Consider the following 57,671-nt stretch of genomic DNA (forward strand, 5'->3'; position numbering starts at 1 on the left):
TTCGAGAATTTTGGAATCAATAGCGCTTAAGTCCAGGTTATTTGGGATCAAATGTGAAATGATACCATGATTTTCGTTAAGCACTCGTGTGTAAACTGGAAAATCAGTGATGTAATTATGAACAATATTTGCAATTAGGTCAGATGTTGGTGTTGAATAGTTTAAACTATTAAATAATAGCATGTGAAAATGATGTTTAGATTTACCAATTAAACCATAAGGGAATTTAGCAATTTGCAAATTTAAAAAAGGTTTTAATAAACTGAAAACGTGAACGATTGGCATGGTACTACAATTATGATTAATCAGCATAAATTGTTCATCATCTTCAGAAAAATATGGAAATGCAAAGCCACCAATTAATGTTTGAAAATCAATTAGCAAATGCATCAGTAAGATATGTGGCGAAATGGACATATCTTTATAATAATGTTTTAAATTGGAATGTGTGAGATTATTAAAAACCACTTTTTTGGCAATAGTTGGATGTAATTGGTTTAAAAATAACATAATGGTCTGATGGGTATCAAAAGCATTATCAGCGTTGAACCAGTTTCTTGATATAATGTTTTTTAGTAAATACCAATCTGTATCAATGAAATAAAAATCAGCATTTAATGAACTAATATTTTTTTGAAATCTTGAAAAGTTGCCACTGTTTTCCAAGATATGTCCAACATTAACCGCACATTTTATAGTGGGGAACTGTTGTTTAAAGTTATCAATTAATCTTTGATCATTTTTAAATGTTTTATGGTTTGTTTCAATAAGTAAACTAACATTTGAAATATGTTCATTAAGCAGCGTTAATGAAGTCAATAGTTTTATAATTTGGTAATCAATTGATTGTGAAAAGGATGGATTATCAACTTTCAAAGTTATTTCAAAACCTTTGATAAGCAATTGTTTGATTGCTGCAAATACATTGTGATGGTCTAATTTGTTTAAATCATCGAAATTAGTGTGAAGTAAAATTAAATTTGGTTTTGAAATTAGCGATAGCATATTAATTGAAAAAGTAGATTGATTAAATGAGATTAACTTATGTAAATCATTAAACGTGATAAAAGTACGTGTCATATTAAATTTCTGAGTATACTTCAGTTTATTCAAGACGATTTGATTAGACGAAATATGTTGATTATGAGAAAAATTATATAATTTGTTGATAGTCTTGCTTAAGTTGGGAGTGCTTAACGAAACTTGGTATAGTGAATTTAAATCATTTTTTCTGAATTGATGAATATAGAATTTTGGCGGCATCTTTATATAGAATTTGAAATTTTTAGAATATGTACTAACATTAGTGAAACTATATTTTAATGCGACGTCGTAAATGCTTTGTTCTTTCTCTAATAAATCAAATAAAGATAATGCAATTTTAAGAGAACTTGTATATTGTTTGAAGTTCATATTTAATATTTTGGAAAATAAAATAGATATATATGATTGTGATATATAAAAAGCATTAGATACTTGTTTTGTAGTTAAAGGTTCATTGATGTGTTTATGTATGTATTGAGTCAAACGTTGAACCAGAGGGTGTTTAGTATACAAAATAGGTAGATATTGATCGTCTAAATCAACTTTTGCTTCTTTAAGTAAAAACTCAATAATATTAGATATATAAAGATGCATACATTTTCTATTTTGAGTATGATTCTGTAATTTTTGCAAAACTAAATTTCGAAATTGCTCTATATATTTAATTTGTTTGATATCAAACAAAGCATTAGCGATGGATTTATCTTTTTCTATAAATAAAGGTAATGGAATCTTAAGTTCTATTAAATTATCAATATCGATATATTGATAAAGGTCTGCATTATTGATTATACAAGCGTGATCAATAGTTATCATCGATCCATTTAAATTTATTTTACATGATTTATTTATAGGAATTAAAATAATAATTTCATTTATGCATCTTGCCAACTCAGTCATATAATGATTTTTTATTGATAGAGAGCTTATCACAAAGATCACCTTTACTTTATTTTGTTACACTCACAATTAAATGATTAACGTTATTGTACAACCGACACAGACAAAATAGTTAGGTTACAAATAAAGTTTGTTAAAATGATATTAAGAATTAATAATTCGTATTTTGGATATGAGTATAGATAGAAAAATCACTATTTTGGAAAATAAAATGCCTTTTGAAATAATAAAATGATAGGTTTCTATTTAATTTACTTGAAAATGAAAAAATCTCAATATTTATGGTAGCGCTTGCATTTATTGTGGTGAATATATATAATGAATCTAGCTGACATGAATAAGTCGAAGCAAATAACTTAAACGTTTAAGGTGAGTGGCATGGAAAAAAATAAACCTACACTTCATGATGTAGCAAAAGTTGCTGGGGTATCAATTGCGACCGTTTCCAATGTATTGAATAACAAAAGTACTGAATTAGGTAAAAAGACGAGGCAGAAAGTATTAGATGCAATTGATAAATTGCATTATGAACCGAATCAATTTGCAAGAAGTTTAAAAACAGGGCAGTCTAATTTAATTGTTTTTATTGTACCTGATCAAAATCCTTTTTTTACTGAGATACTGACAGAATTAAACAACGAATGTCAAAAACATCAATTGCATGTAGCTGTTGTGTCGTCTGAGGAAAACGAGTTAAGACAACAAGCGTTGATAGAAACATTTATCGCGCAAAATGTAAGCGCTATTATATTAGTTCCAGTGAAGTCTAAATTAAAATTTAAGAAAGAGTGGAGCCAAACACCTATCTTGACTATAGATAGGAAAGTAGATGGTACATATTTACCTTCTATAAGCGTGGATAACAAGAAAGCAGCGTTTGATGCAACTCAGAGAATTATTGATAGTACCTGTAAAAATATAGGGTTACTGTTAGCGAATCCTGATATAAGCACAACGTCAGAACGGAAATCTGGATATGAACAAGCGTTGAAAAAAAATAATATTAAGTTAGATGAGCAACTCATTTATTATAGCAATCAGCAATTGGGTACGGATGCACAAATTGACAGTGGGTATCATGCGACTAAATCATTAATTAACAAACAGGTTCAAGCTGTTGTGGCAACTAATCATTTATTGTTATTAGGTGCTTTACAAGCAATAAAAGAAAGTGGCAAAAAAATTTCTCAAGATATGATTATCATTGGTTTTGATGATAGTTACTGGAATGAAATTTATACTCCAAAATTATCTGTCATTTCACAACCTACAAAAGAGATAGGTCGTGTCGCAGGCGAAATGATCAATCATCTAATTCAAGGGGAAAATGTCTCTTCGATTGAACTAAATACAAAACTAATCATACGTGAATCTTGTTCATTTATAAAAGATAAGTCATTATGATAAAAACTAAAATGTATTCCAAGTCTGATACTTGTTGATTGTTGTTATGATTATATACATTGGAGTAGATATTGTATTATGAATTGTTTAAACAAGACGGGTTTTTGAAATCATTTGATTTTAATCCCGTTAACTTAATCGCTAAAACTTAAACGTTTAAGTTTATTTTAGTTATATTTTTAAATAAGGGGGAAATATTTTGAATAACATTACAATTTCTAAAGATAGTCCAAAAACATGGATGGGAATCCCGAAAATTATTTTTATTGCACTTATAGCTATATTTATTTTTATGACAGGAGATGGGATCGAACAGGCATTTTTATCAAAAAATATTGTTGATATCGGTTTTTCTGGTGGTCAAGCTTCCTTAGTGTTTACAGTCTATGGCGTGATGGTAGTTGTGGGTTCTTGGTTAGCGGCTGTTTTATCTGATGTTTACGGTCCTAGGAAAATAATGGCTTTAGGAACAATAATATGGTTAATTTTCCACGTGCTTTTTTTAGTGTTTGGAATAGGAATGGAAAATTTGCCTATGATGTTAGTGTTATATGGTATTAGAGGATTAGGTTATCCTTTGTTTTTATATGGTTTCTTAGTATGGGTAACCTATATCACTGATAAAGCAAGATTAGCCACAGCAATTGGTTGGTTTTGGGCAATGTTCTCAGTTGGAATGGGGGTAATTGGTACTTATTTACCTAGTTTCACTATTCCATTTATAGGTTTTAATGGAACACTATGGATGTCATTAATATGGATTTTTATAGGAGGTTTAATTGCATTTATCGTTGTAGGAAAACGGGATGTAAAGCCGAATATAACGCTTTCGGTTAAACAAAGATATACTAAAGTATTAAAAGATATCGGCGTAGTTTATAAGAATCCAGAAATTATTAAAGTCTTTATCGTACGCATCATTAATCAATTGTCTTTGTTTGGGCTAGTTATTATCTTTCCAGTATTATTCACGGAAACTATTGGATTTTCAATGCAACAATGGTTATGGACATGGGGAACAATGCATGTGACGTGTATCGTTGGTGATGTAGTTTGGGGTATTATTGCTGATAAAATTGGTTGGAAACGTCAAGTGATGTTATTTGGTTGTATCGGTTGTGGCATCACGACATTATTATTTTATTATTTACCAATACTTAGTGGTGATGTGTTTGCAATTGCAATTTTATGTGCAGTATTATTCGGTATTACACAATCAGCATTTGTACCTATTTTTGCAATTTTTACAGCTTTAGAGCCTGATCATATTGGTGCTACACTTTCTTCACATAATCTTGCTGCTGGATTGAGTAATTTTATTGCACCATTAATTGCCACGCTTATATTACCTTTATTCAACGAAGTTGGCGTCGTATGGGCTTTTGCTATTTGTTATTTCGTAGGTGCAGCAATCACTTATTATATTAAAGTTCATCAACCAGGCATTGGGGACGATAAAGTTGAAGCATTAAATGCACAAATTGAAAATTATTAAGAAAGGAAGATGTAAATTGGAACAGGTTGTACTTGGTATAGACATAGGTACGAGTTCAGTTAAAATTATTGCTGTGAATAAAAGCGGTCATGTTATTGAACAATCAAGTATTCCTTTGAAATTGAGTCAGCCATATATTGGCTACAGTGAACAAGATCCTGAATCATGGGTGGAGGCAGTAAAAGAAGGTATAAAAAAGTTAATAAATACAGAGACAATGACAAATAAACGTATTAGCGCCCTTTCGTTTTCTGGACAAATGCATGGTTTAGTACCACTGGATAAAACATACCAACCTATTAGAAATGCAATACTATGGAATGACACTAGAACTACTAAACAATGCGAGGAATTAGAAAACAAATTTGGGAAGACACTTTTAAATAATCCTATACTTGAAGGTTTTACATTACCTAAACTTTTATGGATGAAACAGAACGAACCAAATTATTGGCAACAATTAGAAGTATTTTTGTTACCTAAAGATTATGTACGCTATCGACTAACAGGTCATATTGCTATGGAATATAGTGATGCAGCAGGTACGCTTCTTTTCAATCCAAAAACAAATGACTGGGAAAAAGAAATTGGGGACAAGTTGGAACTTGGTGATATATACCCACCGTTAGTACAGTCGCATAGTTATGTAGGTAATGTTACAGAAATAGTTAAAAAAGAACTAAACATTAAAGAAGATATTGCTGTTTTTGCTGGTGGTGCAGATAATGCATGTGGCGCTTTAGGTTCAGGTGTTATTAATGAAGGTCAAACGTTATGTAGTATAGGAACTTCAGGTGTGATTTTATCGTGTACTACAAATAATCAAGTAGATTATGGACATAACATTCACTTCTTTAAACATGCCATGCCTAATATGTCGTATGCAATGGGTGTCACATTAAGTGCAGGTCATAGTTTAAATTGGCTCAAAGAAAAGCTTTTTAAAGCATATTCATTTGATGAAATCTTGAATTTTGCTGAGAAATCTACTATTGGAGCAAATGGTTTGTTGTTTTCACCATACATTCAAGGTGAGCGAACACCACATGGTGATGCATATATTAGAGGAAGTTTCATTGGGATAAATAGTAATACAGAAGAAGCGGATTTTGCACGAGCTACAGTGGAAGGCATTACTTATTCACTATATGAATCCATTGTATATATGAGAGAAAACGGTAGGCATATTGATGAAATTATTTCGATTGGTGGTGGCGCTAGAAGTAGTTTTTGGTTACAAATGCAAGCAGATATTTTCAATACTCAAGTCACTGCATTGAAATATGAAGAAGGTCCAGGTGTAGGAGCAGCCATGTTAGCTGCATATGGATTAGGTTGGTTTAATACAATGCAAGCATGTGCTGAAACATTTATAGCGCTAGGAGAGACATATAAACCAAATATAGAAAATCATAAAAAATATAAACAGTATTTTGAAATTTATAAGAATATATACGCTCAGACAAAAACGATAACAGAAAACTTATTAAATATTAATTAACTATTAGGAGGAATTTAAAATGAATAATAATATTCCAGAAACTATGAACATTTCATTATTAAATAAACCATTTGAGATGGAACTTAAAGAAGTAGACATTCCTAAATTAGGACCTACAGATGTTTTAGTAAAAGTGATGGCGGTAGGTGTTTGTGGATCGGATGTTCATTATTATGAACACGGTCGTGTAGGGGAATTTGTTGTTGAAAAACCATTGATTTTAGGACATGAATGTTCAGGGATCGTTGCTGATATCGGCTCAAAAGTAACACATTTTAAACCCGGGGATAGAGTTGCTATTGAACCTGGAGTTCCCTGTGGAGAGTGCGAATACTGTAAAGCTGGTAAATATAACTTATGTCCTGATGTTAAGTTTTTAGCTACGCCTCCTATTGATGGTGCTTTTAGTCAATATATAAGTCATCCTGAAGGATTTTTATTCCATATTCCTGATGCACTATCATATGAAGGAGCAACATTAAATGAACCATTTTCAGTTGGCGTACAAGCATGTAAACGTGCAAACGTTCAACCAGGTTCCACGGTAGTAATAATGGGTATGGGCCCAGTTGGTTTGATGGCTGTTGTAGCAGCAAAAGCTTTTGGTGCTACAAGAATTATAGTGTCAGATCTTGAACAAATAAGATTGGATGAGGCATTAGAACTTGGTGCAACACATGTTATAAATATTAAAGAAGAAGATGTTATTACCCGTATCAATGAAATAACAAATCATAACGGTGTAGATTATGCTTTTGAAACTGCAGGTAATCCAACAGCCTTACAAAATGCACTAGCGGTCTTGAACAATGGCGGAACTTTAGCAATAGTTGGCTTGCCACAACAAGAAAATATTGAGTTAAATATACCTTTTATCGCTAACCATGAAATTAATGTCGTAGGTATCTTTAGATATGCCAATACTTATCCAATGGGCCTTGAGATGTTATCTTCAACTGCAGCTAATTTAAATACAATGTTTACCGATTCATATGATTTGGAAGATGCACAAGAAGCAATGGAAAGAGCAAGAACCAATAAAAGCGGATCATTAAAAGTTATGGTTTATCCTAATGGGAAATTAAAGTAATAGTATTATAAGAAGATCTAAAATCACTGCCTGAAAGTGATTTTAGATCTCTTTTCAAATGAGCAACTTTAGCACATTTGTTGAGAATGCAGTGCGATACCATTAGTGTTAATGGGTGCATAAAGTTTAATTCTGGGAATGGAATATAACTATGATGATAGATGGCAATAAAAGCCTAGAGATATAGCACGAAACATTCTCTTAGAATATTATATATCTTAAAATGTATTGTTACAATATAAAATTCAAAAAAATTAAAATAAATAAATGATATGCGTTATAAATAAAAAATAGGTGCTTATTTGTAGTGATATAAAATTAAGCTTTGAATTAATTGAAGAGCAATGATAATTACTTATTTTTTTGATAAAGTTCAAATGCTTTGTACAGAAATATTAGGGAAGATACAATTAAAAATAAAGTGAATAATCCGTTAAAAATAGGATTGCTGAAAAATTGGAAAATAGTAACTGAACTTAATGATTCTAAAAATACTGAACCGGTTGTTTTTATTTGTAAGAAGTCAAAAGAAAGTAAAATCAAAGTAATCATCAACATGTAACCTACGGCGATAAAAAAGAGGTTTAGTAAATCTAATAGAAACATCCTTCTCATAACAACCAGCCTCCCTTCTTACTGTTCTATAACCGATTTGTAGTGTAATAAAGCTATATTTAAAGAAATTTACAAAAAATTAACAAACGATAGAGTGAATATCTTTACAATTGTCCTTATCAATTTACATAAAAATAAAAATGAGAATAAACTGTTTGACTTTGTTGAAATGTGATAAAGAATAAGTAAATGTGTGTTTTGAATAGGAGGTTTAAAATGTATAAAGCAATTATTTTTGATGTTTATGGAACACTTTTTGACATGTCCTCTTTAAAAAAAGTATGACGCAATTTGATGATGAACAAGCAACATCAATTTCAAAGCTGTGGAGAAAAACGCAATTAAATCACATGTTTTTAAAACAAATTATGCAAAGATATATTTCCTTTGATGAGTTAACGAAAGAAGCTTTACGTTATACAATGGATGAACACAAAATAAAATATGATCGTGAAGATATAAATAGGTTGTTTGATGCTTTTTTAAATTTAGAGTATTTTTACGAAGTACCTAAAATACTTGCGCAACTTAATAATATGAATATCGATGTTGGTATACTATCTAATGGAAATGATAATATGCTTAGACCTTTGATTGATAATTCTGAGTTAGGTGAAAATATTAATACAGTTATGAGCGTTAATGAAATTAAACAATATAAACCCAGCCCTGCAAGTTATGCATTGATTTTGAAATATCATCATCTGAAAAGAGAAGAGATATTATTTGTTTCTTCTAATTCTTGGGATGTAACGGGAGCAACCAATTTCGGTTTTGATACAGCTTGGGTGAATAGACAAAATGGACATTTTGATTATAATGGACAAAATCCTACAATAACAGTTAATAATTTAAATGAATTAATTAATTGGTTAGAGATGAATAAATAAACATTTAAGATTGTCCAGAGAGTATTTACAGTCATTAAAAGTGAAAAATCATCATAGTAATTTGAATGAAAAAAATGGATGTTAGTTTTGAATGTTTATACAATTTACTCTAGTCAAATATATGATGGTAAAATTGAAAATGTTAAATACAAAATGGCTAATCCATACGAAGTGGATTAGCCATTTATAGAGTACGCAGTTTCTGTATTAAGCTTTGTTTAGTGATCGTAAGCGTGTTATATCACGTGCTTAGTGATTTTATTTAGCCGTATTTAAATATTGTGGTAATAACTGGCTATATAAATCTATAAAAGTTAGATAAGCATCTTTATAAACATATTCATCAACTTGATGTGCTTGTCCAGTCTCACCTGGGCCATACATTACAAATGAGAAACTTTCATCTTTATCTTTCATTAAATATGATGCATCTGTAGTTGCAGTAGAAGAAGTCACATCCAGATTTCTATCAAAATAGGAATCACCTAAAGATTTAGCTAATTTTAAGAACGTATTATCCCCCTTAGTATATACGGGATCGCGGTTTACATAAGGGTTAACAGTTATATCGGCGTTACTTTCTTGGTTAACTTGATCTTTTATACTGTTAAATAACGCCTCAAATTTATTATTATCATAATCTGGTATGGTACGCATGTTAAACAGTGACTCAGCATAGGCTGGTATAGAATTGACTTGGTCGCCACCGGATATGATTGTTGAATTCATTGTTGGCGTACCGAGCAACTCACTTTTAATATCAACTTTGTTATACGCTTTATTTAAATAATGAATAAAATCGACCAATGGATTAATCGCATTATAACCTAATTCAGGCATTGAGCTGTGTGAAGATTTACCTTTGGATATCACTTGAATATCCATGGTACCTTTATGTGTATAAACAATGCCATCTTGTGAAGGCTCTGCGATTAATAGGGCTTCGACGTCATCCATATAGCCTTTTTCATGTAATAAAGCAGCGCCGTCACTCGTTACTTCTTCTCCTGCAGTCGCCATAAATCTGATAGTACCTTGATTTAATGTACCTGCTTCTTTAATTTCTATTAAACTAATTGCTAAAGCGGCTAGCCCTGATTTCATATCTGCAGAACCACGTCCGTGTAATCTTCCTTGATTATCTTCTGTAAGCTTAAATGGATCATAATTCCATAAATTTTCATCACCTGTAGTGACAACGTCCATATGCCCTGAAATACCAACCACAGGTTTTCCGTTACCAATTTCTGCAACTAAGTTAGCTCTTGTGTTTTCGCCTTCCAGTTTTTCGATTTTGGTTTGAATTCCGAATTTATTAAATAAATCTTGTAAATAATGTGCGACATCAAGTTCTTTTTCGTTCACAGATTGAATTTCAACAATGTCAGACAATATCTTTACACGCTCATCATTAGAAAATACTGACATACAAACACTTCCTTTATATATATTGAATACTTTAGTATCTACCACATTATTAATTTTTAAAACTATAAAAGGATTAATGCAAAAAAAATATGCTTTGTTAGATAATGAGTTGTGCTATACTTATAATGAATGTTTTGATTTGGACAAAGGAGCATGCGTGACATGAAAAAATGGGGAAGTAGACTTGTAACATTAATTGGTGTGGCACTCATTATAATAGCAATTTATTTATTTATGAAACCAAAGATTGATAATTATTTTACTCAAAAAGACAATGAAAATAAAATAGAACATTATGACCAACAATCTAAAAATTCTGAAAAAAAGAAAGTAGAAATACCTAAAGATAAGACAAAGATGGCAGGTTATTTATCAATTCCTGATGCAGATATTAAAACACCTGTTTATCCCGGTCCGGCCACGCCGAAACAATTAGATAGAGGCGTAAGTTTTGTGGAATCAAACGAATCATTAGAGGATCAAAATATCGCAATTGCAGGTCATACATTAACGGGTCATTCGGATTATCAATTTTCTAGGTTGCCTGAAACGAAAAAGGGAAGCAAAGTTTATTTTAAAGTTGGAGATGATCGAAGAACGTATCAGATTACTAAAATTTATGATGTAAAACCAGATGAAGTTGAAGTGTTGGACGAACAAGCATCGAATAAGAAGCAACTAACATTAATTACATGTGATAATTACAATGAACAAACAGGTGAGTGGGAAGATAGAAAAATATTTATTGCCGAAGCACTATAACATGCACCGCTAAATAAAAGTCATATAAAAAGTCCGTATTCATTAACCAAGTAAAACATGAGTTTGAATACGGGCTTTTTTAAATGTTAATTTTCAATTGCTTGAATAAATCTTTTGGTGATTTCTTTAGGACGTGTAATCGCACCTCCGACGACTGTACAATGAACATTTAAGGCTGTAACTTGTTTAAACATTTCAGGTGTGATGACATTTCCTTCAGCTATAACTTTTGCATGAACATGTGAAATCACATCTTTTAAAAATTTGAAGTTATCTTCATACAATATATGTCCTTTAGTATAAGCAGTATAGCCTCGAAGGGTCGTTCCTATGTAATCAAAACCTAATTTATCAGCATATTGTGCTTCTTCAAGTGTAGAGATATCAGCCATAATTTCTATATTTGGTGCTTGCTGACGTATATAAGAAACAAGTTCTTGTAATGATTCTTCAGGACGTTCCTGCTTTGTAGCATCTAAGGCAATAACTTCACATTTACTTTCTAGTAATTCATCGACTTCTTTACGTGTTGCGGTTATAAAAACATCGGAATTTGCATAGTCTCTTTTGACAATACCGATGATAGGTAAATTCACCTCTTGTTTTATCGCTATAATGTCTTCTTTAGAGTTTGCTCTAATGCCAACAGCACCACCTTCATATGCAGCTAAAGCCATTTTTGACATGATAAAAGATGAATGTAACGGCTCATTTTCCAAGGCTTGACATGAGACAATTAATCCTTGTGGTAACATAATAATACACTCCGTAACTTTAGTAGATTTAATAAAATACTTTATTATCTAATAGATTTATATTTTTAATATAACACCAAGAAAATAATAATCAATATATTTCGTTGTTATGAAAAACATTTTCATTTATACTATAGCTATGATCGGGATGGGAGGATAGATAATATGAAATTTGAAAATCGCGTGCAACGTTACCATCATTTATTTACTAAAACAGATAAACAAATCGTAGCGTATATTCAAAACAATGACTTTGACGACACATTTTCAACAATTAATTCATTAGCATATGCGATTGGTACTTCGCCTGCAACGATTACAAGATTTAGTAATAAATTAGATTATGAGAACTTTCAAGATTTGAAATTTAATTTACAGCAAGAAATGTCGGAAAGAGTAATAGAAAATAGTCCTTTAATTCAACGTATTCATAAATATCATCAAAATATTATTCAGCAAACAGGAGAATTTATTTCTGATGAAAAAATTCAAAGCTTTGTTAACCAAATTATTCGAAGTAGACAAATCATTTATGCAGGTCTTGGTAGTTCTGGATTATCAGCTACAGAATTTTACTATCGTATGATGAGAATGGGTTTGAAAGGGAATGTGTCTACAGATGCTCATCAAATGAAAATATTTGCTTCTTTGTTATCAGCATCAGATACATTTGTAGCGATTTCAAATAGTGGTGAAACTACAGAGCTTATAGCTGCAGCCAAAGTAGCACATGAACGTGGGGCTTATGTCGTAGTTATAACGAATTATGAAGGAAGTCCAATTACTGAGTGTGCAGATTTAGTGCTCATAACAACTGATCAATCTAGAAATAAAGACACACAATTTATTAATACTCAAATCGCAACATTGTTTTTAATAGATATTGTCAGTTACTTATTATTAGATGATACATATATGCATAATGTATATCAACATACGAAAAAAGTAGTGTTAAATGAATAGAGTCATTGTGAACGTAAACACGTAAATAAATGTTACGAGGTTCGTTAGGCATATAAGTATCCTTGATTAAAACAAAAGCGCCAAATTCTATTGAGATTATATAGAATTTGGCGCTTTTGTAGTCCATGGACATTAATATGGTGGATATATTTCAAAGTATGAAGAAACAAGTAAGTGCTGTGCTCGCTTAATTGTGTTTATTTATGACCGCTTTCTTCGTGTGCAACAGTAAATACCTGCATAAACGAAAAATTGGCTTAATATCAATATTTCTTTGATAGTAGGATTTTTGATGATTTTGGTACATAAAGGACGTAATTTTCATGGCTATAACAGCATAACGTCGTCAATAGCTGTTTTAAAATTTAGAGACTGCGCCATAAAGTGCAGCATGATTCTGTGTACGCGTTGTTTGTATATGAGCATGACCGTATTGCTCAGGTAAGTAATGTTCGATTTTAGGTACGATGTATTTTAATAAATTTTGTCCTTGTGAAGAAACACCGCCACCGATCAGAATTAAACCGGGATCATAAATAATCTGTATTTGAGCGATACCTTCTGCGATTGAATCACTCCATTGATTGAGTATAGATAATGCAAGATTATCTTGTTGATCTGCGAGTTCAAATAATTTTGGTACATTGTCTTGATAAATAAATCCTTTTTCTAACATGAGTGTTTTTAAGGCAGTTGTTGAGGCACGTTGTTCAAATGTTTTGTTTGTTTGTCTATCAAAAAGTAAATAACCAATTTCATTAGCACGATTTCGTTCCCCGTTGTATAGTTGGGAATATTTATTATAAAAAGCGCCCCCAATTCCTGTACCCAGTGTTAAGCAAAAAATATTTTGTGCGCTGTAATCATGGAAAACCAATTCCCCTAACAAAGCTGCATTGACATCGTTAAATACGTTCACCTGAGCATTTAATGGTTTAAGCAAACACTTGAAGTCAGTATCTACGTAATTGGGTATGGTTGGACCAGCGTATTCAACTATGCCACGGCGTTCGTCTATAACGCCTGCGCTAGAAATGCCGACATAAAGTGGGGATATTTGATAAGATTTTTGAAACGTCATTACAATGTTATAAATTTTATCCTTAATAAATGTATCTATGTTGTTAGGGGTAGGTGTTTTGATATATTCTATAAAATTTAATGATTGATCAACTACAGCTGCTTTAATTTCTGTCCCTCCAATATCAATAGCAATCTTATATGGATGCATAAACAAATCCTCCTTAATTTTTAAAAGAAAATCGATGTTGAAAAAAGTTTTCACTTATATTGTTTCGAAATGATGTATTTTTTCAAAATTCTATTGCCACACTCTATGATAGCGTTTACAATTTGAACTGTAAATAGAATAAATAAAAGATATTTTTTAAAGCATTATACAGTTATATAAATGATTTTGAATAATAACTTAAATATATAGATGGAGGGTTATACGATGGAAGAGAATTTAAAAGGTTTATATGCAGCATTATTAGTACCATTTGATGAAGATGGTCAGGTTAAAGAGAAAGGATTGGCGCAAATTGCTCAAAATGCCATTGAAACTGAAGGCTTAGATGGACTTTATGTTAACGGCAGTTCAGGTGAAAACTTCTTATTAAATAAAGAACAAAAGAAACAAGTTTTTAAAGTTGCGAAAGAGGCGGTTAATGAAAATGTAAAATTGATTGCTCAAGTTGGGTCGTTAGATTTAAACGAAGCAATAGAGTTAGGTAAATATGCAACTGAATTAGGATATGATGCGATTTCAGCAGTTACACCGTTCTATTATCCATTTTCATTTGAAGAAATCAAAGATTACTATTTTGAATTAATTGAAGCGACACAAAATAATTTAATTATTTATGCAATTCCAGACTTAACTGGCGTTAACATTTCTATAGAACAATTTGGTGAATTATTTAACCATAAAAAAGTGGTTGGCGTAAAATATACAGCTCCTAACTTTTTCCTATTAGAACGTATTCGAAAAGCGTATCCAGATAAATTAATACTTTCAGGTTTTGATGAAATGTTAGTGCAAGCAGCTATTTCTGGTGTGGATGGCGCAATTGGATCTACTTATAACGTGAATGGTAGACGCGCAAGACAAATTTTTGAAAAAGCTAAAAGCGGTCAAATTGATGAAGCATATCAAATTCAGCATGATACTAACGACATAATTGAAAATGTGTTGTCTATGGGCATTTATTCTACATTAAAAGAAATTTTAGCGACACGTGGTATTGACGGAGGTTTACCGAAACGCCCATTTAAACCATTCAATGAAAATAACAGAGCTAAATTAGAAACATTAATTAACAAATACGATTTGTAGGTTACCGTATAAGGGGATGAATTAAATGGAACAAGTTGGTTTTGGTACATGGAACTGGGTAGCAGTAGTTATTTACCTTTTAGTTATGCTTTTAGTCGGAGCATATTTTACCAAACGCGCAAGCCAAAGTACAGATAGTTTCTTTACGGCTAGTGGTCGTTTACCTTCATGGGCAGTAGGTTTCTCTATCTATGCAACGACTTTGAGTGCGATTACTTTTATGTCTACGCCAGAAAAAGCATTTTTAACAGACTGGTCATATATTGCAGGTAATATTGCGATTGTAGCAATTATTCCTTTACTTATTTACTTTTATGTACCATTTTTTAAAAAATTAAAAGTGACGTCTGCGTATGAATATTTAGAGGCACGTTTTGGACCTAGTATTCGTGTTATTGGTTCATTACTATTTGTATTATTCCATATTGGGAGAGTAGCTATTGTCATTTATTTACCTACATTAGCGATTACATCTGTGTCAGATATGAACCCTTATGTTGTGGCAAGTTTGGTTGGTATCTTATGTATTCTTTATACATTTCTTGGAGGTTTCGAAGGTGTAGTATGGAGTGATTTCATTCAAGGTGTCATTCTATTAGGTGGGGCAGCAGCAATTATTATTTTAGGTGTCGTCCACATTCAAGGGGGAATGGGCACCGTTGTCAGTGATGCACTGGAACATAATAAAATCATTAGTGCTGATAACTGGAAATTTAATACTGCCGCGGCAGCAATTCCTATCATCTTTTTAGGAAACATTTTTAATAACTTGCATCAATACACAGCAAGTCAAGATGTGGTACAACGTTATCAAGCGTCAGATTCTATATCAGAAACTAAAAAGTCTTTATGGACGAACGGGTTATTAGCTTTAATATCAGCGCCCTTATTCTATGGTATGGGAACAATGATGTACTCATTTTATAGTCATGAAAGTGCATTGCCTAAAGATTTTAATACTTCATCTGTAGTACCATACTTTATACTTACTGAAATGCCACCATTTGTTGCTGGATTATTGATAGCAGCAATATTTGCAGCGGCACAATCAACCATTTCTTCAAGTTTAAATTCAATTTCAGCTTGTATTTCTGTTGATATTAAGCACAGATTCTTCGGCAAGAAAAATGAAAAAAGCGAAGTAGGATTTGCGAGATGGATGATTATTCTTTCAGGTTTATTTGGATTCGGCATGTCTATTTATCTAATTGCAGCAGATTCTAATGACCTTTGGGATCTATTCTTGTTAATTACTGGATTAGTGGGTGTGCCATTGGCTGGTGTGTTTGCGGTTGGTATATTCACACGTCGTACGAATACATTCGGTGTGCTGATGGGATTAATTTTTGGAATTATTTTTGCTTATATCTTTAATGGTATGGGTGGCGGTAATTCACCATTCTATGTATCAATTATTTCGTTTATAGTAGCCTTTGTTTTCTCTTATATCATAAGTATAATTGTGCCAGGCAAACAAAAAGACATTACTGGTTTAACCATCTATGATATTAAAGAAAAATCTAATTATGTCTCTATTGTCCGTATGAAAGAAGACGATCAAGAAGTCTAAAGTTTTATGTAGTTAGGTATAATAAATGATGCGTTGAATTGTTATAAAACAATTTACTTCTGTTTATCTCAAAATATTTTTGAGAAAATGAATAAGCTATTAAAGGCAGGTAGAATGAAGCATATTGTGTATATGCGTTCTATTCTGCCTTTTTTTTTAATTTTTGAAAATCATGTTATTTACAGCATAAAATATGTGATTCATTTTAATTCCTCGAAAATTATGGATATAATGAATTACAGATATAAGCAGAGTATTCGAGGGGATGATAAGTATGATAAAAGCAATCGCAGTAGATATGGATGGTACATTTTTGGATTCAAAAAAACAATATGATCAAGAAAGGTTTAATCGTATCTTTCAACAATTAAAAAATGAAAATATTAAATTTATAGCAGCAAGTGGTAATCAATACGCAAAATTAAAATCTATTTTTGGAGATAAAGCTATGTTTTTTGTTGCGGAAAACGGTGCGGTTATTTATGAAGACAATACGTTGTATGATTATCAAGCATTTGAAAAAGATGTTTTCCATAATATTGTTAATTACTTAAACATCACGCGTGGTATCAATGAAATAATTGTTTGTGGCGTAAAAAGTGCTTACATATTAAAGAATAATGGACAATCATTTAAAAAAGATGCACATTTTTATTACCGACAATTAAAAGAAATAGCATCCTTGCAAAATTTACCAGAAGATGCATATGTAAAAATAGCCTTAAATATAGATAGAACAACACATCCAACACTTGATGAAGATTTGTCAAATCGCTTTTCACAAGATTTATCACTTGTATCGAGTGGTCGAGATAGTATCGATATCATTCTACCTGGTATGACCAAAGGCAATGCGTTAGCAAGATTATTAAAAAAATGGGGACTAACGGAAGATGAACTCATGGCTTTTGGAGATGCAAATAATGATTTAGATATGCTGCAATTAGCAACACATAGTTATGTAATGGAAAATTGTGAAGATGAAACCTTATTCGAAATTGCAAAGTATGTAGCACCGTCAAATGATAAACAAGGTGTTTTATCAATTATTGAAGATAAAGTACTAAAATGAAAAATTAATATTTAAAATTTTGGCAGTATTACGCTTAAACATATTACTTTCATCCGTCTAACAACCTATCTTATACTAAAAAATATAAGCTACAAATGGAAAGGAAGGCAAACAAGAAATGAATGATATGCAACAGACAATTATAAATGCGTTTAATTTTAGACATGCAACAAAAAGGTTTGATTCAGATAAAAAGATAAGTGAAAGTGAATTTAACACAATCTTAGAAGCGGGTAGATTGTCTCCAAGTTCTCTAGGATTAGAACCGTGGAAATTTATCGTAGTACAAAATTCTGAAATTAGAAATAAGTTAAAAGAAATAAGTTGGGGTGCAAAAGGGCAGTTAGAGACAGCAAGCCACTTTGTAATTTTATTAGCGCGAAAAAACGTAACTTCTAAATCACCATTTGTACAACATATGATTCGAGACATTAAACAATATAGCGAAGACAGTATACCTGCTACAGAAGAAAAATTTGATAATTTCCAAACAAGTTTCCATATTAATGATAGTGCGCAGACATTGTTGGAGTGGGCTAAAAAACAAACATATATTGCACTAGGTAATATGATGACGAGTGCAGCATTATTAAATATTGATTCTTGCCCTATGGAAGGATTTGATTTAGATGCTGTTACGCAATTTTTAAGCGATGAAGGTTTGATGGATGAAACGCATTTTGCACCATCTGTAATGGTTGCATTTGGTTATAGAGAAAACGCAGCAAAAGAAAAAGTACGTCAACCTCAATCACATGTAGTAGAGTGGGTTGAATAATAAGCGTTACGAGGACTCAAATATTTAAAATTCATAAAAAAGAAAGCCAATTCATTCATACAATGTATTGAATTATAAACGTCAATTTCTGTTGTCATTACAGAAATTGACGTTTTCTTTGTTTTATGAACTTTAAAAGTGAGTTGGATTATTATACTGATGGCGTGTGATGTCAATGTTTTTAAGTTTTATCAGCAATTAATGACATATTATTGTGTAATCTAATACTTAAACCATCTATAAAAAAAGTTTCTTCAGTATCGATACTTGGTTTATAAATATCGATATGGGCTAATCCATAGCTTGTATCATTTTCAACTCTAGGTAAGCGTGATTGCCAAGTATTTACTGCAATATGGTGATGATAATATTTAGATGACATAAATAGAGCTTGCGGGAAGTTAGAAATATGCTGGAGACCTAGTTGCTCAATGTAAAAATGTTGAGCGATGGTTAAGTCGGATGTTTTCAAATGCAAATGTCCAATCTTCGCATTATTTGGCATTTCATCCCAGCCCATCTTTGTTCTTTGATTAAGTAAATCATTCGTATCTACTTGTAACGTATCCATTTTCACTTTATCATTTTCCCACAACCATACAGACTTAGGTCTGTCATAATAAACTTCAATGCCATTACCTTCTGGATCATTAAGGTATAAAGCTTCACTTACTAGATGATCTCCACCACCAACCGGAATGTTTGATTGCGAAATATGAAATAAGAAATTAGCTAAGTCTTTGCGGTCGGGCAGTAGAAATGCTACGTGAAATAGTCCTGCTTCACTTAAAGTAGGCTGACGTCCCTCTGGTATTTCACATAACGTAATTGTATGGCCGCTCAAACCTACTTGCAAAACTGCAGAAGTATCATTTGTTGATACCACTTTAAGTCCTAATATATATGAATAAAAATTCAACATCGTTTGTAAATTTTTAATGTTTAAGGTGATATTTGTTACTTGAATTGCTGATTTATCGTGAAAAGTCATCGCCTTGCTCCTTTATATTCGGTTATGAGTTATAGATACAAATTAATATAAAAAGTATACCAAGTCAATTTAATTGTCTCATGACGTAGAATTACATAAAGTTTAATATCACTTCTATATTTACATTTAACAACATATGGTAATATGTGAACATGGGCAATTTGGAGGATGGAGTGGGGTGAGCGTATGCAAGTTTTTTGGAAATTGGGATGGTTTTTCAAACAACATAAAGGCAGTTATCTTATTGGATTGAGTACATTATTTTTAATTGCTTTAATTGAAATTTTACCTCCACAGATTATAGGTAAGACTATTGACGATATGGTGGGAAAAAAATTAACGCCTAAACTATTAATGATTTATCTTTTGGTATTAGTATTGGTAGCAATTTTAACTTATGTATTAAGGTATATATGGAGATTATCAATATTTGGAACTAGTCAAAAGTTGGGGCAAATATTAAGAACATATTTATATAAAAAGTATACAGTTATGAGTGCTGTCTTTTATCAAAATCGAAGAACTGGTGATTTAATGGCACATGCAACTAATGATATAAGAGCAGTGCAAAATGCCGCGGGTGCTGGAATATTGATGATTGCAGATTCTTTGATAACTGGTGGAACAGTGGTGATTACAATGGCTGTAACAGTAAGCTGGAAATTAACATTGATTGCAATGATACCACTACCTTTTATGGTATTGTTAACAAGTTTTTATGGATCGTTACTTAGTAAAGGATTTAAAAAAGCACAAGCAGCGTTTAGTAGATTGAACGATAAGACTCAAGAAAGTGTTGCTGGTATCAAAGTAACTAAGACATTCGGTTATGAAGCGAGTGACCAACAAGATTTTAAAGATTTAAGTGATGATGTAGTTGATAAAAATTTAAAAGTTTCGAAAATTGATGCATTATTTGATCCAACAATCACATTAGTGATAGGAATGAGTTACTTTTTATCAATCGTATTTGGTGCAAAATTGGTTTTTAATAATACAATCACACTTGGTCAACTGATTACGTTCACGACATATTTAGGGATGCTCGTTTGGCCGTTACTAGCACTAGGACTATTTTTTAATATCGTTCAAAGGGCAAAGGCATCATATGAACGAATTGAAGAAATAGAAAATACCCCTAATGATATAGATACAGATTATAAACTTAACACTAGACCCGTTGGAAATATTGAGTTTAATATTAAGGAATTTAATTTCCCGGGTGATTCGAAAGAAGGTATCTATAATGTACATTTTGAAGTTAGGGAGGGTACTACTGTGGGCATCGTTGGAAGAACTGGTTCAGGGAAAAGTACGCTGATTAGATTGCTACTTAGAGAGTATGATACAAAAGAAATGCATGAAATCACATATGGTGAGCATCCTATTCGAGATTATAATGTACAGCTTTTGAGAAATCAGTTTGGATATGTACCACAGGAACACTTTTTATTTTCAACTTCAATTCGTAATAATATTGCATTTAGTAATGAAAAAATAGGTGATAACCAAATATTTGCAGCAAGTCAAGCAAGTGATATTCATGAAGATATATTATCTTTTCCTGATCAATATCAAACAGTGGTAGGTGAAAGAGGCGTATCATTGTCAGGAGGACAAAAACAAAGAATATCCATTGCGAGAGCGCTATTAATAGACCCAGAGGTATTAATACTTGATGATTCCCTTTCTGCAGTAGATGCCAAAACCGAAGAAGTGATACTAAGCAATTTAAAAAAACTAAGAAAAGGAAAAACTAATATTATTACTGCGCATCGGATGAGTGCTGTGAAACAAGCGGATGAAATTATTGTTATGGATAAAGGAACGATTGTGGAAAAGGGCACACATTCTACTTTGATGAATCAAAAAGGATGGTATTACGAAACATATCGAGCTCAAGCTTTACAACAAAAGCTCACGCGTAATTTAGATGACTTAACGAAAGGGGACGATACCAATGGCTGAGAAAGTTAATTTAACTGCAAAAGATCAAGCTCAGGCTTTGATTAGGTTATTTAAGTATACGACCCCTTATAAAGGAACTATTGCTTTAGCATTTTTAACGTTAACAATATCAACGATTGCAAGTATGTTGATGCCTTACTTAGTGAAAGTATTTATTGATGATTATCTTACGCCACGCGTTTTTCCCCAACAAGCAATGATATGGCTGATGATTATCTTTATTAGTATTCAAATAATAGGTGCAGTAACAATGTATTTAAGCCAATATCTTTTTCAATATCTTGCTTTTAAAGTGATCCAACAATTAAGAATTGACGCTTTTAATAAATTAGGTAAATTGGGAATGAAATATTTTGATAAGGTATCAGGTGGTAGTATAGTCTCTAGGTTAACGAATGACACTGAGACAATTGTTGATATGATTATAGGCGTATTTTCAACATTTCTTATAGCCTTTTTTATGATGATTTCTAGTTATATAATGATGTTTATTTTAGAGATGAGATTGGCTTTAATATCTTTAATATTTTTACCAGTTATTATATTTATTCTTGCGAGTTATCGTAAATACTCAGCTGTTTTATTTGCAAAATCTAGACAAAAATTGTCCGATTTAAATACAAAATTAGCAGAGTCTATAGAAGGCATGAAGATAATACAGGCGTTTAACCAAGAAAAAAGATTAAACAGTGAATTCAATCGTATTAATGATGAACATTATCAATATATGTTAAAAACTGTGAAACTTGATAGTTTATTATTGAGACCTGCAATAAGTTCTCTAGCTATTTTTGCGGTAGTTATGATTTTGGGATATTTTGGTATCATTAGCTTTACGACAGGTATTACGGCTGGCGTTGTATTTGCATTTGTTCAATATATGGAACGGTTTTTTGAACCAATTAATCAAGTGAGTCAAAATTTAAATATTTTGCAACAAGCTTTAGTTTCAGCGAGTAGGGTATTTACTTTAATTGATGATGACACATACGAACCTGAACAACAACCTGTACCATCGTACACAATTGAAGAAGGAAAGATTGAATTTAGAGAAGTCAGTTTTAGCTATGACGGAAAGACAGATGTATTAAAAAATATTAATTTTACCGTTAATCCTGGTGAAATGGTAGCTCTTGTTGGTCATACGGGTTCTGGGAAGAGTTCAATTATAAATTTGTTTATGCGTTTTTATGAATTTGAACGAGGGAGCATTAATGTGGATGGACATTCAATAAAAACAATCCCTAAACAAGAATTAAAACAGAAAATAGGGCTAGTGCTTCAAGACGCATTTATATTTTATGGTACGGTTGCATCAAATATTAAACTGTATCATCCAACGATGACATTTGAACAAGTAAAAGCTGCAGCAGAATTTGTACATGCGCATCATTTTATTGAAAAATTGTCAGGTCAGTATCAACATAGAGTGATTGAAAAAGGAAGCTCATTTTCAAGTGGCGAACGACAATTGATAGCATTTGCAAGAACAATTGCTACAAATCCTAAAATACTTATTTTAGATGAAGCGACAGCAAACATTGATTCTGAAACAGAGGAACAAATACAACAATCTTTGAATACAATGAGAAAGGGAAGAACCACTTTAGCCATTGCGCACAGACTTTCTACGATTCAGGATGCAGATAAAATACTTGTATTAAATCACGGAGAAATTGTAGAGCAAGGTACACATGAAACGCTGATTAAAAAAAATGGTATTTATTATAATATGTATGCATTACAAAATGGTTAAATTACCCATTTTTAAACAAAATCAATGAAGTATGGAAATTAACGTTATTACAAAATTTAAATGAAACTAAACAATCAAAAGCCAAAATAAAAGGGGTGCAGTCAAAGAACTATTGAGGTAGCTCTATATTTTATAATTATGGAAGTGCGTTCGTTATGTATTAGAATCGAATGTAGGTTTAAAGAATAAACAAAGCAAATGAGCCTGGGGACTACTGATTCATCTCAGGCTCATTCAAAATGATGATTTAGTTTAAGATGTTTTATATCCAAATTTATTTTGGACTTTGAAAAGGTTGTAGACACCTAATTAATCTGCATATACATCTTGAAATTCTGGTTTTTTCTCAATAACTGACTTAGCAAAAGGGCATGTCGCGGAGACTTTTAAATTGTTATCACGTGCATAGTCAACTACTGATTTTACAAGTTGTGAACCTAAACCTTGACCACCAAGTTCATCTGGTACACCTGTATGGTCAATGATTATATGGTTGTCACCTTGAGATTGAAATGTAATCTCCGCTTGTGGATTATCTTCGTTATCGCCTACATAAAATTTATTTGTACCTTGTTTGATTTCCGCCATTCTAACACCTCCATGTTATTAACATCATATATATTTAATATCACATTTTGCCTTAAGTTAAACAAATTTTAAAATTAAGCATATATTTCAAACATAAATGATGTTAGTAAAAATTGAAGAATAATAAAAAACCATTGAAAAAATGTGAAAATAAGTTTATAGTTTTAACGGAATAATTTCGATTTGGAGGGGCGTTTTTTGAAAAAAATTATGTTACTTATTCTGACCTGTATATTCATCGTATTGTTAAGTGCATGCGGAAATATAAATTCTGAGAAAAAAGACGTCAGTTCGAACAATAGATTAAAAATATATACGACAGCCTTTGCATTCCAAAGTTTCACTAATCAGATTGGAGGCAAATATGTAGAAGTTGATTCGATTTATCCACCTGGTGCAGATATGCACTCATTTGAACCAACACAAAAAGAAATGATTAATATCGCTAAAAGTGACTTGTTTATCTATTCGAATGAAGAAATGGATCCCGTTGCCAAGAAAATTGCAAGTTCAATTAAAAATAATAATTTGAAGTTACCTGTTGCTGCACACCTTGATCACCATGATTTAATTTCAAATCATGAAGCACATGACGATCATGACGAACATGAACATCATGAAACACATGAAAGTCATAATCATGGGGGGGAAGATCCACATGTATGGCTAGATCCGGTGTTAAATAAAAAATTTGCTAAGGTGATTAAAAATGATTTGATCGAGAAGGATCCTAAGCACAAAACGTATTACACGCGTAATTATAATCATTTGATAAAGGATATGAATAAAATTGATCATGAGATGAAGCGAATCACACAACATCCTAAACGTGATACAGCCATAATTTCTCATGACTCTATAGGTTATCTTGCAAATCGCTATCATTTTAAACAGCAAGGTGTTAGTGGCATGAATAATGAAGAACCTAGTCAACGTGAACTCATGAATATCGTTCAAAATATAAATAAAACTAAACAACCTTATGTATTATATGAACAAAATATAACATCTAAAGTTACAAATGTTATTCAAAAAGAATCTAATACAACCCCGCTAAAATTTCATAATATGGCAACCTTATCAAAAGAAGATATAGAGGATAAGCAAATATCTTATCAATCTTTAATGAAAGAAAATATGAAGTCATTAAATAAAGCACTTAATGAGTAATTTTAATATAAAGATAAGAGGTTGAGACAAAAAATTTGTCCCAACCTCTTTTGATTTTGTGATAGAAAGTACCATCATCGTTTTTTAATATACATTTAGTCATTTCAACATGTTTTGTATTTTTCAACAATTAACATTTTTAATCATATCTGATGTAAGATACTGTTGTATTATAATATTCTTCAAGCCCGCGAATACCATCAGCGCCTCCAATACCTGACTCTCTCCAACCAGCATGATATCCATTCACAACTTCTTCTGCTTCACAATTTGCATAAACCTCACCAAATTTAAGACGTTCAGTTGCTGTCATTACTTCTTTTAAATCTTCTGAAAATATATAAGATGATAAACCGGCATTTGTGTGATTGGCGTGTTCAATAGCTGCTGCAAAATCAGAATACTTAATTATAGGTAGTACAGGGCCGAAAATTTCTTCTTTAAAAGCTTCGTCGTCTGGATTAACTTGGTCTAAAATCGTTGGTTCATAAAAATAACCAGAACGATTTATGATGCTGCCACCTGTAATTAATTGAGCCCCATTTTGAATTGCCTTTTGAACTTTTTCATCTATGCTTGCTAATTGTTTTTGATTGATAATTGCACCGAAATCAGTTTGATCATCGAATGGATCGCCTACATTTAAAGTCTCCATTTTATCTTTTAGTTTGTTAATGAAAGTTTCGTGAATATCATGATGAACAAAGATGCGTTCAGGACAAGTACATACTTGTCCTGCGTTATTAATTCTAGCAGCCACAATGTAATCAACTGCCTTATTTAAATTGGCATTTGGTGTCACTATTACAGGCGCATTACCGCCAAGTTCAAGATTAACTTTTTTAACCGTTTGGGCACTTTTGGCATAAACGGACTTACCCGCGCGCATACTACCTGTGATTGATATTAATTGTATATCTGGATGTTCTGCTAATTGCGTACCTACAGTTTCTCCTTTACCAGGAACAATTTGAATAAGACCCGCAGGAATCGTTGATTGTCGGAACAATTCTGCAATTTTTAAAGTTACTAATGATGTTTCTTCACTAGGTTTTATTATTACAGAACAACCTGAGATTATAGCAGGAATGACCTTTCTCATTAATACCATGATGGGTGCATTCCATGGTACGATACCTGCTGTCACACCAATAGGTTTTTTAGTTAATTGTATCGTCTCATTTTCACGACTATTTTGAATCACTTCACCTTTGCTATTCATACTTTGACTTGTCATATAATCTATAAAGTGTATTGCCTTGTTTATTTCACCGATTGCTGAATTGAGTGTTTTACCTTGTTCTTGAACATATAATTTTGCAATTTTTTCTTTATGTTCTTCTAATAACGGAATTAGCATTTTTACATGGTCAGCACGTGTTGGTTGAGGGACCTTTTCCCATTCTAATTGTGCATGTTTAGATTTTTCCACAGCTGAATTTACTTCGTCTTTAGTCGCAAATGTAATTGTGTCTATGATTTCTTCTGTCGCAGGATTAATGACATTCATTGTGTCATTAGACTCACTTTCTACAAATTGGTTGTTTATAAATAATTTATTCATTACGACACCTCCACACTATGATATATACCACTTATTTGAGCAGAAGAAACGGTTTGAGAAATAATCATAAAAATTTGGTTTTGTTAAGTAATCGGATGTTAGTATATTTTTTATACTTAATGTGTTGACTTATGTTCAAAAGGGTATTATAATTTATCTCGAAATCGAAATAAATTGAAAGTTGGTGATGCAATGAATCGTACTAAAGAGTCATTGAATACCTTTATTGGTTTAAATCGAACCGTAGATCATTTAGAACAAATCGTTAGAAATGATATTCAACGTTATGGTTTGAATATAACGGAGTTTTCAGTTTTAGAGTTATTATATAATAAAGGTGATCAGCCGATACAACGTATTGGTGACAGAGTTTTAATTGCGAGTAGCAGTATCACATATGTCGTTGATAAGTTAGAAGCAAAAGGATATGTAGTAAGAATTCGAAATATACAGGATAAGCGCGTAACGAATGCTTCAATTACAGAAGAAGGACATGCACTAATGAATGATATATTTCCAGAACATGCAGCTACGTTAGAATCAACTTTCTCAGTATTGTCAAACGAAGAATTAGCAACATTGCAACAAGCTTTAAAAAAATTAAGTGCTCAACCTATCAATAAGTCGTAGCACTTAAAAATTTTATTCAATATTACTTCGAAATCGAGATAAATATAATGGAAAAAGGAGTTTTATTATGACAAACACTCAATTATTAGGAATACACCATGTAACAGCAATCACAGATGATGCTGAACGAAACTATAAATTTTTTACTGAAGTATTAGGAATGAGACTTGTGAAAAAGACTGTAAACCAAGATGATATATATACTTATCATACATTCTTTGCAGATGATGTTGGTTCTCCAGGTACAGATATGACATTTTTTGATTTTCCTAATGTTCCTCAAGGGCATTCTGGTACAAATTCAATTACACGTCCGTCATTTCGTGTGCCTGATGATGCAGCGTTAGCATATTATGAACAAAGATTTAATGAATATAATATTAAACATGAAGGCATTCAAACATTATTTGGTAAAAAAGTATTGCCTTTTGAAGAAGCAGATGGACAAAGTTATCAATTAATCTCAGATGAAAACAATAAAGGTGTGGCAGCTGGTCAACCATGGAAAGAAGGCCCAGTACCAACAGATAAAGCGATTTATGGTCTAGGACCGATTGAAATAACTGTTAGTTATTTTGAAGACTTTAAAAAGATTTTAGAAGATATATTTGGTATGACAACAATTATAGAAGAAGAAAACGTTGCAGTATTAGAAGTAGGTGAAGGTGGTAATGGTGGCCAAGTCTTTTTAAGAAAAGATGCAACTGGACCAGAAGCAAGACAAGGTTATGGTGAAGTGCATCATGTTTCATTCAGATTAAAAGATCATGAGGCAATATCTAAATGGTTAGAAAAATATGAACAGTATGGTATTGGTAACTCAGGCTTAGTAGATAGATTTTATTTTGAAGCATTATATGCACGTATTGGTCATATTTTGATTGAAGTTTCTACAGATGGACCTGGATTTATGGGAGATGAACCATATGAAACATTGGGCGAAAGCCTTGCATTACCACCATTTTTAGAAGAAAAACGTGATTATATAGAATCAGAAGTGCGTCCATTTGATACAAGACGTTCGCATTAAATTGTGAGATTGCTTAAATCTTAATATTAAAAAGTGAGAGGGTAGTTATTTTATGGAAGATATTAGTCATATTCATCATATTTCGGCGATTGTAGGTAATCCAGAAGAGAATATTCAATTTTATAGAGATATACTCAATTTAAAATTAATTAAGAAAACAGTGAATTTTGATGATCCTTCCACGTACCATCTATATTTTGCGAATGGCAATGTGGATAATGGAACAATATTGACATTTTTTAATTGGCCCAACAATTATAAAGGACGTATCGGTTCTGGTCAGGTTCAACGTATAGCATTTCGAGTGCCTAAAGGATCATTAGAAGATTGGGAAAAACATTTGCAATCACATGGGATAGAAACTGCGAGAACACAATTATTTAATAAAGCTACGGTCGAATTTTCAGATACACATGCGTTACCATTAGCACTTGTGGAAGCTGATGAAGTGCATACGTACGATAGTGGAGAAAATATTATAGGTTTTCATGGTGTTAGCATGCTATCAATTGAGCCATATCAAACAGTACGAACATTAAATGAGGATATGGGGTTAGAGCTAATAGATGAAAATAAGAGTCATATTCACCTTGAAACTAAAGGAGAATGGCGACACCATGTGATAGTTCAAAAAGAAGTTGCCGATGTGCGTGTACGATGGGGTGTTGGTGTCGTGCATCATATTGCCTGGTCAGTACCTAATGATGAGGAACACAAAGCTTGGCAAATGAAAATGAAAGACAAGGGCTATCATGTAACGGAAGTGAAAGATCGCAATTATTTTAATGCTATTTACATGAAAGAACGTGGTGGCATTATTTTTGAGTTTGCTACTGAAGGACCAGGATTTACGATAGATGAACGATTTGAAGACTTGGGTACACATCTTATGTTACCGCCACAATATGAGGAACAAAGAGAAGCATTATTGAAATTATTACCACCTATTCGAATATAAGTATATTAAAAAGGAGATGATAAATAATGGAACACATTTTTAAACAAGGTGATTTAAACGGTCCAACTTTTATTTTATTACATGGCACAGGTGGAGATGAACATGATCTTTTACCTTTAGCACAAGCATTAAATGCAAGTTATAATGTACTAAGTGTAAGAGGAGAAGTTTCGGAAAATGGTATGAATCGTTTCTTCAAGAGATATGGTGAAGGACAATATGATGTTGAAGATTTGAAATATAGAACAAACAATTTAATACAATTTTTAAAAGAAGCGGCTGAAACGTATCATTTTGATTTGACCCAAGCTATACCAGTAGGCTTCTCTAATGGTTCTAATATTGCGATAAGCATGATGTTACACCCAGATATTTCATTTAACAAAGCACTACTTTACGCACCTTTATATCCTTTAGAGTCAGTAAATGACAAAGATTTATCCAATTCCAAGGTATTATTATCAATGGGTGAAAATGACCCTATCGTTTCTGTTCAGGATAGTCAACATGTGATTGATATCTTTAATCAAGCTGGCGCAACAGTTAAACAAATATGGGTGAATAGTCACGAGTTGACACGTGAAGGCATTATTGCGGGCCAATCATTATTAGAAGATGAATAAATAACAATTTAATTAGAATAATGATATGTAAGTGCTGCGATAGCAAAATAAAAAACCTCTAGACCAACTCAATATTATGATTGAATGATGATAATATTGAAACTCTCGTCTAGAGGTTTTTGTTATGATGAATGTGATTTATAAAAGATACCTTTGATTAATATAGGAATTAACAAAATAAAACCAAAGAGTCCCATCAATGGAAATACTTTTCCAATTAACTCAATAAAACCGACAAACGTAGTAGCAAATGTAATAATTGCAATAATTATAATTAAAATATAATAATTTTGTTTATACGGTTCTGTGAAACGAGAGGCAAATGCATACATTAATCCCACAACTGTATTATAAATCACTAATACCATGATAATGGCCATAAAATGACCAATCACAGGTGAAATTTGTTTTGCCAATAATAGTGACGGTAACGCTACATTTGTTATTTTTGTAAATTCTGTGACCATACCAAGGTTTAACATTAATAATAAAAACGTTATGACCATGCCACCTAAAATACCACCTAAATATGTTGCCTTTTCAGATTTTATACGTCCCCCCATTACAGAAAGAAAACTAAACGCAGCTGCAACTTGCAAACTGCCATAATTAATTGCATCAAACCACCACCATTTATCTGTACGTGTGCCACTATTGGCATATTGCGACGCTGAATCAAAGTCAAAACTTCCAGTAGTGAAATAATAAATAGCAATTATTGATACAATAATAATTAAAAATGGTGTAACCATGCCTAAAACAGTGATTAAACGATCAAATTTTAAGCATAAAGTAGCCAAGATAATAATGACTAAAATCAAAGCGCTAATAGCATAAGGTATATCAAAATTTTCATGAATCGTTGAAACGCCACCAGCTGTCATTATCATAGCTAATGCAAGTAAAAACAGTGTTAAAATCATATCAAACATTGTCGCAATTGTTCGAGGTAGGTAAAACTTTATGGGCTCAGTATGGCTGTGTGAACGCAACCGGTAGCCTGTATTTAATACAAATACACCAGCTATGGTAATGATAAATCCGGTGATAATAACGCCTAAAACACTAAATTTACCATTGCTAGTAAAAAATTGGAAAATTTCTTGACCCGTCGCAAAGCCGGCACCCACAACAACACCTACAAACGCAAAAGCAACGATGATACTTTCTTTTAAACTAGACATATAATTTGAATCCTTTCTTGCCATACATATGGTAATCATACTTATTTAATAAACATCACAATGATTTATTTTATCTTAAACGAAATGAGAAATAAATCATAAAGTTCATATCATATATACATTTGTATTTTTTGAGAGAACGGAACAGCTCTAAGGTTGAGTAAACAAATTGAAAATATTCATAAAGGCAAAACCTAAAAAAACTAGGCTGCATACCCATGGAATTTAGGGATTAACAGCCTAGAAAATGGTGCTTTGATTAAGTTTACAATTTAAGAGAACGGCGTTTATAAATATTGTCGTTTTCTATATTTTTATGAAACAACGTAGCATTCGCCGCGTTGTTTTTTTGAACTTTTAGTCACTGAATACGGCATCATTTCATTATCATTTTATGAAGAAGTCATGGATAAAATTAGTTGACAAATCGGTCATGCATCAATACTTTTAACACATCAATTTTTTCTTGTATATCTTTACCAGTATTAGTATCACGTATTTTTTTACGTTTTAACTCTTTGTCTACCACGCGTCTTATAGAAAGCTCGTCAGCCCCATTGAGCAAGACATGTTTTTTAGAATTAAAGTGTTGGTGTGCTACAAGCTGCATTCCAAAAGAATTATAGAGTAAAGTATAGCCGGCAATACCAGTTGTAGATTGGTAGGCTTTTGAAAATCCACCGTCGATGACAATCATTTTACCATTTGCTTTGATTGGGTTTTCGCCGTCAATTTCTTTAACTGGTGTATGGCCATTGATTATATGTCCTTCTTCTGGATCTAAACCGAAATCTTTTAACATTTTTTTGCACATATTTACGTCTTCACGTAAATAATAATAAGGGTTTTTAGTTTCTTTATGTGCTGATTTATCATTAATAAAATAACGTTCAAATGTTGTCATTGCTCTTTTTCCAAATAAGGACGAATACTTACCTGTCCATAGATACCAAACGAGATCAGTTGCTAAATCATCATGTATGTCTTTATGGTCAAATGCCTCTCTTACAAAGTATTCGAAATGGTCAAGCAAATCTCTGCCATAGCATTTTTCACCATCAATAACCATAGATTCCATTTCTCCATTTTCATCCACAGGTATACAACCATGAATTAGCAGATTGCCATTATAAGGAAGGTAAAGTTTCCCTTTTTGCATTAAAAATGTCATGTGACGTTTTAATTTTTCAGATTGTTGCACTGATAATAATAATTTTTCTATTACTTCGTGTTCATCTTCAGTTAATGCGTTAGGGTTGCTTGGATCAATTGTTTGGAAACAAGTATGTTCTAAAGCATAAGTTTTACCATAAAGTGTGGCTGTATGATTTTCATAGTCGATGCTTTCCAACACTAATCGTTCTTCCATTTCAAAGTTAGGTCTACGCTTAATGATAGGTGCTTCTAGTTTAAATTGGATGATTGCGATTGCTTGGTGAATTTTAGTGATTTGTTCTATTTCGGATTGAGACAGTCCTTCAGCATTTTTAGGTTTGAAAGCAGGATTGTCACCTGAATAGTATTTTTCAGCAAGTGTTAATAATGGACGTAAATTAATACCATAAGCATCTTCAATAATGTCTAAGTTATCATAACGCGCACAAATTCTGAGTAAATTTGCTAAGCACACTTTAGAACCAGCATAGGCACCAATCCACAAGACATCATGATTTCCCCATTGTACATCAACAGAAGGATAGTCAATTAAGGTGTCCATGATTTTATCAGGTTCTGGACCACGATCATAAATATCACCTACAACGTGTAAATGGTTCACCACGAGATGTTGAATTGTAAAGGACAGACCGATAATCAGATCATCTGATTGTTCGAGTTCAATAATTTGATTCATTAGTGTCTGATAATATGAATGTTTATTATTATATTTATTACTTTTATATAACAACTCTTCTATTATAAAAATATAATTTTTAGGTAAAGTTTTGCGTAATTTTGTTCGTGTATATTTAGAAGAAGCATAAGTGACTAATTTGATAAGACGATTAATCGTTGTGATATACCATTCATCTAAGCGCTCTTTTGAGGTGAAACTATTTTTAATTAATTTTAATTTTTCTTCTGGATAATATACAAGTGCCGAAAATTCATTTATTTCTTGGCGTGTCAAAGTATCTTGAAATATATCACTGATTTTAGAACGAACATTTCCTGAACCATTTCTTAATACATGTTGAAATGCATGGAATTCTCCATGTAGGTCGCTGACGAAATGTTCCGTGCCTTTTGGAAGTTCTAAAATAGACTCAAGATTTATAATTTCAGTTGCTAATTCCTCTCTGTTATTAAATTGTTGAGATAATAAATCTAAATATTTTTCTTTTACACTTTTTTCTGTTGCATCATGCATTATTTATGTCACTCCAATTAGGTAGTTTTGTTACTCATTCTATTTAATAAAACGTTTCCATTGTATGTGTAATATTGTAGCATTATTTTTGGGGTGAGTGTCTAGTATTGATTACATTATTTATACTATCTTTTAATTAATGGGAATGGCTTCATTTTTTTGTCAAAAAAGCGGTAAAATTGTTAAAAATAACGATGTTACTCAAATAAGCAAATTCTCATATAAATGTAAATATTGTAGGAAACATACATTTTTTTGAATTAGAAAAATAAGTATTTAACCCTATAATTGTAAAAATACACATATTATTTAAAGCGATAAAAATAGCTTTATAACAATTGTTTTGAGCGTATTGAAGGTGATTTGGAATGTATTTGCAAAAAATATTTTTTAAATAGCGGTTTAAAAATTTTTAAACTTTTGTATAATAAGTGCATGTAACAAAATTATACAAAGGGAGTTTATTTTATGTTTACTTTGGGAGCATCGTTATCGAGTCAAGTAAATCCAAACTGGCAGACATATATTATGCTTGGTGCGTATTTTGTTGTGCTATTAGTCATTGGATATTACGGCTATAAGCAAGCGACAGGTAATATTAGTGAGTATATGTTAGGTGGTAGAAACATAGGGCCATATGTTACAGCATTATCTGCGGGAGCATCAGATATGAGTGGTTGGATGATTATGGGATTGCCCGGTGAAGTTTATACGACAGGGTTATCAGCTGCATGGTTGGCAATCGGTCTGACTATTGGTGCATACATAAATTATCTCGTTGTAGCCCCACGATTACGTGTGTATACAGAAAAAGCTGGAGATGCAATAACATTACCTGATTTCTTTAGAAATCGTTTAGATGATCAATCAAATGTGATTAAAATTATATCAGGTGGTATTATTGTCGTGTTCTTTACACTGTATACTCATTCTGGAATGGTTGCAGGTGGTAAATTATTTGATAGTGCTTTTGGTTTAAACTACCATTTTGGATTATTATTAGTTGCTATTATTGTAATTGCGTATACTTTCTTCGGCGGATATTTAGCCGTGTCGTTAACGGACTTTTTCCAAGGGGTAATCATGTTAATTGCTATGGTCATGGTACCAATAGTAGCGATGATGCAATTAAGTGGATTGGATACTTTATCGCAAGCGGCAGATTTGAAACCGACAAACCTTGATTTATTTAAAGGTACAACGGTTATTGGTATTATATCATTCTTTGCTTGGGGCTTAGGTTATTTTGGACAACCACATATTATTGTGCGTTTTATGTCTATTAAATCAGTGAAACAATTACCGACAGCAAGACGTTTTGGTATAGATTGGATGGCAATTAGCTTACTGGGTGCAGTTGGTGTAGGTCTTGTAGGTATTACATTTGTCAATCGTGGTGGTGTAACACTTGAGGATCCAGAAACATTGTTTATATTAATGGGTCAAATATTGTTCCATCCACTTGTGGGCGGTTTCTTACTTGCAGCTATTTTAGCAGCGATTATGAGTACGATTTCGTCACAATTATTGGTGACATCAAGTTCATTAACTGAAGATTTTTATAAATTGTTCCGTGGTGAGGAAGCAGCAAAAAAACATGAAAAGGAATTTGTTTTTGTGGGACGTATGTCAGTTGTTTTAGTTGCAATTGTTTCAATTATCATTGCATGGTCACCTAATGATACAATTTTAAATCTTGTAGGTAACGCTTGGGCAGGTTTTGGTGCTGCATTTGGACCACTTGTATTAATGAGTTTATATTGGAAAGGTTTAAGTCGTACTGGTGCAGTCAGCGGAATGATTTCAGGTGCAATTGTTGTAATTGTTTGGATTGCGTTTGTTAAACCATTAGGTGAAATTAATGATTTCTTTAATTTGTATGAGATTGTTCCAGGATTTTTAACAAGTTTAATTGTTACCATTTTAGTTAGTAAAATGACGAAGAAACCTCAAATTGATGTAGAAGGCGATTTAGAAGAAGTTCGTCAAATAGTAAAAGGTAATAAGTAATCATTATCATAGTAGTTTGATAAAGGGGTAGTATTTTGATTATATAAATATTAAAAGCGCACATAAGTAATAGAAAATTTTCTGCTCAAAATTTTAGGGAGAAATTAAAGATCGTGAAAGACTAACTTCAAAGGGGGAAGTTAGTCTTTTTTTATAAAAAAATCAGACAAAAACCCTACGGATTTTGTCTGATTGCTAAGATAGATATCAGTTATACGAGCAAATGACGTAAAAAGTTTTAAACTAAAGCAAAGCGTGCACTTATTGATGTGTGCGATTCTTTTTGTAGATACGAATAAAGAGATATACGACAGCTATAGCGATGATGACATACATAATATATGAATAAGTGTGTAAGCCATTCATTAACGTATCAAAACTGTTGCTCAACATGCTACCTAAGAAGATGAGTGCAATGTTCCAAATTGTAGTACCTATTAACGAAAGAATAGTAAATAATACAATATTCATTCTATTAATGCCTGCTGGTATGGTGATTAATACGCGTAAAACAGGAATAAAGCGACAAAGAAAGACTGCAATAGCACCGTATTTTTTAAACCATTCATTAGCGCGAGCAATATCTTTTCCTTTGAGTTTGATCCATTTTCCATATTTATCAACAAAACGATATAAACGTGCTTCAGAGACGATACTACTGATGTAATAAAGTATGATTAAACCGATTAACGATGAAATGGTAGATATGATAAAAAGTAAAGGTATGGATAAATCAGATTTAACTGTCATCAGTCCTGCAAATGTCAAAATAATTTCAGATGGAATAAAAGGTAATATATTTTCTAATAGGATTAATATTGCAATAGCAGTATAACCCCATGAATTTATAAAGTTTGTCAGTATTTGTTCCATGGCGAAAAGTGTCGCTCCTTTTCTTAATCAAACATGATGGTATTTTTTAATTACTTCTGTATTATAATCTAAATTAATGTGTAATGCATATTTAAGGTAATATAAAGATAATTAATAAATTTGTTGCCTTGAAATTTCAATGCACTGAGGGATTTAAGAAAAACTTATTTCAACTAATATTATAGTGAAGATTTAGGTTTTTAAAGAACTGGTGTTAATACCTGTCACATAAACTGTGTACGCTGTTCATAAGAATGAATAAGGTATTATCATAAAATGAAAAAAGTAGTTGTAAGCGATTTCATATTGTGGTAATATCTAGGCACACAATAGGTCATATGATGACTAGTGAAATAGGGAGAGAGTGTGGGTAAAAAAATGGAACAAAAAAGAACAAATATAAGATGGTATTTTGCTATTGCGTTTTTCATTATAGGTGTAATTGCTTATATGGATAGATCAAATATTTCCATTATTGCAGGACCTATGATGGAAGATTTACATTTGACGAAAACACAGTTTGGTTTATTAGCATCATTTTTCTCGTTAGGGTATGCGTTGATGCAAGTACCTTCAGGTTTTTTGGCAGAAAAATTTGGCTCTAAAAAAATGTTAACAATTGCGCTCGTATGGTGGAGTGCTTTCACGATTTTAACTGGTGTTGTTAAAAATCATGGTTTATTATATGCTGTACGTTTTTTATTTGGTATAGGTGAGGCACCTATGTATCCTTCGAATGCAGTGTTTAACTCATTTTGGTTTGCTAAAGGTGAAAAAGGACGTGCTTCGAGTGCATTGTTAGCGGGTTCATATTTTGGACCAGTGATTGCACCTGTAGTTACGATTGCTATCGTTAATATGTTTGGATGGCAAGCTGTATTTTATATTTTTGGTGCTATTGGTATTGTCATTGCATTATTATGGATTATTATTTCAAAAGATTTACCGGAACAACATAAAATGGTAAATGAAGCAGAAAAAAAATATATTATGGAAAACCGTGATATCATAAAAACTGAAAAAAGTAACGCGCCGTGGAATATCTTCTTAAGAAGATTTAGCTTTTATGCATTGGCTGCACAATATTTTGTTGTACAATTTGTTGTGTCACTATTCTTAATATGGTTACCTACATATCTAACGGAACAATATAATGTCAAATTAACCGACCCTGATATGGCTTGGGCAGCAGGTGCACCATGGATTGCTATGTTCTTATTAATATTATGTGGCGGTGCAATCTCTGATAAGCTATTACAAAATGGAAAATCAAGATTTGTTGCGAGAGCGTCCATTGCAATCATCGGTTTTGTGGTATTTTGTATCTCATTATTCATGTCAATTCAAACAAACAATTTAGTAGCAAATGTGCTGTGGTTGTCATTATGTTTAGGCGGAATAGGAATTGCTACAGGAATGAGTTGGGCGGCAGCTACAGATTTAGGACGTAATTTTTCTGGTTCAGTATCTGGCTGGATGAATTTATGGGGCAATATCGGTGCATTGCTGAGTCCTTTATTAGCAGGTATGATGGTTGATATTGTTGGTTGGACAGTGACATTAGAATTAGTTATTATCCCAGTCGTGTTTGCAATAATTATGTGGTTTTTTGTTAAACCGGATCAACCGTTAATCATTGAAAAAGAAGAACTTTAATACTCTTGTAAACAAACTTTGCAAGAGCGATTATCTCAGGAGGTTATATATGATTTTAGTAACTGCAGTAATGAAGATTAAATCAGAACATAGAGAAAATTATTTAGCAGAGGTTGAACGCTTAGTCATTGCAGCAAATCAAGAAGCAGGTGCATTATATTATGCGCACTTTGAAAATACAAATGAACCTCAAACTTTTGCTTTTATAGAAAAATATAAAGATCAAGCTGCTTTAGAAGCACATAATCAATCAGAACATTTTCAAACATTTTTTAAAGAAATAGAAACTTATTTACTTGAAGCGCCTAAAATAGAAGTTGCTACAATTAAATAATTAATAAAATAAGCGTATAGAAGATAAACATCTATGATTAACGCATAAGCGCCCGTTTCAAATTCAATTGAATAGAAACGGGCGCTTTCATTTTTTGAAATATTGAAGCGTATTAACTGAACATTTTCCTATGATGGATGCCATCTTGGTAAAACGAAGTTGACGTTTATTTATAGCTTGAATCGATATTTATAAATGAAATCAAAGTGTGTTTTATCATAGTTTTAAAGTAAAGCATATAAGGTTGATATCGAGAAATATTCATGTTTCATTAATGCTTTGTGAGCACAAAGTTATTGGAAAACACAATTATATTGTATAATAATATGTTGTGAATTATTGTGAATAGTGAAATTCTTTAAAAAAGATACTGATATAAGGAGAGAAAATATCATGCTATATCAACATGGCACGCTCGGTACATTGATGGCTGGATTATTAGATGGCACTATGGAAATGAATGAAATTTTAAAACATGGTGATTTAGGTATCGGTACGTTAACAGGATCAGACGGTGAAGTTATTATATTAGACGGCATCGCTTATCATGCTGATGCACATGGTAATTTCAAACAGCTAGAGGGTAGTGAAATGACACCTTTTTCTACGGTCACACCATTTCAACCGGATGTTAGTTTTGAAGTGAGACATATTACTGATTCTGAATATGTATTAAATCAAACTAAAAGCCACGCTGCCAGTGAAAACTTATTTTTTGCGGTTAAAATATCTGGGAAATTTGAAAATGTACATGTTAGAATGATGCCAAAACAAGAAAAACCGTATACTAAACTAATTGAATCGGCTAAACAACAACCAGAGTTTCATTATGATCAAATTGAAGGTACGATCGTTGGTTTTTATGCACCAACACTTTTTCATGGCATAGCTGCCGGAGGTTTCCATTTACATTTTGTAGATAGAGATAAAACAATAGGTGGACATGTATTGGATTTTGAAATGAATCATGGCGATGTAGAAATAAGTAATATTGAAACACTTGAACAACATTTCCCAGTAAATAACGCGACATTTTTAGAATCTGATATTGATTATTCAACAGTGCACGAAGACATCAAACAATCAGAATAAAATTACTCGTTAAAGTAGAATATAGTAATGATTAAACATATTCATTATAACGATTTGTAGGAAATGCCCTAGCAGAAACCAATAAAAGTGTTAAAATAGTTTAGTAATCGTTAATTAAAATGTATCTGATTTCTCAACCAAAATTTGTGAAATGAACTATTTTGCAATGTACTTCCCCAGTTGTAGATTTATGTATTTGATAAAGTGAGCTGAAGGATAAATTAAAATATCTTTAATATTGTATAAAAGCAAAGTATTTATATTTAAAGCTATGTATAACAAGTTTTTCACAAAACAAAATGACCTTAACGGGGACGGGACTATGAGATCGAAATATAAATTTTAGATTTCTAACCCGTCTTTTTTATGTTTTGCCATCAAATCAGATGAAATATCATTGTTAAAATAAAATAAAAAGGAGAGGTGAATCGCCATTGATTAAATATTTAAAGTCACTCACAAAATTTAATGCTATGAAAATCGATGTTGCTAAAGGTATTAGACAAGCGATACTAATGTTTTTACCATTAATGATTGGTTATTTAGTCGATTATTTTTCAATCGGTCTATTAATTTCAACAGGTACGTTAGCACATATTTATGTGTTTGGCGGTACGGCAAAGTCTAAACTTCGTACAGTATTTTTTACTTCAATAGTATTTGCATTATCAATGATGTTAGGCACGTTGACCGTCAATCAACCCATCATATTTGGTATTTTATTATTGATTGTAGCAGTAATACCATATTATGTATTTAGTTCATTAAACATTCCTGGACCATCATCAACTTTTTTTATTGTGGCATTCAGTTTGCCAATTAATTTACCAGTTGCTCCAGATGAAGCATTAATAAGAGGTGTTTCAGTATTTATCGGAGGTTTATTAGCAACATTTGTAGTAATCGTGGTGATTTTACTTTCAAAAGAATCAGCTGAAGTTAAATCAATTAAAAATGATTATAATATTATAAAACAATTAGTTTATAATTTTGATGATCCAAAAGCATTTTCAAAAGCATCCCGATTTGCTGTGACTGCTTTTAGAAATACTGATAACCAACTCATCACTGCAAGTTCTGCCAAATCTCAAAAGTCACCACAATTCCAACGTTTAATATTGCTACATAATATTGCACAAGGTATACATTCAGAATTACTGGAATTAAATGAAAAAAATGTACGGCCTTTACCTCAAGATATTAAATTGATGGTAGACTACGTAATCAATTTAGTATATACGCAAGGTAAGACAAATAAAACATGGACTCGCCAAGTTGATATTGATGAAGCTTATCAAAAACTTGTAGATAATATATTCAAAGTTGATGCCATAATGAATGCAAATGATGCACAACTGGAACACGAAGTGGATATACGTGTACCTATTTATGGTCATCGATTAGTTACGAATTTGACAATAGATTCATTTGTCTTTAGAAATACTATACGCTATATCGTTATTATGGCAATTGCGATTTTTATCGCATTGATGTTTGATTTTGACAAAGCATATTGGATTCCACTTAGTACGCATACAGTATTATTAGGTTCAACTACATTACACAGTTTTGAACGTGCTGGATCAAGAGGTATCGGTACGATTATAGGTGTACTTGTACTGTCATTAATACTATTGTCTACACCACCTGTACCTATCGCTATATTACTCCTTGCGGTTGCAGCAGGTATAACAGAAATATTCGTTGGAGCAAATTATTCATTTGCAGTTATATTTATCACAATTCAAGTTATATTATTAAATGGTTTAGCATCGAACCATCTCTCGATTTTAATAGCACTTCCACGAATTATTGATGTGATTGTTGGTATTATTATTGCTGTTGTTTCGCTACTGATCATAGGTAGAAAGACTGCTTCTTCAATGTTACCAGGCACGCTTGCTACAGTAGCTCGTAATGAAGCAGTGTTATTCCATTATTTATTTTCAAGCAACAAATACTCATCGAGAGAGCGAGATAAAAAAGAAATGTTGCATTTAAGTGTTCAACTAAACAATATGAAACAAATATATAATAGTGCGAATGGTGAAGTATTTAGTAATAAAAGGGTTATACAATACTATTATCCTAGTATATATGCACTAGAAGAAATCAGTTTTATGCTGACGAGGGCATTAAGTAATGAAAAACGTTACCATATTAATGATGAAACCATGGGAGAGTATTTGTTAGTATTTGAAAACATTGCTAAACATTTTGAAATCGGTTCTAATATCAATGTTCAAGAAATGGCAACTTTACCACAATACATGCACATTAGAACTTCTTTAATGAGTATTCAACATAATTGTCAAAATGCAAGACAAGCAAATAAATCACCTCATGAATAATGCAAAACAAGCCAATGTTACGGTAGTTAATATCCGATGACATTGGCTTGTTTTATATTTAAAATTTAATGAAGTGTTTTGTGAAGTCTTTACAAATATGGAAAAATAACAATGCTCTAATAAGCATTGCTACTTTCCGATATCTAGTTGGAATCTTGTTGTTTTCTAGCTTTTTCTTCTTCTTCTTGTCTTTTTTCCTTTATATCTTCTTGTGCTTTTCTTTGTTGTTGTTCTTGTTGTTGTTGTTCTTTATGCAATTGCTTGTATCGCTGTTTTTGTCTATATCCGTAAGTACTTTCAAGTATGAGTGCTTCATTATTTAGACCAACACCTATTGCACCAGCTACAGTCGAAATTGATGCAGCAAACCAAGCTAAGTTTATGTAAGTTGTTAAACCTGCAGATGTTTTTAATTGTAATGCTTGACCTAAATAATCTGAGGGGAGCACAATTAAACTTGCAATCAAAAAGAGTGAGAACAAAATAAAGTAATAAATAATAACTGAAACAGTTAAAGTCATCGTTGTAGTTAAGTTGTATAAGGTAGTGATTTGCTTATTCGTGCTCTCTTTTTTTGATTCCCATAAATTATGTGCAATGATCATCCAAATCATCATACCGAAAATTGCTACAAGCATCATTAATAACAAGCGCCACTCAGAATATACAAAGCTTAAATTCCACATTGTCGTAAAAATGATTCCAAAGGCACCTGTAGTGAAGGCGATTGCCACAACATTACTTAAGCTTTTTAACATGTTAAATGGGTTGTTTGCAAATGTCATACCACTAACAAGACGAAAAATACCTTTAGACTTGGACGATACGTAATATTGCGTATGTTGTGAGGTAGTATTTTCAAAGTAAACAGTTCGTGATTGTAAATTTGATAAAGGAAACTGCGCATTCATCAATGACATAGCGTCATGATTATTGTTAATTTTTTCAGAATGCTTAAATTCATCTATTGCCTTTAGAATAGCCAATATAGAGTTTTGAATTCTTTTTTTGATTGGACGCCATCCATAAGCAGGGATAGAAATTAAACTAGCACCATTTTGTCTATTGATATCAATGGCAACTACTTTTTGTTGTTCAATCATCGGTAGGTCAGTGAGTCCAATTGTAAAATGCCATTGATTATGCTCTTGATAATCAGCAATTTTACTGAAAATTTGTTGGACGCTTTCTGCTGAACCAGTCAAAGGATCAATAATTGTATCGATTTCCCATTTAACTGAATGCTCATATTGCTCACTAAGGATGTGGGGCAAATCAATTTCAAGATTACGCGCTACTTTTTCAGTGACGCCCGGTGCAGCAATAATACCTATTTTAGCCGTTGTTGTGTTCATTTAATCCCTCCTCATGATGTGATTGTTTTTCGCCCTTGTAGTAATCAGCTTTTGCATATGCGGTAGAGCTATCTTCATCTTCTTGTTCCAGTGATTTAGATCTATAGTATTGTCTAAAAGAATATGTCACACGTTTAATTTTTTCAGCATTTTCAACAGTGGATCCCATAGCGCCAGCGAGTATACCTAATGACGTAATAAACCAAATTAAGTTAATATAATTTAAAATAGTTGGATGCTCACTGTTTAATGATGTCCAATTTGAAAACAACTCGGGAGGTACAAATAATATTGTACTTAGAGATAACAAGATATATAGTACTATAAAATTTAAAAAGGTGATGGTCAATAAGGTTGTGAAGGTCGTGATGTTATAAATAAAGCGATAAAGTTTTTGTGTATTAGCGCTAGGTCTTTCCCATAATTTATAAGAATAAATTAGCCAACCAACCATGCCTAATACAGATAGTAACATCAGTAAAATATACCGCCAATAACTATAATCAAGACTGATATCCCAAGGTGTAGAAAATATTGCTATATAAGTTCCTGTGGCAAATGAAACAGATATGATTTTTTTAAAATCAAAAATGGCAGACCAAGGTTCATTGGCAAAAGTCATGCCACAAATCAAATGAAGCCAACCTAAAAATGTAGATTTGGCAATGATACGGGATCTATAATTTTCATTATTATCCTTAGGTATGACTTCTTTAAATTGAGTCAATTTAAAATGCTTAAAGTTTAAAGTGTTTTTGTTTCTACCAGAAGAATGTAAATATTCAATAATAAATATTAAGCACTGTCTTAATTTCTCTTTTAACTTAAAGTTTCCCAACGCTGGTAATGATAAAAGTGCTGTTTTAGTATCGAAATCAATATCACATAATGCACTTTTATTTTTAGAAAAATTAGGTAAATCCGTAATACAAATTGTATAATCCCAATTTTTTTGTTGTTTCATATTGGATGCAATATCCAAAACTTTATCCATATGTTCCGCAGTCCCAATCATAGATGCAACGTGTATTTCAAATTGCCATTCCACGCCATTATCTACATGTTTTGTGAAATCTTTTGGGAGCTCTGAATAAATTTTGTTGATTAATTTATGAGGCATGTCAGGAGAAGGGATTAAGCCAATGGATAGATTCATGTTAGTTAAACCTCCTTTTATTTAACACTGATTCTTACTCATCATTCCCTTTCAATTAATGAACAAATCATAGTTGTCTTAAATATTTATATCATTTTTAATGCATTTATTTAGTTTGTTAAAGGAAAAAAGAGGTAAAAGAGAATTAATATAAGTTTGAATATGGAGGTTTTATCACATGCCTTGGACGATGGAAGATTATCCACAAAGTTGGAAAAATATGGAAAACTTGGAAAGAAAAAAAGCAATAGACATTGGAAATGCAATGCTTAAAGATGGATATCAAGAGGACAATGCGATTCCAATCGCTACGAAACAAGCTGAAGATTGGTACAAAAATGCGACTGAAGATGAATTGAAAGCGTTGAAAAATAAAAAAATCACTGTGCATGAACGTGATCAATCTGTAAATCCACAATTAAATCATAAAGATGTTCATGTCTATTATGAGAATAGTGAGTGGAAAATAAAGTCTGATGGTGCGAAACAAGCTACGGATAGCTTCGATAAAAAGGCAGATGCTATGAAGCGAGCACGTAACATTGCAGATAATAGAAGGACTCAGATTATTGAACATAAAATGAACGAATAGTGTGAAAAAACGTGAAGGCGAAGCTGAAAATGTATTTGATTTAGTAGAATAGAGACTTTTGTATGTATAAGTGAAAAAAACAAAACATGTCAATTGAAGTAGTTGGCTTTAGAACAAACAATAGGATGCTATGGATTTTTATGAGCTCAAACAGCCGAAACTGAAAAATGCCCTTTCACATATCAAGTAATCTCTGACTCGAACCATTCATTGATAAATATTCACTGTATTGTTTCAAGTAGTCTTTAAATTTAGCTATAATGTTTGGAAAGAGATGAATTATTGGAGGTACGATTTATGTACATTGAACGTAAACCAACGTTGAATATGGATGATTTGAAAGAAGAATTTAAAGAGAGTTTATCATATATAAATAATTATGAAGAAGCATTTGAAATGGTCATTGATTTTGTTGCTTTAGAGCAATTATATTCATCCGCACTAAAAGAAATTAGCACTAAACTTGATATTTTAGACGATCATTTTCAACAATTGTATAAACATAATCCGATCCATCACATGGAACGTCGTGTTAAGGAAATGAGAAGTCTGATTAAAAAGTTAGATCGAAAAGGATATCAAATCAACACAGCGTCAGCGAAAGCATATATTTATGATATTGCAGGTATAAGAGTTGTTTGTAATTATATAGATGGTATTTATGTTATTGAAGAATTATTGTTAAAACAGGCGGATGTTCAGTTATTAAAACGAAAAGATTATATTATGAATCCAAAAGATAACGGTTATAGAAGTTTGCATATTGTAGTGTCAATACCGGTGTTTTTAGCGAATTCTGTAGAAAAAGTACCAGTAGAAATTCAAATTAGAACAATAGGTATGGATATGTGGGCGAGTTTAGAACATAAAATACGTTACAAAAATAATAAAAATACAGAGGATTATAGAGAAATTTTAAAACAATGTGCCAATGAAATTACAACTGTTGAAAGTAAAATGCAAAATATTCATTCCGAAATTTTTGAGAATTAGAGTCTTAAACAAATATTATGCACTAAAAACGAATGTTACACTTGCTCGTTACGTTAGGTCACCATGTATGATTAACGTCAAGGAGGTTATTTTATGACACTATATCAAACAGGAGAACTAGCAAAGCAATGCAATGTAACAGTAAGAACGATTCAGTATTATGATAAAAAAGGACTCTTACAATCGATGCCATCATCAAGTAATGGTAGACGATTATTTGACGAACAAAGCAAAGTAAATTTAGAAATTATCTTAATATTGAAATCGATAGGTTTTTCATTGAAAGACATAAAAATATTACTAACAGACGACAAAAAGTTACAAGCAGTAAAAGTTATGTTACATCAAAAGAAAACTGAAATTAATGAAGAAATTGAAAAATTGAAACTTACTGCTTATCAAATGAAACAACTGGAAAGCAGTATCAGTGAAGATGCGCAAGCACCTATTGAAAAATTGATTAACACACATAAATATGTCATTCAAAATCAGCGTGGCATGACGTTATACATGCCACTGCTATATAAGCTGAGTCCTGCGATCATAATACAATATACATCTATCATCGCTAGCGTATTATTAAAAAAATGGATGCCTTTTTTATCAACATTACCTATTCTAGTAATTTATGCTGGCATTATGACAAAAGCGATATATCAACGTGTGAGTTATTTATGTCCGAATTGTCAACAAATATTTAAACCTAAATTGTCGACGTGGATGTTTGCTGCACATACACCTAAAACTAGAAAATTACAATGCCCGCATTGTTACCAAACACATCATTGTGTAACAACGTTAAAAACAGGAAGTCATTAAAATGAAAAAATCGGTATGTCGAGTGAAAACTTGATATGCCGATTTTTTATGGAATTTGGAGATGCTCCGTATAATTGCAAGCGCTTGCAATTATACGGAATGTATATTACTATACTTGTATACAAGTATATCGATTGAGTGGAGAGGTGAAGTCGTTTGGAATATATTTATCCAGAACAATGGCTTGAAGGTGTTTCTAAAGGTGAAATGATTGCTTCGGAAATACGTTTAAGAATTGTTGATGGCATGATTACACCAGACACATTGTTAACTGAAAACCAAATTGCCAATGAATTTAATGTGAGTCGTTCTCCAGTAAGAGATGCATTTAAATTATTAAAGCAAGATCAGTTAATTCATTTAGAACGAATGGGTGCCTACGTTTTACCTTTTAATGATAATGAAAAAAAAGAACTGTATGATTTAAGAATTATGCTAGAATCATTTGCTTTTAATAAGATAAAAAAAGATAATCATGAGCAAATTGTTAAAGAAATGCGGAAACAACTAGAAATGATGAGAGTTGCTGTTAAATTTGAAGACGCAGAGGCATTTACAGAACACGATATGAAATTTCATGAAGTGACGATATTAGCTTCTAAACATCAGTATCTAAAAACATTTTGGAACAATTTGAAGCCAGTGATGGAAGCGCTTATCTTGTTATCCATGCGCAAACGTATGACTGAAAATCCGGTTGATTTTGAACGAATTCATCATAATCATGAAGTGTTTATCGATGCGGTTGCAAAGCAAAGTGCAACAAAACTAAGAGAAGCATTTCATTTGAATTTTGATGATGTTGGCGAAGATATAGATAGTTTTTGGATGAAAGAGTAATTGTGAAACAAGAGGTACAATAGGAGGAAAAACTATGAAATACATGATAGGTGTTGATATAGGTACGACAAGTACAAAAGCAGTGCTTTATGATGGAAAAGGGCAGTTTATTATGAAACATAATATTGGCTATCCTTTGCATACACCAAATGTGGAGGTGTCAGAAGAAAATCCAGATGAGTTATTTGATGCAGTATTGATGACGATTAAATATGTTATGAGGGAAGCCAATGTTCATAAAAATGATTTGAAATTAATTTCATTTAGTGCTCAAATGCATAGTTTGATTGCAATGAATGCAAGTCATCAACGATTAACTGAGAATTTGTCTTGGGCAGATAATCGTGCGACAAAATATGCAGAAATGATTAAAGACAAATATGACGGTGACGCGATATACAGTAGAACAGGTACGCCTATCCATCCAATGTCACCTCTATCTAAAATATTTTGGATGAAACACGAACAACAAGAAATATATAATCAAACAGCGATGTTTGCAGACATTAAGACATATATTTTTTATCAGTTATTTGAAACCTATGTGATTGATCAATCGATGGCTTCATCTACTGGCATGTTTAACTTAGAGAATTTAGATTGGGATCAAGAAGCATTAGCGTTGTTAGGCATTCGTAAATCTCAATTGCCTGAAATTGTACCGACAACACATATATTAAAAGGAATGAAACGTCGTTACGCAACATTAATGGGTATTGACGAAAATACGCCAATTGTTGTAGGTGCTAGTGATGGCGTATTGTCAAATTTAGGCGTAAATGCGTTTAAAAAAGGTGAAGTTGCTGTAACCATTGGAACTTCTGGCGCCATAAGAACAGTAATAGATAAACCACGAACAGATTATAAAGGTAGAATTTTCTGTTATGTTTTGACGGAAGATCATTATGTCATTGGAGGACCAGTGAATAATGGAGGCGTGGTATTACGATGGCTACGTGACGAATTATTGGCGAGTGAAGTGGAAACAGCAAAACGTTTAGGCGTCGACCCTTATGATGTACTGACTAAAATTGCTAATCGTGTGAAACCGGGCGCAGATGGGTTGATATTCCATCCATATTTAGCAGGTGAACGTGCACCATTGTGGAATGCAGATGCACGAGGTTCATTCTTTGGCTTAACGCTAGCTCACAAGAAAGAACATATGATTCGAGCAGCGTTAGAAGGCGTTCTTTATAACCTTTATACAGTTTATTTAGCATTAGTCGAAGTAATGAATGAAACACCGTCCACGATAAAAGCAACGGGAGGGTTTGCTAAAAGTGAAGTGTGGCGTCAAATGATGGCAGATATCTTTGATACGAATTTAATCGTCCCAGAGAGTTATGAAAGCTCATGTTTAGGCGCTTGTGTACTTGGCATGAAGGCACTTGGTGAAATTGAAGATTTTTCTATTATTGAAGAAATGGTGGGTACAACAAATCAGCATCGTCCAAATCAAGATAATGTGAATGTTTATCAAAAACTTATTTCAATTTTCATCAATTTAAGTCGCTCATTAGAAGAACGCTATGCTGAAATCGCTACGTTTCAGCGTGAACATGTGGTTGAAGATAAATCGTAGATACGATTTATTGGTACAAACTGAGTGAATGATAAGCTATAAATAAAAATATGTAAATTCCATTTAAGGCTATCATTTCATTCAGTTTAAAAAATTTAAAAATTTAAACATTTAAGTAAGCGTTATCATTGAGAGGGCAAGCCCTTTTGATATTATGAACGATTATGTTAAGTGTTAAAGGGGAGAACAATTATGTTTGAAACAATTTGGCCATTAATTACAGTGGTTATAGGTATCGTTGTATTATTATCATTAATCATTTTCTTGAAGTTAAATACATTTATATCATTAATTATTACATCTATTATCACTGCTATTTTACTCGGAATGCCGTTAGATAAAATTATAGAAACCATTGAAAATGGTATGGGAAGTACTTTAGGACATATTGCTCTAATTTTTGGTTTAGGTGCGATTTTAGGTAAACTATTGGCTGATGGTGGTGGTGCTACACGTATTGCCGATACATTGATTAAAAAGTTTGGACACAAACACGTACAATGGGCAATGTTGATTGCAGCCTTTATTGTAGGTATAGCGTTATTCTTTGAAGTAGGATTAGTACTATTAATACCATTAGTATTTACAATTGCAAAACGCGCGAATGTATCACAATTAAAACTTGGACTTCCTATGGTTGTAGCACTATCTGTGACACATGGATTCTTACCACCACATCCGGGACCAGTAGTAATTGCTAAAGAACTACAAGCTAATTTAGGTCATGTGTTACTTTACGGTATAATTATAGCAATACCTGTTACCATTATTGCAGGGCCATTATTTAATAAAGTGGCACAAAAAATTACGCCAACTGCTTATCAACGCGAAGGTGATATCTCAGCTTTAGGTGCGCAAAAAGAATTTTCAGAGTCTGAAATGCCTGGATTTGGTATCAGTTTACTAACTGCAATTTCACCAGTTATTCTTATGTTACTTTCTACAATTGTTCAGTTAGTGACGGGTAATGAAGAAGCGACAAATGGCTTTGAATCCTTCATTTACTTTATAGGTACTGCTGGTACAGCGATGTTAATTGCCGTTTTGTTTGCAATTATAACAATGGGTGTCAGACAAGGTAGAAAAAATGCTGAAATCATGGATTCTGTATCAAACGCAATCTATCCTATTGGAATGATGATTTTAATTATAGGCGGCGGTGGTACTTTCAAACAGGTACTGATAGATGGTGGTGTTGGTGACACAATAGCTAAAATGTTTGAAGGTACTGAAATGTCTCCTATATTACTAGCATGGGTAGTTGCAGCCGTTTTAAGAATTGCTTTAGGCTCATCTACAGTAGCCGCAATTTCATCAACAGGCATTGTATTGCCATTACTACAATCATCGGACGTGAATGTTGCATTAGTAGTATTAGCAATTGGCGCAGGTAGTGTTATCTTATCTCATGTGAATGACGCAGGCTTTTGGATGTTTAAAGAATATTTTGGTTTAACTGTTAAAGAAACGTTTCTAACTTGGTCATTACTTGAAACGGTTATTTCTGTTTCAGGACTAGTTTTTATTTTTATATTAAGTATCTTTGTATAATAAAATCACATAAAAACACATATAAATGGGTGTGTGTTACGAAATAGAGTCTGGAACATAAAGTTCTTGAACAAGTGAAAAAAGGCAATTTCTATTGAAATCATATAGAAATTGCCTTTTTCAATATTATTTTAATTATAGTTAGGTCATTGATTTACTACTTGGGTTAATATAGGTCCTTATTTTTAAAAATATTTTAATGTGAATTTAGACATAAATAAGTCGTAGTATTGATGAGTAACAATGAATCACACAGATGGACTGAATTAAATCATCTTCATGTTATTTTTCTAGGGTTTATGTTCCAAATGCTATTTTGCATGAATTGCTTAGTCTTTTAAGTATTTCAACATAAATTATGGATAAAATGATAAAATTGAGTAACTGTAGAAATTTTAAGTAGTTTAGATGCCAAATATACAATAATCATAGTTATTATAATTGAAATTTTATTTAAGTTGTATATAGTAGACTCAATAAGGGGGTAACATGATGAAAAGAATATTACTGATTGCTAGTGCTTTTATCGGTGTCATCGTTGGTGCTGGATTTGCTTCTGGACAAGAAGTGCTGCAATATTTTACTAGTTTTGGTATTTTGGGCACTTTGGGTGCTATCATTACCACAGCGTTGTTTGCTTATGTTGGGATGATGCTTGTTTGGTTAGGGAGTAAATTTGATACAGATTCACATAAAGTCGTTATACATAATATTACTGGAAAATCATTATTTGGAAAATTATTGGGATGGATTATTGATTTAGTCATTATCTTTACTTTGTTTGGTGTCGGTGTAGTGATGATTGCAGGTGCTGGGTCAAACTTAAATCAACAATTTGGGGTACCATCGCTCGTTGGTACATTATTAATGACTGTATTAATCATTCTTGCAGGAATGTTAAAGGTAGAAGGTGTAGTTAAAGTTATTGGCAATATTACGCCGTTTTTAATTATTTTTATATTAATTATTTCGATTTATAGTTTCTTAACTACAAATGTACCATTTTCTGAATTAAATACAATTTCAGATGCGAAACCTTCGACATTACCTAATTGGTTTGTTGCAGGTATTAATTATGCTTCATTTAATACAGCAGTAGGTGCTTCAATGGCTATTGTAATGGGTGGAGCAGAAAAAAATTCAAAAGTAGCAGCAATTGGAGGCTTAGTAGGTGGCCTGATATTGGGTGCTATGATTGTCTTAAGTCATTTAGCAATTTTTACACAAATCAATATTGTCGGTAATATGGAAATGCCTATGTTAGGTATTGTGAACCATATATCACCAATTCTAGGTATCATTATGGCAATCGTGATATTTGGTATGATTTTCAATACAGGACTAGGTATGTTTTATGCATTTGCAACACGTTTCACTGTTGTAGATTCTATACGTTTTAAGATATTTTATACTATTACAATCCTTGTAGGACTTTGCTTAAGTTTTGTCGGATTTACAGATCTGGTAGCAATCTTCTATCCATTAATCGGTTATTTAGGTTTGGTGCTTATCTTTGTCTTATTCTATGCGCCGTTTAAATTAAAATTGGGTAAGAAACAATAGACACAGAGTGATCAATAGCCTTACATGACTAAATATATATAATATTAAAAATAAATTAAATATTTTTTATTCATTTGATACTCTATTCCTTAATATTTAGATATAATAAAAATATAAGGAATGGGGTGTTTTTTTATGAAAAATGAAACGCTAGAAATATTGCAAATGCATGCTATACAATTGCTGGGTATTCAGTTAGAAGGTTATGATATGGACAACATAAAGGAGATTAGTAACCATATTAAGACACCTTTTATGAATACTACCAAAAAACAATATAGAAATGAGTTGAAACATTTTATTGTGCATATGCAAAGTAATAAAATTTATCACTATAAAAATAGTTTTAATGTTAGCTTTTTGATTTTTAAATTTAAAAAATATAGAAAAATATATATTATTGGGCCTTATATGGATAAACGACCCAATGAGCGCCAATGTAATGAAATGTTACTTAATTTAAATATTAAAATTTCTAAGCTGCCTACACTGAAACAATATCTACTTAAAATACCAATATGTCATCATGTTAAAGCACAAAAAATGTGTCGTTTAGCAATTCGTTTTTTGAAGAAAAGAAATATTGTCTATGAAACGGTAGAAATTGACTTCAGTTTTCATGCAAATGAAACATTTTTAGCTGATTCTAAGCTTCAAAGTGATTACACATTACAAGAAATAGAATATAGATATAATTTAGAAAATCAATTGTTGACTGCAGTAGAAAACGGAAATGTCGAAGAAGCATTAACGATTTTAAAAAAGATGAGTTTGTCTGTGACTGGTTTACGACGAGTGAAGGATGATCTATCAAATGAACAATATAAAGCATATTTGATCAATACTTTATGCCGTAAAGCTGGTGAAAAAGCGGGTGTAAGTCTTATACATATCGATGAAATATCCGCTCGATATGCTGCAATGATTGATCGGACATTGGATGTAGAAGTATTGGAAGAATTAACGTATGCAATTGTAAAGGAATATGCAGAAAGGGCTATGAAAATTAAAGCGAATGCCTTTAGCCCTAAAGTAAGTAAAGTGATTCAATATATTGAAAGAAACTTAGATAGTAATTTAACTTTAGAAGAATTAGCGAATTATGTGAATTTGGCACCTAGTTATCTATCAAGAATTTTTAATCAGGAATGTCATCAATCTTTATCACAATTTATTACAGCACTAAGAATAAAAAAAGGGCGTGACTTAATAGCGCGGACAAAAATGACTGTTGCCGAAGTGGCAAAATATGTTGGTTTTAAGGAACAAAGTTATTTCGCACAATGTTTTAAAAAGCAATATGGCAAGACACCATTGAAATATCGGACAGAACATAAAGAATTTTATTAGTAGATATAATGAAAAATCAGAAAATTAAATATTCAATAAAAAAATTGTAAAAAAAATTAGGAAAATATCAAAAAAATCATAATTATCTCTGAAAATAATTAAAATAGCACCAATTCACATTAAACTTAGAGCTAATTTAATATTTTCCGCGCAATTGTATGTAATAAAGTATAGTATCAATTTGGATTGGCGTTATTACAGACTTTAGCAATAGTTGAAAAAAAATAGCATAGATGGATAAGTAAGACACAATTTTAACAACGTTGTTATTTTTTATTGACTGTTGTCATTATAAAAATATAATAAAAGTAAGAGCTCTATCAAAAAGTGTTAAGGGTGTATGCACGTGAAAATAATAAGCGTATCTATTCTAGAGGGTTAAAAATTTTTATGTACGTAAGAAAACGCTTTCAATTCTATGGGGAAAGTTATGATTGATGGCCACATTCAATAAAACAGACTATGAAACTGCAAAGATGAGGTGCACAAATGTTGTTTCGATAGTGGAAAGAGGTAATCCTTATGGTTACAGCCAGATTAAAACCGGCAAATAAGAAATTGAAAAAATTTAACGAAATTGAATCACCGAAATTAAAATTCAAAGAAAAACTAGCTTATGGATTTGGGGATTTAGGTAACGGATTAATGTTTGATATGGGGCAAATTTATTTACTGCTTTTTTATACAGATATTTTGGGAATTCCGTCTGCCGTTGGTGGTCTCGTATTTTTAGTTGCTAAATTTTTCGATGCATTTGTAGACACGGGTGTAGGAACTCTTGTCGATAATCAGAAGAATTTTTCAAAACGAGGAAAATTTAGACCATTTATTTTATATGGGAGCGTTCCTTTAGCAATATTGACTGTTTTAACTTTTATTTCTCCTGATATCAGTGAAACAGGTAAAATTATATGGGCATTTGGAACATATTTACTATTCAATGCTGCTTATTCTGTCGTGAATATACCTTATGGTTCATTGTCTGCCTCAATGACGATTAATGCGGATGATCGAACACAATTATCAGTGTTTCGTAATTTAGGGTCACAAGGTGCCATGTTTATTTCAGGCATTGTTATTATTCCGTTAGTAAGTCTATTTCCGAATCATGCGATTGGTTATCCGATTGCAGTAGGAATACTTGCAATTGCAGGTGTGACACTACATATGTTGTGTTATAAGGGGGTTAAAGAGCGTCATACAATTGAACGTCCGCAAGTAAAAGGTTTAGGGCGTAAAGCGTTTTTTAATTTACTGAAAAATAGACCATTTATAATTTTAGCAATTTATACATTGCTAACGATTACTGCTTTATTTTTACAACAAGGTGCGCAACTATATTATTACAAAAATGTACTTGGTTTTGATAATTTAATAGGAATTGTAAGTACATTGAATTTTATTGTTTTAATACCAGCATTATTCCTAACTACTTTCTTAAGTAAAAAAGTAGGTAAAAAAATGACAGCAGTCATAGGCGTAAGTGGTTTTATTATTTTCCAAATTGTGAACTTTTCGTTATTTTCAGAGCAAATTGTACTTTTCTTAATATTTAACACGATTGCACAATTATTCTTAGTTATTCCAAATACGGTGACATGGGCGTTTATAGCTGATGTTGTAGAATACGGACAATGGCAATCAGGACTTAGATCTGAAGGTATTATTTATGCAAGTTATAGTTTTACTAGAAAAATTTCACAAGGCTTAGCAGGTTTTATACCAGGTATGGCATTAACAATTATTGGTTATGTACCTAATGCGGCACAAACGCCTGATACAATATTCGGTTTAAAAATATTATTCTTTGTGGTACCCGCGGTCATTTGTTTAGTTGCAGTGATACTTTTCTTCATTGCATACCCATTAACAGATCAGAAACATAAACAAATTGTTAAAGAACTAGCACTTAGAGAGGAATTATAACTATTTTGTATTTAATTTTATGAGAGGAGCATTTATATGCTATATCCAGTAACAAATGAACAGAGAAGTATCATAGACTTAAATGGTGTTTGGCAGTTTAAATTAGAAGAGAACTATGATCAAATAGATGTAACGAAACCTTTGGACACTGATTTAGTTATGGCAGTACCTGGTTCATATAATGATCAAGGCGTGACTGCAAACATACGTAATCATGTAGGAAACGTTTGGTATGAAAGAATGTTTACGATACCTAACGTACTATCAGATGAACGTATTGTGTTGAGATTTGGTTCAGCTACACATAAAGCAACTGTTTATATTGATGGTCAAGAAGTCACATCACATCAAGGAGGATTTCTACCATTTGAAGTGGAATTAAATCAAAAATTCTCTACAGGAAAACATCGTTTAACGGTTTGTGTAAATAATATATTAGACGAAACGACTTTACCTGTTGGTAATTATAGCGAAACCACAGACAAAGATGGTAATTTGATTAAAAGAAATAAACCTAATTTTGACTTTTTCAATTATGCTGGTTTGCATAGACCCGTTAAAATTTATACAACACCACAAACATTTATAAAAGATATTGAAATTGTTCCAGAAGTTAAAAATAATGTGGCAGATATAAATTATAATGTTTCCATCAATGAACCAGTGGATGATATCTTAATTAAATTGATAGATGAAGCGGGAAAGGTTGTAGCAGAAACGACTGGTGCACAGGGTTCTATCAAAGTTGAACAGCCGCATTTATGGCAACCTTTGAATGCTTACTTATATCATTTAGAAGTAACGTTAGTAGATAATAACCAAGCTGTAGATAGTTATACTGAGCGTTTTGGTATACGATCTGTGGAAGTAAAACAGGGGCAATTTTTAATCAATGATCAACCGTTTTATTTTAAAGGATTTGGTAAGCATGAAGATACCTATTATAATGGCCGAGGATTAAATGAAGTAACAAACGTTATGGATTTCAATCTGATTAAATGGATTGGCGGTAACTCATTTAGAACGTCACACTATCCTTATTCTGAAGAAATGATGCGATTGGCAGATGAACAAGGTATTGTTGTCATAGATGAAACAACTGCTGTCGGCGTGCATTTAAACTTTAGCACTGTATTATATGGTGTGTCTACAAGAGATACATTTAAAGAAATTGGAACGAAAAAAGCACACGAATCTGTTATCAAAGATTTGATTGATAGAGATAAAAACCATGCATGTGTAGTAATGTGGTCAATAGCTAATGAACCAGCTTCAACTGAAGAAGGCGCAAAAGAATATTTTGAGCCCTTGGTCAACTTAGCACGTTCTTGCGATCCACAAAACAGACCTGTAACAATCGTAACCATTTTAATGTCACAGCCGGATAATTGCCAAGTTCAAGATTTAGTAGATGTATTGTGTCTGAACAGATATTACGGATGGTATACACAAACAGGCGACTTGGAAGCTGCTAAAGAAGCTTTAAGAACTGAGTTAGATGGTTGGAGTGAAAAACAACCGCATAAGCCAATTATGTTTACAGAATATGGTGCGGACACAGTAGCAGGATTACATTCACTAAATGATGAATTATTTACGGAAGAGTACCAAATTCGTTATTATGAAGCAAATCATGAAGTCATTGATCAATATCCACAATTTATTGGTGAACATACATGGAATTTTGCAGATTTTGAAACATCTGCAGATATTATCCGTGTCCAAGGAAACAAAAAAGGAATATTCACGCGTGAACGTCGCCCTAAAGCAGTTGCACATTATTTCAAGAAACGTTGGGAAAACATACCTAACTTTGGCTATAAATCATAAACAACTAAATACAATTATAAGTATATTCACCCTGAAGCCTATAACAAGCTTTAGGGTTATTTTGGTTTTATAGAAAAAGGGGTATCAAATTGAATAATATGATTTAGCGGCATTATATATAATAAAATGTATTTTGTATGTTTAGTAAGTTTTAGTATAAATTAGTTTGTTTAGCTTTATGATCGTTATAAAAGGAGACAAAAGAGTACTGTGTTGACGCTGTAGATAATAAAATACGTGAATGTGTACAGTTCGAACAAACATACTCTAGCTATACCCATACGAAAGTATTTCAATATAAAAAGGACTAATCTCATTTTAATGTGAGAGATTAGTCCTTAATTTAAGCATAGGTATTAT

Annotated in this window: 45 protein-coding genes and 1 pseudogene (1 of these 46 cut by a window edge); 33 read left to right on the top strand and 13 right to left on the bottom strand. The window is 32.0% G+C overall.

Annotated features, from left to right (window positions below):
- Positions 1 to 1,860, bottom strand: partial view of a helix-turn-helix transcriptional regulator gene (locus KA883_RS03330; protein WP_196296350.1) — the 5' portion only. Its footprint begins 120 nt before the window's first position; 1,860 of the gene's 1,980 nt are visible here — the first part of the coding sequence; the start codon lies at positions 1,858 to 1,860; its stop codon lies off the left edge, out of view.
- A 462-nt stretch (positions 1,861 to 2,322) separates the two neighbouring features.
- Between KA883_RS03330 and KA883_RS03335 the strand changes: the two genes are divergently transcribed.
- The 4 genes from KA883_RS03335 (at position 2,323) to KA883_RS03350 (ending at position 7,434) form a co-directional block, all read left to right on the top strand.
- On the top strand, positions 2,323 to 3,348 hold the full coding sequence (locus tag KA883_RS03335) for a LacI family DNA-binding transcriptional regulator (protein ID WP_019470039.1): 1,026 nt from the start codon (positions 2,323 to 2,325) through the stop codon (positions 3,346 to 3,348).
- Positions 3,349 to 3,547: 199 nt separating this feature from the next.
- Complete coding sequence (locus KA883_RS03340; RefSeq protein ID WP_225792159.1) at positions 3,548 to 4,843, top strand: MFS transporter; 1,296 nt, start codon at positions 3,548 to 3,550, stop codon at positions 4,841 to 4,843.
- 16 nt (positions 4,844 to 4,859) lie between these two features.
- The gene (xylB, locus tag KA883_RS03345) at positions 4,860 to 6,344 is read left to right on the top strand and encodes a xylulokinase (protein ID WP_046206971.1); all 1,485 of its coding nucleotides are present in this window, start codon (positions 4,860 to 4,862) and stop codon (positions 6,342 to 6,344) included.
- A 19-nt stretch (positions 6,345 to 6,363) separates the two neighbouring features.
- Positions 6,364 to 7,434: an NAD(P)-dependent alcohol dehydrogenase gene (locus KA883_RS03350; protein ID WP_046206769.1), complete on the top strand. Its 1,071-nt coding sequence runs from the start codon at positions 6,364 to 6,366 to the stop codon at positions 7,432 to 7,434.
- Between the two features lie 351 nt (positions 7,435 to 7,785).
- Here the strand turns inward: KA883_RS03350 and KA883_RS03355 are convergent, their stop codons facing one another.
- Positions 7,786 to 8,049 carry a hypothetical protein gene (locus KA883_RS03355; protein WP_019470044.1) on the bottom strand — a complete coding sequence of 88 codons (264 nt, stop codon included), beginning with the start codon at positions 8,047 to 8,049 and terminating at the stop codon, positions 7,786 to 7,788.
- Positions 8,050 to 8,265: 216 nt separating this feature from the next.
- On the opposite strand from KA883_RS03355, the pseudogene KA883_RS03360 reads away from it, so the two are divergent.
- Positions 8,266 to 8,939, top strand: a pseudogene (locus tag KA883_RS03360) (haloacid dehalogenase type II).
- A gap of 258 nt (positions 8,940 to 9,197) precedes the next feature.
- On the opposite strand, the gene KA883_RS03365 reads toward KA883_RS03360, so the two are convergent.
- The gene (locus KA883_RS03365; protein ID WP_046206770.1) at positions 9,198 to 10,367 is read right to left on the bottom strand and encodes an ArgE/DapE family deacylase; all 1,170 of its coding nucleotides are present in this window, start codon (positions 10,365 to 10,367) and stop codon (positions 9,198 to 9,200) included.
- 162 nt (positions 10,368 to 10,529) lie between these two features.
- Here KA883_RS03365 and srtA point away from each other — a divergent pair, with 162 nt between their 5' ends.
- Positions 10,530 to 11,129, top strand: coding sequence for a sortase (srtA, locus tag KA883_RS03370; RefSeq protein WP_210139863.1), 600 nt, complete (start codon positions 10,530 to 10,532; stop codon positions 11,127 to 11,129).
- Positions 11,130 to 11,215: 86 nt separating this feature from the next.
- Here the strand turns inward: srtA and KA883_RS03375 are convergent, their stop codons facing one another.
- The gene (locus tag KA883_RS03375; protein ID WP_019470048.1) at positions 11,216 to 11,884 is read right to left on the bottom strand and encodes an N-acetylmannosamine-6-phosphate 2-epimerase; all 669 of its coding nucleotides are present in this window, start codon (positions 11,882 to 11,884) and stop codon (positions 11,216 to 11,218) included.
- A 165-nt stretch (positions 11,885 to 12,049) separates the two neighbouring features.
- Between KA883_RS03375 and KA883_RS03380 the strand changes: the two genes are divergently transcribed.
- Positions 12,050 to 12,847: a MurR/RpiR family transcriptional regulator gene (locus KA883_RS03380; protein WP_019470049.1), complete on the top strand. Its 798-nt coding sequence runs from the start codon at positions 12,050 to 12,052 to the stop codon at positions 12,845 to 12,847.
- Positions 12,848 to 13,205: 358 nt separating this feature from the next.
- Here the strand turns inward: KA883_RS03380 and KA883_RS03385 are convergent, their stop codons facing one another.
- Positions 13,206 to 14,078 carry an ROK family protein gene (locus tag KA883_RS03385; protein WP_046206772.1) on the bottom strand — a complete coding sequence of 291 codons (873 nt, stop codon included), beginning with the start codon at positions 14,076 to 14,078 and terminating at the stop codon, positions 13,206 to 13,208.
- 225 nt (positions 14,079 to 14,303) lie between these two features.
- Between KA883_RS03385 and KA883_RS03390 the strand changes: the two genes are divergently transcribed.
- The 4 genes from KA883_RS03390 (at position 14,304) to KA883_RS03405 (ending at position 18,605) form a co-directional block, all read left to right on the top strand.
- The gene (locus tag KA883_RS03390) at positions 14,304 to 15,185 is read left to right on the top strand and encodes an N-acetylneuraminate lyase (RefSeq protein WP_046206773.1); all 882 of its coding nucleotides are present in this window, start codon (positions 14,304 to 14,306) and stop codon (positions 15,183 to 15,185) included.
- Positions 15,186 to 15,210: 25 nt separating this feature from the next.
- Positions 15,211 to 16,755: a sodium:solute symporter family protein gene (locus KA883_RS03395; protein WP_046206774.1), complete on the top strand. Its 1,545-nt coding sequence runs from the start codon at positions 15,211 to 15,213 to the stop codon at positions 16,753 to 16,755.
- Between the two features lie 274 nt (positions 16,756 to 17,029).
- Complete coding sequence (locus KA883_RS03400; RefSeq protein WP_046206775.1) at positions 17,030 to 17,827, top strand: Cof-type HAD-IIB family hydrolase; 798 nt, start codon at positions 17,030 to 17,032, stop codon at positions 17,825 to 17,827.
- A 118-nt stretch (positions 17,828 to 17,945) separates the two neighbouring features.
- Positions 17,946 to 18,605, top strand: coding sequence for an NAD(P)H-dependent oxidoreductase (locus KA883_RS03405; protein ID WP_046206776.1), 660 nt, complete (start codon positions 17,946 to 17,948; stop codon positions 18,603 to 18,605).
- Between the two features lie 181 nt (positions 18,606 to 18,786).
- On the opposite strand, the gene KA883_RS03410 is transcribed toward KA883_RS03405, so the two are convergent.
- Positions 18,787 to 19,596 (bottom strand): VOC family protein, encoded by an 810-nt coding sequence (locus tag KA883_RS03410; RefSeq protein ID WP_046206777.1) that lies wholly within the window; start codon positions 19,594 to 19,596, stop codon positions 18,787 to 18,789.
- 186 nt (positions 19,597 to 19,782) lie between these two features.
- On the opposite strand from KA883_RS03410, the gene KA883_RS03415 reads away from it, so the two are divergent.
- Together KA883_RS03415 and KA883_RS03420 are read left to right on the top strand one after the other, a co-directional pair.
- A complete protein-coding gene (locus tag KA883_RS03415) occupies positions 19,783 to 21,564 on the top strand; it encodes an ABC transporter ATP-binding protein (protein ID WP_046206972.1) in 1,782 nt (593 codons plus the stop codon).
- Positions 21,557 to 23,320 carry an ABC transporter ATP-binding protein gene (locus KA883_RS03420; RefSeq protein WP_210139864.1) on the top strand — a complete coding sequence of 588 codons (1,764 nt, stop codon included), beginning with the start codon at positions 21,557 to 21,559 and terminating at the stop codon, positions 23,318 to 23,320. Before KA883_RS03415 ends, KA883_RS03420 begins: the two co-directional genes overlap by 8 nt.
- A gap of 309 nt (positions 23,321 to 23,629) precedes the next feature.
- Here KA883_RS03420 and KA883_RS03425 read toward each other — a convergent pair whose 3' ends face one another.
- Positions 23,630 to 23,908: a GNAT family N-acetyltransferase gene (locus KA883_RS03425; protein ID WP_019470056.1), complete on the bottom strand. Its 279-nt coding sequence runs from the start codon at positions 23,906 to 23,908 to the stop codon at positions 23,630 to 23,632.
- Between the two features lie 198 nt (positions 23,909 to 24,106).
- On the opposite strand from KA883_RS03425, the gene KA883_RS03430 reads away from it, so the two are divergent.
- On the top strand, positions 24,107 to 25,078 hold the full coding sequence (locus tag KA883_RS03430) for a metal ABC transporter solute-binding protein, Zn/Mn family (RefSeq protein ID WP_046206779.1): 972 nt from the start codon (positions 24,107 to 24,109) through the stop codon (positions 25,076 to 25,078).
- Between the two features lie 139 nt (positions 25,079 to 25,217).
- Here KA883_RS03430 and aldA read toward each other — a convergent pair whose 3' ends face one another.
- Entirely contained in the window at positions 25,218 to 26,642 is a 1,425-nt protein-coding gene (gene aldA / locus KA883_RS03435; RefSeq protein WP_046206780.1) for an aldehyde dehydrogenase, read from the bottom strand.
- A 192-nt stretch (positions 26,643 to 26,834) separates the two neighbouring features.
- Between aldA and KA883_RS03440 the strand changes: the two genes are divergently transcribed.
- The 4 genes from KA883_RS03440 (at position 26,835) to mhqD (ending at position 29,883) form a co-directional block, all read left to right on the top strand.
- Entirely contained in the window at positions 26,835 to 27,272 is a 438-nt protein-coding gene (locus KA883_RS03440; RefSeq protein ID WP_210139865.1) for a MarR family winged helix-turn-helix transcriptional regulator, read from the top strand.
- 67 nt (positions 27,273 to 27,339) lie between these two features.
- Complete coding sequence (gene mhqE, locus KA883_RS03445; RefSeq protein WP_019470059.1) at positions 27,340 to 28,302, top strand: ring-cleaving dioxygenase MhqE; 963 nt, start codon at positions 27,340 to 27,342, stop codon at positions 28,300 to 28,302.
- A 52-nt stretch (positions 28,303 to 28,354) separates the two neighbouring features.
- The gene (locus tag KA883_RS03450; RefSeq protein ID WP_046206781.1) at positions 28,355 to 29,260 is read left to right on the top strand and encodes a VOC family protein; all 906 of its coding nucleotides are present in this window, start codon (positions 28,355 to 28,357) and stop codon (positions 29,258 to 29,260) included.
- Between the two features lie 26 nt (positions 29,261 to 29,286).
- Positions 29,287 to 29,883, top strand: coding sequence for a methylhydroquinone degradation carboxylesterase MhqD (gene mhqD, locus KA883_RS03455; protein ID WP_046206782.1), 597 nt, complete (start codon positions 29,287 to 29,289; stop codon positions 29,881 to 29,883).
- 122 nt (positions 29,884 to 30,005) lie between these two features.
- Here the strand turns inward: mhqD and KA883_RS03460 are convergent, their stop codons facing one another.
- Positions 30,006 to 31,067, bottom strand: a complete 1,062-nt coding sequence (locus tag KA883_RS03460) for a YkvI family membrane protein (RefSeq protein WP_046206783.1) — start codon at positions 31,065 to 31,067, stop codon at positions 30,006 to 30,008.
- A 415-nt stretch (positions 31,068 to 31,482) separates the two neighbouring features.
- Positions 31,483 to 33,435 (bottom strand): fructose-bisphosphatase class III, encoded by a 1,953-nt coding sequence (locus tag KA883_RS03465; protein WP_040029774.1) that lies wholly within the window; start codon positions 33,433 to 33,435, stop codon positions 31,483 to 31,485.
- A gap of 468 nt (positions 33,436 to 33,903) precedes the next feature.
- Between KA883_RS03465 and putP the strand changes: the two genes are divergently transcribed.
- On the top strand, positions 33,904 to 35,445 hold the full coding sequence (putP, locus tag KA883_RS03470; protein WP_210139866.1) for a sodium/proline symporter PutP: 1,542 nt from the start codon (positions 33,904 to 33,906) through the stop codon (positions 35,443 to 35,445).
- A 261-nt stretch (positions 35,446 to 35,706) separates the two neighbouring features.
- Here the strand turns inward: putP and uptA are convergent, their stop codons facing one another.
- The gene (gene uptA, locus KA883_RS03475; protein WP_046206785.1) at positions 35,707 to 36,318 is read right to left on the bottom strand and encodes an undecaprenyl phosphate transporter UptA; all 612 of its coding nucleotides are present in this window, start codon (positions 36,316 to 36,318) and stop codon (positions 35,707 to 35,709) included.
- A 378-nt stretch (positions 36,319 to 36,696) separates the two neighbouring features.
- Here uptA and KA883_RS03480 point away from each other — a divergent pair, with 378 nt between their 5' ends.
- The 4 genes from KA883_RS03480 (at position 36,697) to KA883_RS03495 (ending at position 41,751) form a co-directional block, all read left to right on the top strand.
- Positions 36,697 to 37,974, top strand: coding sequence for a pyruvate MFS transporter (locus tag KA883_RS03480; protein WP_046206974.1), 1,278 nt, complete (start codon positions 36,697 to 36,699; stop codon positions 37,972 to 37,974).
- A 49-nt stretch (positions 37,975 to 38,023) separates the two neighbouring features.
- Positions 38,024 to 38,308 carry a putative quinol monooxygenase gene (locus KA883_RS03485; protein WP_046206786.1) on the top strand — a complete coding sequence of 95 codons (285 nt, stop codon included), beginning with the start codon at positions 38,024 to 38,026 and terminating at the stop codon, positions 38,306 to 38,308.
- Positions 38,309 to 38,701: 393 nt separating this feature from the next.
- A complete protein-coding gene (gene budA, locus KA883_RS03490; protein WP_046206787.1) occupies positions 38,702 to 39,400 on the top strand; it encodes an acetolactate decarboxylase in 699 nt (232 codons plus the stop codon).
- A 434-nt stretch (positions 39,401 to 39,834) separates the two neighbouring features.
- Positions 39,835 to 41,751: an FUSC family protein gene (locus tag KA883_RS03495; RefSeq protein WP_019470067.1), complete on the top strand. Its 1,917-nt coding sequence runs from the start codon at positions 39,835 to 39,837 to the stop codon at positions 41,749 to 41,751.
- Between the two features lie 143 nt (positions 41,752 to 41,894).
- Here KA883_RS03495 and KA883_RS03500 read toward each other — a convergent pair whose 3' ends face one another.
- On the bottom strand, positions 41,895 to 43,106 hold the full coding sequence (locus tag KA883_RS03500) for a hypothetical protein (RefSeq protein ID WP_046206788.1): 1,212 nt from the start codon (positions 43,104 to 43,106) through the stop codon (positions 41,895 to 41,897).
- Positions 43,087 to 44,262, bottom strand: coding sequence for a hypothetical protein (locus tag KA883_RS03505; protein ID WP_046206789.1), 1,176 nt, complete (start codon positions 44,260 to 44,262; stop codon positions 43,087 to 43,089). The genes KA883_RS03500 and KA883_RS03505 overlap by 20 nt, the downstream gene beginning before the upstream one ends.
- 178 nt (positions 44,263 to 44,440) lie before the next feature.
- On the opposite strand from KA883_RS03505, the gene KA883_RS03510 reads away from it, so the two are divergent.
- From KA883_RS03510 to uidA, 10 genes are all read left to right on the top strand, one after another.
- Positions 44,441 to 44,854 carry a DUF2188 domain-containing protein gene (locus KA883_RS03510; protein ID WP_019470070.1) on the top strand — a complete coding sequence of 138 codons (414 nt, stop codon included), beginning with the start codon at positions 44,441 to 44,443 and terminating at the stop codon, positions 44,852 to 44,854.
- A gap of 297 nt (positions 44,855 to 45,151) precedes the next feature.
- Complete coding sequence (locus KA883_RS03515) at positions 45,152 to 45,847, top strand: GTP pyrophosphokinase (protein WP_046206790.1); 696 nt, start codon at positions 45,152 to 45,154, stop codon at positions 45,845 to 45,847.
- A 93-nt stretch (positions 45,848 to 45,940) separates the two neighbouring features.
- Positions 45,941 to 46,666 (top strand): helix-turn-helix domain-containing protein, encoded by a 726-nt coding sequence (locus tag KA883_RS03520; RefSeq protein ID WP_046206791.1) that lies wholly within the window; start codon positions 45,941 to 45,943, stop codon positions 46,664 to 46,666.
- Between the two features lie 156 nt (positions 46,667 to 46,822).
- On the top strand, positions 46,823 to 47,506 hold the full coding sequence (locus KA883_RS03525; RefSeq protein ID WP_019470073.1) for a GntR family transcriptional regulator: 684 nt from the start codon (positions 46,823 to 46,825) through the stop codon (positions 47,504 to 47,506).
- 34 nt (positions 47,507 to 47,540) lie between these two features.
- Positions 47,541 to 49,091 (top strand): gluconokinase, encoded by a 1,551-nt coding sequence (gntK, locus tag KA883_RS03530; RefSeq protein ID WP_210139867.1) that lies wholly within the window; start codon positions 47,541 to 47,543, stop codon positions 49,089 to 49,091.
- 192 nt (positions 49,092 to 49,283) lie between these two features.
- Positions 49,284 to 50,642, top strand: coding sequence for a gluconate:H+ symporter (locus KA883_RS03535; protein ID WP_019470075.1), 1,359 nt, complete (start codon positions 49,284 to 49,286; stop codon positions 50,640 to 50,642).
- Positions 50,643 to 51,134: 492 nt separating this feature from the next.
- Positions 51,135 to 52,205 carry a YkvI family membrane protein gene (locus KA883_RS03540; protein WP_019470076.1) on the top strand — a complete coding sequence of 357 codons (1,071 nt, stop codon included), beginning with the start codon at positions 51,135 to 51,137 and terminating at the stop codon, positions 52,203 to 52,205.
- Between the two features lie 135 nt (positions 52,206 to 52,340).
- Positions 52,341 to 53,555 carry a helix-turn-helix domain-containing protein gene (locus tag KA883_RS03545; protein WP_046206793.1) on the top strand — a complete coding sequence of 405 codons (1,215 nt, stop codon included), beginning with the start codon at positions 52,341 to 52,343 and terminating at the stop codon, positions 53,553 to 53,555.
- A gap of 522 nt (positions 53,556 to 54,077) precedes the next feature.
- Positions 54,078 to 55,481, top strand: a complete 1,404-nt coding sequence (locus KA883_RS03550; RefSeq protein ID WP_046206794.1) for an MFS transporter — start codon at positions 54,078 to 54,080, stop codon at positions 55,479 to 55,481.
- A gap of 36 nt (positions 55,482 to 55,517) precedes the next feature.
- Positions 55,518 to 57,311, top strand: a complete 1,794-nt coding sequence (uidA, locus tag KA883_RS03555; protein ID WP_046206795.1) for a beta-glucuronidase — start codon at positions 55,518 to 55,520, stop codon at positions 57,309 to 57,311.
- The last annotated feature ends 360 nt before the right edge of the window (positions 57,312 to 57,671 follow it).

Origin of the sequence: Staphylococcus sp. GDY8P54P, from assembly GCF_017892645.1 — a bacterium.
In the GTDB taxonomy this organism is placed as follows: Bacteria; Bacillota; Bacilli; order Staphylococcales; family Staphylococcaceae; genus Staphylococcus; species Staphylococcus ureilyticus.

Bases quoted from the DNA above. Each gene is read 5' to 3' on its own strand.
- KA883_RS03335 (WP_019470039.1), top strand. From the start codon at position 2,323: ATGGAAAAAAATAAACCTACACTTCATGATGTAGCAAAAGTTGCTGGG.
- KA883_RS03350 (WP_046206769.1), top strand. From the start codon at position 6,364: ATGAATAATAATATTCCAGAAACTATGAACATTTCATTATTAAATAAA.
- KA883_RS03355 (WP_019470044.1), bottom strand. From the start codon at position 8,049: ATGAGAAGGATGTTTCTATTAGATTTACTAAACCTCTTTTTTATCGCC.
- KA883_RS03365 (WP_046206770.1), bottom strand. From the start codon at position 10,367: ATGTCAGTATTTTCTAATGATGAGCGTGTAAAGATATTGTCTGACATT.
- srtA (WP_210139863.1), top strand. From the start codon at position 10,530: ATGAAAAAATGGGGAAGTAGACTTGTAACATTAATTGGTGTGGCACTC.
- KA883_RS03375 (WP_019470048.1), bottom strand. From the start codon at position 11,884: ATGTTACCACAAGGATTAATTGTCTCATGTCAAGCCTTGGAAAATGAG.
- KA883_RS03380 (WP_019470049.1), top strand. From the start codon at position 12,050: ATGAAATTTGAAAATCGCGTGCAACGTTACCATCATTTATTTACTAAA.
- KA883_RS03385 (WP_046206772.1), bottom strand. From the start codon at position 14,078: ATGCATCCATATAAGATTGCTATTGATATTGGAGGGACAGAAATTAAA.
- KA883_RS03390 (WP_046206773.1), top strand. From the start codon at position 14,304: ATGGAAGAGAATTTAAAAGGTTTATATGCAGCATTATTAGTACCATTT.
- KA883_RS03395 (WP_046206774.1), top strand. From the start codon at position 15,211: ATGGAACAAGTTGGTTTTGGTACATGGAACTGGGTAGCAGTAGTTATT.
- KA883_RS03400 (WP_046206775.1), top strand. From the start codon at position 17,030: ATGATAAAAGCAATCGCAGTAGATATGGATGGTACATTTTTGGATTCA.
- KA883_RS03405 (WP_046206776.1), top strand. From the start codon at position 17,946: ATGAATGATATGCAACAGACAATTATAAATGCGTTTAATTTTAGACAT.
- KA883_RS03410 (WP_046206777.1), bottom strand. From the start codon at position 19,596: ATGACTTTTCACGATAAATCAGCAATTCAAGTAACAAATATCACCTTA.
- KA883_RS03415 (WP_046206972.1), top strand. From the start codon at position 19,783: ATGCAAGTTTTTTGGAAATTGGGATGGTTTTTCAAACAACATAAAGGC.
- KA883_RS03420 (WP_210139864.1), top strand. From the start codon at position 21,557: ATGGCTGAGAAAGTTAATTTAACTGCAAAAGATCAAGCTCAGGCTTTG.
- KA883_RS03425 (WP_019470056.1), bottom strand. From the start codon at position 23,908: ATGGCGGAAATCAAACAAGGTACAAATAAATTTTATGTAGGCGATAAC.
- aldA (WP_046206780.1), bottom strand. From the start codon at position 26,642: ATGAATAAATTATTTATAAACAACCAATTTGTAGAAAGTGAGTCTAAT.
- KA883_RS03440 (WP_210139865.1), top strand. From the start codon at position 26,835: ATGAATCGTACTAAAGAGTCATTGAATACCTTTATTGGTTTAAATCGA.
- mhqE (WP_019470059.1), top strand. From the start codon at position 27,340: ATGACAAACACTCAATTATTAGGAATACACCATGTAACAGCAATCACA.
- KA883_RS03450 (WP_046206781.1), top strand. From the start codon at position 28,355: ATGGAAGATATTAGTCATATTCATCATATTTCGGCGATTGTAGGTAAT.
- mhqD (WP_046206782.1), top strand. From the start codon at position 29,287: ATGGAACACATTTTTAAACAAGGTGATTTAAACGGTCCAACTTTTATT.
- KA883_RS03460 (WP_046206783.1), bottom strand. From the start codon at position 31,067: ATGTCTAGTTTAAAAGAAAGTATCATCGTTGCTTTTGCGTTTGTAGGT.
- KA883_RS03465 (WP_040029774.1), bottom strand. From the start codon at position 33,435: ATGCATGATGCAACAGAAAAAAGTGTAAAAGAAAAATATTTAGATTTA.
- putP (WP_210139866.1), top strand. From the start codon at position 33,904: ATGTTTACTTTGGGAGCATCGTTATCGAGTCAAGTAAATCCAAACTGG.
- uptA (WP_046206785.1), bottom strand. From the start codon at position 36,318: ATGGAACAAATACTGACAAACTTTATAAATTCATGGGGTTATACTGCT.
- KA883_RS03480 (WP_046206974.1), top strand. From the start codon at position 36,697: ATGGAACAAAAAAGAACAAATATAAGATGGTATTTTGCTATTGCGTTT.
- KA883_RS03485 (WP_046206786.1), top strand. From the start codon at position 38,024: ATGATTTTAGTAACTGCAGTAATGAAGATTAAATCAGAACATAGAGAA.
- budA (WP_046206787.1), top strand. From the start codon at position 38,702: ATGCTATATCAACATGGCACGCTCGGTACATTGATGGCTGGATTATTA.
- KA883_RS03500 (WP_046206788.1), bottom strand. From the start codon at position 43,106: ATGAACACAACAACGGCTAAAATAGGTATTATTGCTGCACCGGGCGTC.
- KA883_RS03505 (WP_046206789.1), bottom strand. From the start codon at position 44,262: ATGAATCTATCCATTGGCTTAATCCCTTCTCCTGACATGCCTCATAAA.
- KA883_RS03510 (WP_019470070.1), top strand. From the start codon at position 44,441: ATGCCTTGGACGATGGAAGATTATCCACAAAGTTGGAAAAATATGGAA.
- KA883_RS03515 (WP_046206790.1), top strand. From the start codon at position 45,152: ATGTACATTGAACGTAAACCAACGTTGAATATGGATGATTTGAAAGAA.
- KA883_RS03520 (WP_046206791.1), top strand. From the start codon at position 45,941: ATGACACTATATCAAACAGGAGAACTAGCAAAGCAATGCAATGTAACA.
- gntK (WP_210139867.1), top strand. From the start codon at position 47,541: ATGAAATACATGATAGGTGTTGATATAGGTACGACAAGTACAAAAGCA.
- KA883_RS03535 (WP_019470075.1), top strand. From the start codon at position 49,284: ATGTTTGAAACAATTTGGCCATTAATTACAGTGGTTATAGGTATCGTT.
- KA883_RS03540 (WP_019470076.1), top strand. From the start codon at position 51,135: ATGAAAAGAATATTACTGATTGCTAGTGCTTTTATCGGTGTCATCGTT.
- KA883_RS03545 (WP_046206793.1), top strand. From the start codon at position 52,341: ATGAAAAATGAAACGCTAGAAATATTGCAAATGCATGCTATACAATTG.
- KA883_RS03550 (WP_046206794.1), top strand. From the start codon at position 54,078: ATGGTTACAGCCAGATTAAAACCGGCAAATAAGAAATTGAAAAAATTT.
- uidA (WP_046206795.1), top strand. From the start codon at position 55,518: ATGCTATATCCAGTAACAAATGAACAGAGAAGTATCATAGACTTAAAT.